At 66.6% G+C, this 57,671-nt stretch carries 50 protein-coding genes and 1 pseudogene (2 of these 51 cut by a window edge); 28 read left to right on the top strand and 23 right to left on the bottom strand.

Going from position 1 to position 57,671, the window contains the following annotated elements; translation table 11 throughout:
• A protein-coding gene (locus tag ON20_RS25125; RefSeq protein WP_040839225.1) for a lysylphosphatidylglycerol synthase transmembrane domain-containing protein crosses the window boundary here: on the bottom strand, positions 1-1,644 show its 5' portion. It extends 744 nt beyond the left edge of the window; only the first 1,644 of its 2,388 coding nucleotides appear in the window; its start codon is at positions 1,642-1,644; its stop codon lies beyond the left edge, outside the window.
• Between the two features lie 124 nt (positions 1,645-1,768).
• Positions 1,769-2,176 (bottom strand): MerR family transcriptional regulator, encoded by a 408-nt coding sequence (locus ON20_RS25120; protein ID WP_040839222.1) that lies wholly within the window; start codon positions 2,174-2,176, stop codon positions 1,769-1,771.
• A 63-nt stretch (positions 2,177-2,239) separates the two neighbouring features.
• Between ON20_RS25120 and ON20_RS25115 the strand changes: the two genes are divergently transcribed.
• The 3 genes from ON20_RS25115 (at position 2,240) to ON20_RS25105 (ending at position 4,642) form a co-directional block, all read left to right on the top strand.
• Positions 2,240-3,136, top strand: coding sequence for a polysaccharide deacetylase family protein (locus tag ON20_RS25115; protein ID WP_051163270.1), 897 nt, complete (start codon positions 2,240-2,242; stop codon positions 3,134-3,136).
• Positions 3,137-3,161: 25 nt separating this feature from the next.
• Positions 3,162-3,761 carry a DUF459 domain-containing protein gene (locus ON20_RS25110; RefSeq protein ID WP_051163268.1) on the top strand — a complete coding sequence of 200 codons (600 nt, stop codon included), beginning with the start codon at positions 3,162-3,164 and terminating at the stop codon, positions 3,759-3,761.
• 98 nt (positions 3,762-3,859) lie between these two features.
• Positions 3,860-4,642, top strand: a complete 783-nt coding sequence (locus tag ON20_RS25105) for a winged helix-turn-helix domain-containing protein (RefSeq protein WP_040839220.1) — start codon at positions 3,860-3,862, stop codon at positions 4,640-4,642.
• Between the two features lie 47 nt (positions 4,643-4,689).
• Here ON20_RS25105 and ON20_RS25100 read toward each other — a convergent pair whose 3' ends face one another.
• Both ON20_RS25100 and ON20_RS25095 read right to left on the bottom strand, forming a co-directional pair.
• On the bottom strand, positions 4,690-5,937 hold the full coding sequence (locus ON20_RS25100) for a DUF5005 domain-containing protein (protein ID WP_157228983.1): 1,248 nt from the start codon (positions 5,935-5,937) through the stop codon (positions 4,690-4,692).
• 62 nt (positions 5,938-5,999) lie between these two features.
• The gene (locus ON20_RS25095) at positions 6,000-6,923 is read right to left on the bottom strand and encodes a hypothetical protein (protein ID WP_040839217.1); all 924 of its coding nucleotides are present in this window, start codon (positions 6,921-6,923) and stop codon (positions 6,000-6,002) included.
• A 734-nt stretch (positions 6,924-7,657) separates the two neighbouring features.
• Here ON20_RS25095 and ON20_RS25090 point away from each other — a divergent pair.
• The 5 genes from ON20_RS25090 (at position 7,658) to ON20_RS25070 (ending at position 12,567) form a co-directional block, all read left to right on the top strand.
• The gene (locus ON20_RS25090) at positions 7,658-8,485 is read left to right on the top strand and encodes a helix-turn-helix domain-containing protein (protein ID WP_051163264.1); all 828 of its coding nucleotides are present in this window, start codon (positions 7,658-7,660) and stop codon (positions 8,483-8,485) included.
• A gap of 4 nt (positions 8,486-8,489) precedes the next feature.
• Positions 8,490-8,822 (top strand): DUF397 domain-containing protein, encoded by a 333-nt coding sequence (locus ON20_RS25085; protein WP_040839214.1) that lies wholly within the window; start codon positions 8,490-8,492, stop codon positions 8,820-8,822.
• Between the two features lie 461 nt (positions 8,823-9,283).
• Positions 9,284-10,294 (top strand): serine hydrolase domain-containing protein, encoded by a 1,011-nt coding sequence (locus ON20_RS25080; RefSeq protein WP_245547470.1) that lies wholly within the window; start codon positions 9,284-9,286, stop codon positions 10,292-10,294.
• A 696-nt stretch (positions 10,295-10,990) separates the two neighbouring features.
• On the top strand, positions 10,991-11,398 hold the full coding sequence (locus ON20_RS25075; protein ID WP_040839350.1) for a YciI family protein: 408 nt from the start codon (positions 10,991-10,993) through the stop codon (positions 11,396-11,398).
• The gene (locus ON20_RS25070; protein ID WP_040839212.1) at positions 11,398-12,567 is read left to right on the top strand and encodes an RNA polymerase sigma factor; all 1,170 of its coding nucleotides are present in this window, start codon (positions 11,398-11,400) and stop codon (positions 12,565-12,567) included. Before ON20_RS25075 ends, ON20_RS25070 begins: the two co-directional genes overlap by 1 nt.
• A gap of 199 nt (positions 12,568-12,766) precedes the next feature.
• On the opposite strand, the gene ON20_RS25065 is transcribed toward ON20_RS25070, so the two are convergent.
• Complete coding sequence (locus tag ON20_RS25065; RefSeq protein ID WP_040839210.1) at positions 12,767-13,231, bottom strand: Hsp20/alpha crystallin family protein; 465 nt, start codon at positions 13,229-13,231, stop codon at positions 12,767-12,769.
• A gap of 234 nt (positions 13,232-13,465) precedes the next feature.
• Here ON20_RS25065 and ON20_RS25060 point away from each other — a divergent pair, with 234 nt between their 5' ends.
• A complete protein-coding gene (locus ON20_RS25060; RefSeq protein ID WP_040839348.1) occupies positions 13,466-14,419 on the top strand; it encodes a DUF5996 family protein in 954 nt (317 codons plus the stop codon).
• Positions 14,420-14,501: 82 nt separating this feature from the next.
• On the opposite strand, the gene ON20_RS25055 is transcribed toward ON20_RS25060, so the two are convergent.
• Complete coding sequence (locus ON20_RS25055; protein WP_040839207.1) at positions 14,502-15,629, bottom strand: nitronate monooxygenase; 1,128 nt, start codon at positions 15,627-15,629, stop codon at positions 14,502-14,504.
• Positions 15,630-15,827: 198 nt separating this feature from the next.
• Positions 15,828-17,306: a glycosyltransferase family protein gene (locus ON20_RS25050; RefSeq protein ID WP_051163261.1), complete on the bottom strand. Its 1,479-nt coding sequence runs from the start codon at positions 17,304-17,306 to the stop codon at positions 15,828-15,830.
• A gap of 199 nt (positions 17,307-17,505) precedes the next feature.
• Here ON20_RS25050 and rpsF point away from each other — a divergent pair, with 199 nt between their 5' ends.
• The 5 genes from rpsF to dnaB all read left to right on the top strand — a co-directional run bounded on the left by rpsF (position 17,506) and on the right by dnaB (position 22,519).
• Positions 17,506-17,793, top strand: coding sequence for a 30S ribosomal protein S6 (rpsF, locus tag ON20_RS25045; RefSeq protein WP_040839205.1), 288 nt, complete (start codon positions 17,506-17,508; stop codon positions 17,791-17,793).
• Positions 17,794-17,887: 94 nt separating this feature from the next.
• Positions 17,888-18,418 (top strand): single-stranded DNA-binding protein, encoded by a 531-nt coding sequence (locus tag ON20_RS25040; RefSeq protein WP_040839202.1) that lies wholly within the window; start codon positions 17,888-17,890, stop codon positions 18,416-18,418.
• A gap of 58 nt (positions 18,419-18,476) precedes the next feature.
• Positions 18,477-18,728 carry a 30S ribosomal protein S18 gene (rpsR, locus tag ON20_RS25035; protein ID WP_040839200.1) on the top strand — a complete coding sequence of 84 codons (252 nt, stop codon included), beginning with the start codon at positions 18,477-18,479 and terminating at the stop codon, positions 18,726-18,728.
• A gap of 19 nt (positions 18,729-18,747) precedes the next feature.
• Positions 18,748-19,200 carry a 50S ribosomal protein L9 gene (rplI, locus tag ON20_RS25030; protein ID WP_040839199.1) on the top strand — a complete coding sequence of 151 codons (453 nt, stop codon included), beginning with the start codon at positions 18,748-18,750 and terminating at the stop codon, positions 19,198-19,200.
• 685 nt (positions 19,201-19,885) lie between these two features.
• Complete coding sequence (gene dnaB, locus ON20_RS25025; RefSeq protein WP_040839197.1) at positions 19,886-22,519, top strand: replicative DNA helicase; 2,634 nt, start codon at positions 19,886-19,888, stop codon at positions 22,517-22,519.
• Positions 22,520-22,801: 282 nt separating this feature from the next.
• Here the strand turns inward: dnaB and ON20_RS25020 are convergent, their stop codons facing one another.
• Positions 22,802-23,638: a helix-turn-helix transcriptional regulator gene (locus tag ON20_RS25020; RefSeq protein WP_040839195.1), complete on the bottom strand. Its 837-nt coding sequence runs from the start codon at positions 23,636-23,638 to the stop codon at positions 22,802-22,804.
• Between the two features lie 216 nt (positions 23,639-23,854).
• Between ON20_RS25020 and ON20_RS25015 the strand changes: the two are divergent.
• Positions 23,855-24,852 (top strand): annotated as a pseudogene (locus ON20_RS25015) (SDR family oxidoreductase).
• A 196-nt stretch (positions 24,853-25,048) separates the two neighbouring features.
• Here ON20_RS25015 and ON20_RS36750 read toward each other — a convergent pair.
• Positions 25,049-25,189: a hypothetical protein gene (locus ON20_RS36750; protein ID WP_245547469.1), complete on the bottom strand. Its 141-nt coding sequence runs from the start codon at positions 25,187-25,189 to the stop codon at positions 25,049-25,051.
• A gap of 138 nt (positions 25,190-25,327) precedes the next feature.
• On the opposite strand from ON20_RS36750, the gene ON20_RS25010 reads away from it, so the two are divergent.
• The 5 genes from ON20_RS25010 (at position 25,328) to ON20_RS24990 (ending at position 29,768) form a co-directional block, all read left to right on the top strand.
• A complete protein-coding gene (locus ON20_RS25010; protein WP_040839193.1) occupies positions 25,328-25,843 on the top strand; it encodes a YlcI/YnfO family protein in 516 nt (171 codons plus the stop codon).
• A gap of 73 nt (positions 25,844-25,916) precedes the next feature.
• Positions 25,917-26,762 carry a DUF4097 family beta strand repeat-containing protein gene (locus ON20_RS25005; RefSeq protein WP_040839191.1) on the top strand — a complete coding sequence of 282 codons (846 nt, stop codon included), beginning with the start codon at positions 25,917-25,919 and terminating at the stop codon, positions 26,760-26,762.
• 30 nt (positions 26,763-26,792) lie between these two features.
• On the top strand, positions 26,793-27,749 hold the full coding sequence (locus ON20_RS25000) for a daunorubicin resistance protein DrrA family ABC transporter ATP-binding protein (RefSeq protein ID WP_040839188.1): 957 nt from the start codon (positions 26,793-26,795) through the stop codon (positions 27,747-27,749).
• Positions 27,749-28,573 (top strand): ABC transporter permease, encoded by an 825-nt coding sequence (locus ON20_RS24995; protein ID WP_040839185.1) that lies wholly within the window; start codon positions 27,749-27,751, stop codon positions 28,571-28,573. The genes ON20_RS25000 and ON20_RS24995 overlap by 1 nt, the downstream gene beginning before the upstream one ends.
• Positions 28,574-28,805: 232 nt before the next feature.
• Entirely contained in the window at positions 28,806-29,768 is a 963-nt protein-coding gene (locus tag ON20_RS24990; protein WP_040839184.1) for a DUF389 domain-containing protein, read from the top strand.
• An 86-nt stretch (positions 29,769-29,854) separates the two neighbouring features.
• On the opposite strand, the gene ON20_RS24985 is transcribed toward ON20_RS24990, so the two are convergent.
• Positions 29,855-30,961: a DUF475 domain-containing protein gene (locus tag ON20_RS24985; RefSeq protein ID WP_040839182.1), complete on the bottom strand. Its 1,107-nt coding sequence runs from the start codon at positions 30,959-30,961 to the stop codon at positions 29,855-29,857.
• A 206-nt stretch (positions 30,962-31,167) separates the two neighbouring features.
• Complete coding sequence (locus ON20_RS24980; RefSeq protein WP_040839180.1) at positions 31,168-31,743, bottom strand: TerD family protein; 576 nt, start codon at positions 31,741-31,743, stop codon at positions 31,168-31,170.
• Positions 31,744-31,919: 176 nt separating this feature from the next.
• Here ON20_RS24980 and ON20_RS24975 point away from each other — a divergent pair, with 176 nt between their 5' ends.
• From ON20_RS24975 to ON20_RS24960, 4 genes are read left to right on the top strand one after another with little or no spacing between them, the layout of a single operon-like run.
• A complete protein-coding gene (locus ON20_RS24975) occupies positions 31,920-33,125 on the top strand; it encodes a hypothetical protein (protein WP_245547468.1) in 1,206 nt (401 codons plus the stop codon).
• 25 nt (positions 33,126-33,150) lie between these two features.
• Positions 33,151-34,362 carry an HpcH/HpaI aldolase/citrate lyase family protein gene (locus tag ON20_RS24970; RefSeq protein WP_051163258.1) on the top strand — a complete coding sequence of 404 codons (1,212 nt, stop codon included), beginning with the start codon at positions 33,151-33,153 and terminating at the stop codon, positions 34,360-34,362.
• A 5-nt stretch (positions 34,363-34,367) separates the two neighbouring features.
• Entirely contained in the window at positions 34,368-37,040 is a 2,673-nt protein-coding gene (locus ON20_RS34825) for a phosphoribosyltransferase (RefSeq protein WP_083865219.1), read from the top strand.
• Positions 37,040-37,894 carry an HAD family hydrolase gene (locus ON20_RS24960; protein ID WP_040839177.1) on the top strand — a complete coding sequence of 285 codons (855 nt, stop codon included), beginning with the start codon at positions 37,040-37,042 and terminating at the stop codon, positions 37,892-37,894. Before ON20_RS34825 ends, ON20_RS24960 begins: the two co-directional genes overlap by 1 nt.
• Positions 37,895-37,976: 82 nt before the next feature.
• Here ON20_RS24960 and ON20_RS24955 read toward each other — a convergent pair whose 3' ends face one another.
• Genes ON20_RS24955 through ON20_RS24945 form a run of 3 tightly spaced genes read right to left on the bottom strand, consistent with a single transcriptional unit; the run spans position 37,977 to position 40,060 of the window.
• The gene (locus tag ON20_RS24955; RefSeq protein ID WP_040839175.1) at positions 37,977-38,741 is read right to left on the bottom strand and encodes an AIM24 family protein; all 765 of its coding nucleotides are present in this window, start codon (positions 38,739-38,741) and stop codon (positions 37,977-37,979) included.
• The gene (locus ON20_RS24950) at positions 38,738-39,433 is read right to left on the bottom strand and encodes an AIM24 family protein (RefSeq protein ID WP_040839173.1); all 696 of its coding nucleotides are present in this window, start codon (positions 39,431-39,433) and stop codon (positions 38,738-38,740) included. Before ON20_RS24950 ends, ON20_RS24955 begins: the two co-directional genes overlap by 4 nt.
• Before the next feature lie 3 nt (positions 39,434-39,436).
• Entirely contained in the window at positions 39,437-40,060 is a 624-nt protein-coding gene (locus ON20_RS24945; protein WP_040839340.1) for an AIM24 family protein, read from the bottom strand.
• A 230-nt stretch (positions 40,061-40,290) separates the two neighbouring features.
• On the opposite strand from ON20_RS24945, the gene ON20_RS24940 reads away from it, so the two are divergent.
• A complete protein-coding gene (locus tag ON20_RS24940; RefSeq protein WP_040839171.1) occupies positions 40,291-41,649 on the top strand; it encodes a TerD family protein in 1,359 nt (452 codons plus the stop codon).
• A gap of 18 nt (positions 41,650-41,667) precedes the next feature.
• Positions 41,668-43,305, top strand: coding sequence for a TerD family protein (locus ON20_RS24935; RefSeq protein ID WP_040839338.1), 1,638 nt, complete (start codon positions 41,668-41,670; stop codon positions 43,303-43,305).
• Here ON20_RS24935 and ON20_RS24930 read toward each other — a convergent pair.
• The 3 genes from ON20_RS24930 to ON20_RS24920 all read right to left on the bottom strand — a co-directional run bounded on the left by ON20_RS24930 (position 43,278) and on the right by ON20_RS24920 (position 48,829).
• The gene (locus ON20_RS24930; RefSeq protein ID WP_174361936.1) at positions 43,278-45,062 is read right to left on the bottom strand and encodes a glycosyltransferase family 87 protein; all 1,785 of its coding nucleotides are present in this window, start codon (positions 45,060-45,062) and stop codon (positions 43,278-43,280) included. The genes ON20_RS24935 and ON20_RS24930 overlap by 28 nt on opposite strands.
• 385 nt (positions 45,063-45,447) lie before the next feature.
• On the bottom strand, positions 45,448-47,670 hold the full coding sequence (locus ON20_RS24925; protein ID WP_438803437.1) for a transglycosylase domain-containing protein: 2,223 nt from the start codon (positions 47,668-47,670) through the stop codon (positions 45,448-45,450).
• A 763-nt stretch (positions 47,671-48,433) separates the two neighbouring features.
• Positions 48,434-48,829 carry a DUF5318 family protein gene (locus ON20_RS24920; protein ID WP_040839334.1) on the bottom strand — a complete coding sequence of 132 codons (396 nt, stop codon included), beginning with the start codon at positions 48,827-48,829 and terminating at the stop codon, positions 48,434-48,436.
• A gap of 879 nt (positions 48,830-49,708) precedes the next feature.
• Between ON20_RS24920 and ON20_RS24910 the strand changes: the two genes are divergently transcribed.
• Positions 49,709-50,269 (top strand): PadR family transcriptional regulator, encoded by a 561-nt coding sequence (locus tag ON20_RS24910; RefSeq protein ID WP_040839166.1) that lies wholly within the window; start codon positions 49,709-49,711, stop codon positions 50,267-50,269.
• Positions 50,262-51,377: an inositol-3-phosphate synthase gene (locus ON20_RS24905; protein ID WP_051163256.1), complete on the top strand. Its 1,116-nt coding sequence runs from the start codon at positions 50,262-50,264 to the stop codon at positions 51,375-51,377. Before ON20_RS24910 ends, ON20_RS24905 begins: the two co-directional genes overlap by 8 nt.
• 143 nt (positions 51,378-51,520) lie before the next feature.
• Here the strand turns inward: ON20_RS24905 and ON20_RS24900 are convergent, their stop codons facing one another.
• From ON20_RS24900 to ON20_RS24875, 6 genes are all read right to left on the bottom strand, one after another.
• Positions 51,521-51,946 carry a GyrI-like domain-containing protein gene (locus ON20_RS24900; protein WP_040839164.1) on the bottom strand — a complete coding sequence of 142 codons (426 nt, stop codon included), beginning with the start codon at positions 51,944-51,946 and terminating at the stop codon, positions 51,521-51,523.
• A 25-nt stretch (positions 51,947-51,971) separates the two neighbouring features.
• Positions 51,972-52,430, bottom strand: coding sequence for an effector binding domain-containing protein (locus ON20_RS24895; RefSeq protein ID WP_040839330.1), 459 nt, complete (start codon positions 52,428-52,430; stop codon positions 51,972-51,974).
• A 208-nt stretch (positions 52,431-52,638) separates the two neighbouring features.
• Positions 52,639-55,011: a transglycosylase domain-containing protein gene (locus tag ON20_RS24890; RefSeq protein ID WP_040839161.1), complete on the bottom strand. Its 2,373-nt coding sequence runs from the start codon at positions 55,009-55,011 to the stop codon at positions 52,639-52,641.
• A gap of 109 nt (positions 55,012-55,120) precedes the next feature.
• A complete protein-coding gene (locus ON20_RS24885; RefSeq protein WP_245547466.1) occupies positions 55,121-56,011 on the bottom strand; it encodes a carbohydrate ABC transporter permease in 891 nt (296 codons plus the stop codon).
• On the bottom strand, positions 56,008-57,063 hold the full coding sequence (locus ON20_RS24880) for a carbohydrate ABC transporter permease (RefSeq protein WP_245547465.1): 1,056 nt from the start codon (positions 57,061-57,063) through the stop codon (positions 56,008-56,010). The genes ON20_RS24885 and ON20_RS24880 overlap by 4 nt, the downstream gene beginning before the upstream one ends.
• Positions 57,064-57,107: 44 nt before the next feature.
• Positions 57,108-57,671 carry the 3' portion of an ABC transporter substrate-binding protein gene (locus ON20_RS24875; RefSeq protein WP_040839160.1) on the bottom strand. It continues 720 nt past the right edge of the window, so the window shows 564 of its 1,284 coding nt (coding positions 721-1,284); the start codon falls outside the window, past its right edge; it ends in the stop codon at positions 57,108-57,110.

Below are 57,671 nucleotides of genomic sequence, written 5' to 3'. Positions count from 1 at the left end.
GGCCCATAGGGCCGCCGCGGTACCGGTGTAGGTCAACAACGACAGCGCCAGTCCGGCCAGTGCCCACCACCAGTTGGCGGTCCGCAGTTGGCTGAAGAAGGTCGGCACCGCGCTGATGAAGGGGTACGCGACATAGACCAGGCCGACCAGCAGTGCGAGCTGGATGAGGTTGTTCCGGTTGAACCGGGTGATCTGTTCTGCCTCGATCCGGTCCTGTCCGGTCTGCTCTCGGACTTCTTCGCGCGCAGCCGAGACCACGGTCTTCCAGTCGGGGATGCATTTGCGGATTCCCGCGGGCATCGCCGATTTGGTCAATCGGCGGGAGGCGGTGAGCACCGTCTGCTCGCCGAGGGTCGAGATCGCGGCGCGCACCGCGGGTTCCCGGCCGAAGACCGCGGTGGTCGAGACCAGCAACTGGGCGATATCCGACTGTAGTTGCGCGTCCGAGGCACCCAGTTCGGCAGTGTTGAAGCCGCTGAACCGGACGGATCCGTCGGCGGTGTCCCAGATCTCGGTCGGCCACAGTTCACCGTGCGAGATCTGCCGTTCACGCAGTTCGCGCAGCGCTCGCCACACCCGGCCCAGGGCGTCCGGGTCGTCGGCGTCGGGTTCGATCGGTTTGCCCTCGGGCAGGGTGTGCGCGTACAGCATCCAGCCGCGGGCCAGCGCGGACACCGCCACCGGCCGGTGCGCGGCCAGCCCGAGATCACCGAGCGCGAGCGCCATGAGGGCGCGGTGCTCGACGGCGCGGTGCATGGACCCGTACAGCGGTGGCGTCTCACTGGAACGGAAGGTCAGCAGCCGCCATAGTTGGCGCACCGCGTTGTGGCTGCGCTGGTTCTTGCCGTACAGCTTCACCACCAGTGCCCGTTCGGGTTCGTCGACGTCGGCCGACAGGACGAGCGGTCCCGGTCCGGCCGGCCGCATCACCGTGAACCTGGTGACGGTCTGTCCCCGGCGGGCCAGGAGCCGCACTGCGGCCTCCAACGGCACCTCCAGTGCGGGCGTGCCGACGGCGAGCACGATCACGGCGCCGACGAGCCAGCCCACCGCCAGCCCGAACATCGCCCGGGCGGGGACCACTGTGCTGACCACCAGATGTATCGGTGCGAAGGCCAGCAGCAGGAACCACAGCCAGCGTCGCGGTCTGACCGGCAGCCACGGGCTGGACACGGTGAGCACCGCCGCCAGCATGGCGATCCAGCGGGGATCGTCCAGGAACTGCTGGAGGAACGTTTTGTCGGGCAGGGTGCCCGGTACCTGGAGATGCCACTGCGGCGTGGACAGGCCGGCGGGGGTGATGGACAGCAGCAGGACCGCGACCAGTCCGGCCGCGGCGTATCCGGCGAGCAGTTTCCACTGGCGGCCGAGGACCAGTTCGATCAGGATGGCGAACGGCAGGATCAGGATGGTGATGCCGTAGAGCAGGTAGACCAGGTTGGCCTGGTCGGGATTGAGAATCCCGACGATATTCGAGACCGATCGTTCCAGCGCCAGCCACTCCGGACGGGTGATGAGTGACCCGGCGACCACCACACCAACCCCGATCGCGGCGAAGACGACACGCAGGATATCGCTGGTGCGCCGGGTAAGCGGCTGTAGCAGGCTGCCCGTAACCGGGATTTCCCGCCCATCGACTCGCATGTCGTATCGGTGCCTTCGGATCGAGGACAAGCTGTGTCGGCCGCCTCGTTCGCTCACTCGTCGAGAATATCCAGGCGGCCGAGCGGGACGATACACACCGACACGCCGTCCCGGGTGCGCCCGATCATGGCCGGCGCATCGTGGGGCGGCTGTCGGCCGCGCGTTCTCCGTTGCCGTAGGCCCGCACGGCGTCGAGGTACTCGCCTATCGCGTCGCGGTTGCGTTCCAGGCAGCGAATGCGGTCGGTCATCCGGTCGCGTTCGTGCTCGAGCGTCGCGAGCATTTCCGGTGTCGCGTCCGGGAAGTAGATCGTGCACGGTTTGTCCAGGCAGGGCAGTATCTGCTTGATGATCCGGGTCGGTAGGCCGGCGTCGAGGAGTCCGCGGATCTGGATGACACGGTCCACGAAACGCTCGTCGTAGTCACGGTAGCCGTTCGGGCAGCGCCGCGCGAGGATCAGTCCCTGCTCTTCGTAGTACCGCAGCAATCGTCGGGATGTGCCGGTGCGTTCGGCCAACTCTCCGATCTTCATATGACCGATTTCACTCCCTCGTGCTTGACCTTCACATCTATGTGATGGTTCGAGGATAGCCGCATGCACAACGAACTCTTCGACTACAGCCCCATCGTCGACCGCGCGCCGATCCACTGGCCCGGCGGTGCCCGGGTGGCCTTCTATATCGGATTCAATATCGAGCACTTCCATCTCGATCGGCCCTCTACCAGTATCTATCCCGGAACCGCCGACCTCGTCCCGGATCCGCTGAACTACGGCTGGCGCGATTACGGTGCGCGGGTGGGTTTCTGGCGGGTGCTGGAAATACTGGACCGACACGGTATCCGGGCCAGTGCGCTGCTCAATTCCGAGGTGGGCGAGCGCTACCCGCGGATCGTGGAAGCCGGTCTGGAGCGGAACTGGGCATGGTTGGCGCACGGGCGCACCAATTCTGTCCTGCACACGGACCTGTCGGTCGAGGAAGAACGTGCCGTACTCACCGGTGTGGTCGACACCATCGAACGTGCGACCGGCACCCGACCCAGAGGCTGGATGGGACCCGGTCTCACCGAAACGCACAACACTCCGCGGCTGCTCGCCGACCTCGGACTGAACTATGTACTGGACTGGACCAACGACGACCAGCCCTATCCGCTGCGAGTCCCCGGCATGCTCGGCGTCCCGTACTCGGTTGAGCTGAACGACATCATGATGTTCGTCGGCGCCCGCATGTCCGGACCGGATTTCGTGCGTGTGCTGACCGATCAGCTCGACCAACTTTTCGCGGAATCGGCGCACAGCGGGCGCGTGATGGCATTGGCCCTGCATCCGTTCGTCATCGGTCAGGCATTCCGCGCCAAGTACCTGGACCAGGTCCTCGAGTACGTGGCGAACCACCCAGGGGTATGGCTCACCACCAGCGACGAGATAGCCGAACACTACGCGCGTGAGCTCGGTCTCGGCGCCGGCGAAGCCGCTACCCCCGCTCACAGGTGAGTGGACGGGCTGCGACCATCGGCGGGTGAGTCGTGATCTGCGCATCTGTTTCGTCGGTGATTCGTTCGTGGCCGGGGTCGGCGATCCCACCGCCCTCGGCTGGACCGGTCGTCTCGCGGCACACGCCGCCGCCGCGGGGCAGGAGCCGACCGTCTACAACCTCGGTGTCCGCCATCAGACCTCCACGGATATCGCCGACCGCTGGCGGGCCGAATGCGAGCCGCGGCTCCCCGCCGGGACCGACGCCCGGGTGGTGTTCTCGTTCGGAGTGAACGACACCATGGCCGAACACGGTCGGCCCAGGGTGGACTCGGACACCTCGGTCGCCCATCTCATCGATTTTCTCGATACGGCCCGCGGGCGCGGATGGCCGGCGCTGGTGGTCGCCCCGCCGCCGATCGACGATCCCGCACACAATCTCCGCACCGCGGAACTGGACGAACGTTTCGCCCGGGTCTGTGCGGCCGCCCGGGTTCCGTACGCCGCAACCCACCGGACGCTCGCCGGCGACGAGACGTGGTGTGCCGAGGTACGCGCCGGAGACGGTGCGCATCCGGCGGCACGAGGGTACGCGGTCTTCGCGGATTCGGTCCTGCTGGTATGGCGCGATTGGCTGGGTTATTGACCGTGTGCGGTCGTCCGTTCGCGTCACAATTCCCGCTATCTCCCGGCGAGTTTGCGAATAGACTGTCTGGGACGTAAACCCTGCAGAGAGGTGCAGCGATGGGGTCCCGCACGGTGGTCGCCGATGTTGCCGACGAGCTGGCACGCCGTGTGGCCGCCGGGGAGTATCGACCGGGCCGGTTGATGCCGTCCGTCCGTCAGGTGGCCGAGGAATTCGAGATGAACCGTGCCACCGCACAGCTCACTCTCGGACGGTTGGAATCCTATGGGTTCGTGGAGGCCCGGCGCGGCAAGGGGTTCACCATCCGCGATGTCCGGGCCTCCGGCGGGCTGGACGTGTATCGGCATCTGTTCCGGTTCTCGATCCCCACACCCGAGGTCGCAACCGAGATGTTCCGCGATATCGTCGAGGTCGAGCGCGGAATCGTCATGGACGCGCTGCTGTCGTATACCGGCGCCGCGCATATCGGCGCCTCCGGCGTCGTCGACCCGGCGGTGCTGAAGGTCGAGATAGACCTGCTGGACAAGCTCGCCCGTCAGGAATCCCCGGACCATCTGTGTATGCTCTCCACCGAGATCGGCCTGGTCCGCACCCTGCTCACCGCCTTGGGTTCCACCATGCAGCGGGCCATTCTGAATTCGATCGGCGAGATGGTGCTCGAGGTGCCGCAGGCGGTGGAGGCGTATTTCGCGGCCACCGCCGATCTACACGTTCTGGTATGGCGGGCGCTGGTGGCGGTGTGGGAAACCGAAACCGGGCCGTCGGAGGCGCAGGCGGCGTTGTTCGAGGACCTTTTCCGGGTGTACCACGAGAAAGTGGTCGCCCGCTTCGCGGAGTTGCTCGGCGACGGGACGGGTCAGGCGCCCATCGCCGGTATCTGATCGCCGTGTATTGCCCTCGAACACGTGGTACGGCGGGCACGCCGCGCTCACTCCTCGATATCGAACCTGACCTTGACGGCTTGCGGGCGGTATTTGGAGGTCGTGTCGAGAACACCTTCGACGCTTGCATTGAGATTGTAGGTGAGCGTCAACTCATTGCCGCGCCGCAGGTCGGGCTGCTCATGAGCGTTGTAGACGACGGTTTCGGGATCACCGTAGAAGCCGAGCGGACCGGATTCCGTGGCCCGATACAGGAGCGTGGGAGGACCGAACGGCCCGGTGGGTGAATCCGACAGATACCCCACGATGTCCGGGCTGTAAGGGACAGTGGTGTCCTGGGTTACCAGAAGGAAATTATTGTCGTTCAATCTAGAAACGCTGTATTCGTTGGCCACACCGGACATCAGTGGTGCCGAATCCGTCTCGTGGGGCGACCATCCGCCCTCACCGTCGAAAAACTGCCACGGTGTTCGCAGATCGTCCCCACCCACTCGCGCGACGTGCATGAATTTCTCGGCGCCTTCGTCCTGGACTCCGTAAACATATGTATGGTTGTCACGTTGGTCGAATTCCACCCACGATGCCCAATGCACTCCGGTTTCGGAGGGCATCGGTGTTACGTCCAACTGCCGCAGGTCGTGGGCGTCGAAACGGGCCAGCAGATTCTCCTGGAAGTCCAATTCCCCGCCCCCGCCCGGGATCAATGCCATCCGAAGGCGCTCGGCATCGAAATCTCCGCCGGTATCCACCACGCGGGCATCTCCGGTAAACCCCAGGAACATCACATCCAGGGTATCCCTGCTGGTGACATGGGAGCCACCGAGCCAATGGAACTGATTACCACGTGGCGGGAGAACCGCTCGGGTCTGACCGTCAGGGGTTGCGCCGAGGGCGGTTCGCATAGTGCCGTCCCGCTCGATGACGACGAAACTATTGCTTACGAACGGAGTGTCCCGAGCACGTGAACCATTCGCCTCGACACGTCCGAGAAACGTATCGGAGAACATAAAGACATGGCGGTCGTCGGGTAAGCGTCTCATATAGGTGCTGTCGGCCCCGGTCCAACCGCCGTCATCGGTGTACGCATATTTGGAGAGAAGCGTATTCAGATCGTGGTGGGGTGTGGACGAGACCATGCGCAGCCGCGGACCGCTCTCGATGAACGAGTTATTCGTGACCCCCCGGCCGTCGACCATTGCCCGACCGCCTTGGTGATCCATTTCTCCGAAAAGGTTGGCATTCCCTCGCAAGGTATACGAAAAATTGTCGTATTCAGATTTGAAAACAGCTGCCATATCCTTTATGGGAGGAATGGTTTTCTCAATTACATTCTGCCACAATACATTCCAAGTATCCATCAACAGATTTTTTCACGGAAGGAACGAACAGGAGAGGCAATGCCGATTTCGGAGCGCGTGGCATCGAACCGGAGAACGAGGAACCGCTTGCCCAACTCCAGGCCATCGGCCATGACCGGTTCGGATTGATACGTCCGAGCGTGCAGGTAGTGGCCTGGGCGCGACGGTGAGGAGCGCCGACGTCGCGCGGTGACCGGTTCGTGGGCTACTCGGCGTTCGAAAGCCCGTACACCGGTGTGAAAGAGCGTGATCCACGCTACAAGGACGAATGCCGAGGCAACGACGGTTCCCATCATCGGCGCCACCCGCCCCGCGTTATCATCGACGGAATCGCACGGTATGCGGAGGCACGCGCTTGCCGCCGGTGCGGCCGTCGTATGACGAGCCTCGGTTCGCACTGCCGGAACACGGGCTCTGTGATGACGATTTCGGTCACCGTATCGGCCCTTCGCCCAAGGCGCGGTAGAGGCCGGCGACGACCTCGGGAAGCGCGGGTGGCCTGCGAGGTGTGGGCGGGTGATCCACACCCGGCGCGGGTCACCCGGAGTGGGAAGTATGACCCGCAGCTCCATCCACACCTCGACCCGGCTGAGGTACAGAATCGCATCCGTGTGGTAGTCGTCGGGGTCCTCCGGATCGGCGGAGGTGAGGAAAAGCCAGGTTCGGCATCGCCGGCACGCGCAGTCGGTCCGGGCGTGGGAGATCACCGGGATATCGGACTTCCCGAGGCGGCGTAGTTCGGTACGCATATCGCGACCGAGGTCGTTCGGCATGCCGACAACCCGCAGGCCCGAGGCGAGCCCGGCGTCGAGGACGATCACGGAGAGATCGGGTTCGATCACGGCGGCGAGTCCGAACTGTTGTTCGTAGACGTCTCGTCGCTGCCGTACGAGTGGCGCGGTGTCCGCGAGGGTGGTGCCCATAGCGTTTCGTAGTCCAATCGTCGAAATTGGTGAGGGGATGGTGCGGGGCGGTCGTCGACCGCGAATACCTTGATGTCCGGGTGGTGTCGGCGGTCCCAATCGGCGAGAAATGCCTGTGTCGCTGTGAGACAGGCCCACCGGTCGAAAACCAGTCGGTGTTCCCCGCGCTCGTAGACGATCCGGATATGAATATCGGGCTCGTCGGGGCGCGGACTGGCCGGTATCACGGCTCCTTCAGCGGCGGGCCGGGAAGTATCTGCGAGCCGCAGGCGCCAGGGGATGCTCCATGGTGGTGCAGGGCGGTTGTGCTGATGATCGAGCGAGGCGGGTACGAGCCAAAAAGCCAATGACCGGAGAGAGCGGCGACCGCTTCGCCTGCCGGTATGACGGCGGCGGTTTGTTTTGTGGTGAGAATTCGGCCGTGGAGGTAGGAGGCCTCCCGGTCGTCGTTCCCCACTTTCGACCCTGTGCACGGTCCCGTCGCCGGCTGTTGGCGACAGGCCGCAGGTGTACCTCGCCATCGGTTCCCCGATCTTTCCGAAGGTAACGACTGCCTCTAGTGATTCTGCTAGTAAGTAGCCTGCGTCACACTGTGAAGAATAAATTACTTGATTCAAGTATGAAATACGTAGCAGAGGATGATTGGTAGGCGGTTGTTGTACTGTGGTTGCCGCCCCGTCCAAGGAAGGACCGCGATGGTACGGACGTCCCCCACCGTTGCCGGGTGGGAACTCATGCTGCGTATACGTGCGCGACGCGACGAGCGCGGCGTGAACTCGAAGGCCGTCACACAGACCCTGGGCATCTCACCCCAGTACTGGTCGCAACTGGTCAAAGGCAAAGGTGTGCTCGCCGAGGACAAGCTCCAGGTCTTGATGGAGTTGCTCGAGTTCGAGCCGGATGAACAGAGTGAGCTGCTCGCCCTACGCTCGGTCGCCAAGAGCAGGGGCTGGTGGTCGGCGTATTCGGCGCTATTCGACGACGAGTTGCTGCGCTACTACGGCCTCGAAGAAGGGGCGCAGAGTATCCGAAGCGTCGAGGGAGGCGTGATCCCCGGACTGCTCCAATCCGAGGACTACATACGCGCGCTCATGTCCTCGATCGTGTCCACCGGCCGACCTACCGAGGCCGAACAGCGCGTTCGAGCGAGGTTGCGCCGCCAACGGCGTCTATCGGGAGAGGACCCTCTGCGTTTGTCGGTGGTGATGGGACAGAGCGCGCTGCTTCAACAGGTTGGAGGGCCGGACGTCCAACGCGACCAACTACGGCATCTGCTCGACTTGATCGATCAGCACCCTGAGAACCTGACCTTGCGTGTCGTTCCTTTTGATGCACGCGGATCCGTCGCTGGTCTCAACGCGGCAACTTTTCACCTTCTCGACTTCGGAAATTCCCGGCTCCCCGTTCTCGGATGGCTCGAAACGGCCATCTATGGGCAGATTGTCGAAGACTCGAAGCAGGTCGAGGCGCTCGACTATCTATATAACCAATTCACCAGCGTCGCGATGAGCCGCGAGGGGTCGGTAAGCCTGATCAAGCAAACGATCAGTACGTTAGGATGACGCTGTGAGGCCTCTTTGGTTCAAGTCGACTTTCAGCGGTTCCGACAAAACCTGTGTGGAGGTCTCCCACTGTGACGGCGCCGTGCTCATCCGAGACAGCAAATACACCGGTGCTGCTGCTGAGCAGCCGATCATCTCCGTTCCGGCTGTGCAGTGGCCGGCCGTTCTCGAACTCGTCCTGAGCGCCGATTCTGGCGATATCGCGGGCACATCCATCACAGTTCGCGCCGACGGCACCGCCTCGCTCACCCGCGAAGGCATGACGCTGGACTACACCGTTGCCGAGTGGGACGCCTTCATGAAAGGCGTCGCGGACGGGCAGTTCACGCGGCTCTGACGATCGGCTCCCAACAGCCTGTAGGGTCTCAAAACTCGTGTCGGAATCTCAGAATGGTTGACGGCGATGTGGCGGATCCGCCACAGTTTCGAGATTTCGCTCCTTCTGTGGGCCGATCGGTGGATATCTTCGCCAGTTGGCGAGGGTGAGTACGCCGGGGTCTCGGCGGTTGGTCGGCGTCGATGCTGTCGAGGCGGATGGCGACAATGACCCCACCACCCGCAGTCGCTGTGTGCCATCGCGGGGCGTTGATAACCCGCAGGCCGATCCGACCCGGTACTCCGGTCTGTGACGTGGTGCAATACTGCAATCCGATGTGTTCGCGGGGCTTGTAACCCTACTGTCGGATCATGGGTATACGAGCCTTCGTTCTCCCGATCTGCACGGCCGCGGTGGTCCTATCTGCCTGCATGACGAGCTCGGTCGAGCCCGCCCCCGTACCCTCCGTTGCCGCTGCCCGCGTGGACAGAGTGCAAGGCGACCTCGACGCGGTGGTCCGCTCGGGTGCTGTCGGGGCCATTGCCACGCTCACCGAGAACGGCGCGACCGCCGTCGTCATCTCCGGCCTCGCCGATATCGCCGCAGGGACCCCGATCCCTGCCGATCTTCCTCAGCATGTCCGGGTCGGTAGTATCACCAAGGCTTTCACCGCCGCGATTGTGCTGCAACTGGTCGCCGAACGCAGGATCGACCTTGACCGGTCGATCGACACGTATCTGCCCGGTCTGCTCACCGGTGACGGGGTGGACGGGCACGCCCTCACCGTCCGCAAGATCCTGGGCCATCGAAGCGGACTGCCCGAACTCCCGGAGATGAACGAGTACGAGGCGGCACAGGACGGCCGCACCTACACCCCCGCACAGGAGATCGCAGCCGCCTTGCGGCATCCCGCGCAGTTCGCCCCCGGCACCCGATTCGAATACACCAACACCAACTACATCGTCGCCGGCATGCTGATCGAGGCGGTGACCGGACACCGCTACACCGATGAACTGCGCGACCGCATTCTCACTCCGCTGGCACTGCGGGACACCTACCTGCCGGCCACCGGAGAAACCGGTCTGCGCGACCCGCATCCGACCGGCTACGCCACCGTCGACGGCACCGTTACCGACGAGACGCGGGTGGAGCCGTCGCTGCCGTGGGCGGCCGGCGCGCTGGTCAGCACCGGCGCCGACCTGAACCGGTTCTTCCTCGCGCTGACGGCCGGTCAGGTGGTGCCGCGGACCCAACTGCAGCAGATGCTCGACGGGATCGACATGGGCCACGGTGACGGCATGTCCTACGGGCTCGGCATTGCGTACACCCAGCTACCGTGCGGCCTGCAATATGTCGGCCACGTCGGTAGCATCCACGGCTTTTCCGCCATCTCCGGCGCCACCGCGGCCGGGCTCGCGGTCACCTTCTCCTATACCGGTACACCCTCCACCGTGGATATCCGCAACTTGCTCACCCACGCACTGTGTGGGTGAACAACCCGGCCTGTCCATCTACCCCACCCGGCCGGCGGCACCGCGATGCATGCTGTGCCTCGCCGAACGACTCCTCGACACCGGACACGACACCACTCATCGGGCCGGCCGGCTCCGGTCCGAACCGCCTACCACACAAGCTGGATATCGTTGGCACGAGCGAGCCGGCCGGGGGCGGGAAGCGTCCCGGGGAAGTCGGCTGTGGCCGCTGACGCGGCAGCAGGCGGATTCGGGCTGACAAGCAACGCGGCGGCGCGGTTCGTGGGGCGGGAGGTCATAGCCACGGCGAGGCGTAAGGAAGTACCGCCGAATTGAGACGGGCAACGCCCGCCACGGCGTGAGACGAACCGGAAACGGCCAGGTCGGTCAGCTGGGGGCCGCCAGGACTTTGAGACCCTATACAGCCGTTCCGATCGTATTGCAGGGCCGAGGCGACCACCATGGGCCGCAGCGGGAGTCGAGCTCTCAATTGCCATGTGACCGGACTGCATTGGAGCGATCGCCGAAGAGTCACTATTAGCCGGTGACACTCAGGAGACGAGTATGATGTCGGCCGCCCGCTCATGCGCCGCCGCCGAATGAGCAGGCCCTCCGAAAGGCGCGGAAAATTTCGACGGCGGATGTCGAGAATGTTGTGACGGCTCCGTCCCAGGGATGACGACCAACCAGGGTCGCGAGTCCCGAAGGGAGAATGTCATGGCCAAGTACCTGCTCCTCAAGCATTACCGAGGTGCCCCGGCGGCCGTCAACGATGTGCCGATGGACCGGTGGACACCTGCCGAGATCGAGGCGCACATGCAGTACATGAACGACTTCGCGGCCCGCCTGGAACGCAGCGGCGAGTTCGTCGATGGTCAGGCCCTGGCGCCGGAGGGCACCTGGGTCCGCTACGACGGTGAGGGCAAACCTCCCGTGACCGACGGCCCGTTCGCGGAGACCAAGGATCTGATCGCGGGCTGGATGGTCATCGACGTCGACTCCTACGAACGCGCCGTCGAATTGGCCGGCGAGTTGTCCGCGGCGCCCGGCGCGGGCGGCCGGCCGATCCACGAGTGGCTCGAGGTTCGGCCGTTTCTGACCGCCTCGCCGACCATCACCGAATGATGGCCGCCGACGCGCTGGACGAGGGCCGGCTGCGGGATCTGATCCCCGGTGTCCTGGCGGCCCTCGTCCACCGCGGGGCGGACTTCGCGACCGCCGAGGACGCCGTCCAGGACGCCCTGGTCCGGGCTGTCGAGACGTGGCCGAGCCGGCGCCCCGACGATCCCAAGGGCTGGTTGATCACCACGGCGTGGCGTCGCTTCGTCGATCTCGCCCGGTCCGATACCGCCCGGCGCCGCCGCGAGCTTCAGGTCTTCGACGAGCCGCCGCCCGGACCGGCCGCTTCCGTGGACGACACGCTGCGACTCTACTTTCTGTGCGCGCATCCGAGCCTGACCCCCGCGTCGGCCGTCGCCCTGACGCTGCGGGCCGTCGGCGGCCTCACCACCCGCCAGATCGCGCAGGCGTATCTCGTGCCCGAAGCGACGATGGCCCAGCGGATCAGCCGCGCCAAACGCACCGTGAGCACTGTCGGGTTGGAGCGTCCCGGCAACCCGCGCACTGTGCTTCGGGTGCTGTATCTGGTGTTCAACGAGGGGTACAGCGGCGATGTCGACCTCGCCGCGGAGGCGATCCGGTTGGCCCGGCAGTTGGCCGCGTCCACCGACGACGCGGAGGTCGCGGGACTGCTCGCCCTGTTCCTGCTCCACCACGCGAGGCGCCCGGCCCGGATGCGTGCCGACGGCAGCCTCGTGCCGTTGGCCGATCAGGACCGCGGTCTGTGGCGGCGTGACCTGATCGCCGAGGGTGTGGCCGTGCTCCAGGCCGCGCTGGCCCGTGACCGGCTCGGGGAGTACCAGGCCCAGGCCGCGATCGCCGCCCTGCACGCCGACGCGCAGACGGCCTGCGAGACCGATTGGGTGCAGATCGTCGAGTGGTACGACGAGCTGGTCCGCCTCACCGACAGCCCGGTTGTGCGACTCAATCGCGCCGTCGCCGTCGGTGAGGCGGACGGGCCTCGAGCGGGACTCGCCGCGCTCGCCGGACTCGACCCGACGCTCCCGCGGTACACCGCGTCGGCCGCCTATCTTCACGAGCGGGCCGGTGACGTCGCCACGGCGGTGCGGCTCTACGTGGCGGCCGCCGCACAGGCGCACAACCTCGCCGAGCGCAATCACCTCACGCTGCGGGCGGCCACCCTCCGGCACCGCCTCTCGGCCGAGGGTGGTTGAGCGCCCTCGGCCTGGGAGCGTCCTTACTTCGACGTGGCGGTCAAGCGCTGGGAAACGGTTCGGGGTCGGCTCCTGCGGATTGCCGGCAGTAAGGATGCGGGGCCGACGGTTTCGGCGGTAACGCCGGTGCTACCCGGGAACGGCGAGGCGACGACCGGATGTCGTCGCCTGCCCGGTGATGCGACGAATCGGACGGTGCCTATTTCGAGCCGGTGCCTATTTCGATTCGACGCGATTTGGCCTTTTCGGCCTTCGGTACCCGAACGTGGAGGACCCCCTCGGACAAGGAGGCCTCGATTTTGTCCATATCGACGTTCTGCGGCAGGTTCACCCGGTAGTCGAAGCGTCCGGTGTGTCGGGACCGCTGACGGATCTCCTTGCCCTCGGAATCGTCCTTCATCTCACCGTGGATGTGCAGCTCCTGACCGGATACATCAACGTCCACATTCTCGCGGGCCACGCCTGGCAGGTCGGCGTCCACCAGGTAGTCGTTCTCGGTTTCCGACAGGTCCGCCAGTGGTGTCCAGCTACCGGCGGGGGTATCGGCGGAGCGACCGAAATAGTCGTCCATCCACCGACCGAGCCGGCCGTACAGGTCGTCGAATTCGCGGAACGGATCCCATCGGCCCAGGCTGTAGGAGGAACGGCGAGCAGGCAGTGTCATAGCGTGCTTCCTTCCTGACGATGTGGTTCACGCGGCGGGCCGAGCCCCGCCACCGCCGACGTTCCCCGTGCCGGCCGTATCAAACTCGAACCGACGGCCACCGCGACACGGCGTGTCGTCGTCGGTGCGGCGGGTGAGGAACCGGGCCGGCCACCCCGGCACGGGATCACCGACGTGGGACAACGCCGAGCCGGTTACCGCGTTCGCGGCGATCGTGCGCGTACCTTCGTCGGTATGTCCGCTGCCGAACCGTTACCCGCCATACCGCTGGAGTCGTGGCGACCCGCGAAGGAGACACTGCACCGGTTCACTCAGATCGTCGGCAAGATCGCTTTGGCGAAGGGAATCCGGCGCAACCACTGGTGGCATATGACCTACCGGCTCACCGCCCGGGGCTGGACCACGAAACCGCTGGGCAATGCTCGCGGTGGCCCGGTGTTCACCTGCGCGTTCGATGTGTTCGACGAAGTGTTACGGATCGCGACCACCCGAGGCGAGCAGGTCGAGGTGGGGTTGGTCGGGCAGTCGGTCGGCTCTTTCTACCGCGAGGTGATGTCCGCGTTGGCCGGGCTCGGCATCGAGGTCGCCCTGCGCAACCCGTATCCGTTCGACCTGCCCGACTCCGCCCGGCCATTCGCCGACGACACCGAACACGCCCACTACGAACCCGACCAGGTGCGGCACGCCTTCGCCGTGCTCAGCCGCGTGGCGCTGATCCTGGAGGAGTTCAGCGCCGGGTACTCCGGCAAGGTCAGCCCGGTGCACTTGTTCTGGCACACCTTCGATCTGGCCGTGCAGCGCTTCTCCAACCGCAAGATCGATATGCCGCCCACCGTGGATTCGGTGACCCGGGAAGCCTATTCACGCGAGATGATCAGCGCGGGCTTCTGGTTCGGCGACGACAAGGTGCCCGAGCCCACGTTCTATTCGTATACCGCGCCCGAACCGGAAGGACTCGCCCGGCGTCCGCTGCGACCGGCGGGTGCGCACTGGGTGGAATCGGGGTCCGCGCATTCCGCCTATTACGCCTATGACGAGGCGCGACGTACCGGAAACCCGGTCGAGGCCGCCCTGGAGTTCTTCCGGAGCGCCTATGCCAACGGTTCGGAACTCGCGGGCTGGGACGCCGGCGCGCTGGCCTGCCCGGGCGGTATCACCGATCCGGTCCTGGGCGCGCCGGATACCTGACGGCCACGCGGTTCGGTGGTTCCCACCCGGGTGTGACGGGTAGGGCGGCACCGACTGTGCGGTGCCGCCCTACCGGACGTTCTCAGGCGTTGCCGTTGAGCTTGTTCAGCCGCTCGCAGGCCTCCACATACTGCTCGATGAGCCGGTTGATCACATCGGCGGAGCGTTCCACCTTGGTCATCATGCCCACCACCTGGCCGACCGGGTTGAAATTCACGTCCTTGGCGGCCTCCGGATAGCGATGGCCGCGCTTCACGCCGTCCAGCGCCACCATCATCTGCAGCGGCATGGGCAGCGGATCCGGGGTGTCCGGGCGCTCCCACGCCTCGGTCCAGTCGTTGCGCAGCATGCGGGCGGGTTTGCCGGTCCATGCTCGCGAACGGACGGTGTCGTGACTGGTGGCGTCGATGTAGGTCTGCATCTGCGCGGGCGGGACGTTCGCCTCTTCCACCGTCAGCCAGATCGATCCGGTCCAGGCGCCCGCGGCGCCCATCGCCATCGCCGCCGCGACCTGGCGGCCGTCGGCGATACCGCCGGCCGCGAGCACCGGCAGGTCGCCGACCGCGTCGATCACCTGCGGCCACAACACCATGGAGGAGACCTCGCCGCAGTGGCCGCCGCCCTCGGTTCCCTGGCAGACCGCGAAGTCCAGGCCCGCGGCCTTGTGGTTGAGCGCGTGCTTCACCGAACCACACAGCGCGCCGATCAGCCGGCCCGAGTTCTGGACCTGCTTCACCACATCCTCCGGCGGGGTGCCCAGCGCGTTGGCCACCAGCTTGGCCTTCGGGTGCTTCAGGATCACCTCGACCTGCGGGCCCGCGGTGGTGGAAGTCCAGCCGAGCAACTGCGGGTGCACCTCGTCGGCCGGCAGTTCCGGCACACCGTGGTCGGCGAGCAGTTTTGCCGCGAACTCGCGGTGCCCGTCCGGGACATGCTTGACCAGCTCGGCCTCGAGCTGTTCCGGACTCAGTCCCTCGATACCCTTGCCCTCGTACTTGGACGGGATCACCAGGTCCACACCGTAAGGGCGGTCGCCCACATGCTCGTCCAGCCAGGCCAGCTCGACCTCGAGCTGTTCCGCGGTGAACCCGACCGCACCGAGCACGCCGAGACCGCCGGCATTGCTGACCGCGGCCGCCACATCGCGGCAGTGGGTGAAGGCGAAGATGGGGAACTCGATCCCCAGCCGATCGCAGATTTCGGTACGCATGGCGGTGGTGCTCTCCCTATGCCTGGAACGGGTTACATAATTGCCGCGCGGCACACCCTGCGGCCGTCGCCACCCGTGTTCTCGAATACACCGAACACCGCGTATATCGGCAGGTGGGTGGGACGGCGTCGTCGAGCCGCACCGATGTCATGCTTTGAATGTAACACGTTCTAGTTTTCTTGGGGGGCGGTGTGCCGGTCAGGTGGCCGGCACCGGTTCCGCGAGCACGCGTGGCACACGGTCGTCGATGGTCCGCCGACGCATGGGCACCCGCAGGAAGACGAAGAACAACACCACCAGCAGGCCGGCCCGCCCCCACACCCCGAACCGCACAACCGCCTCCATCACCTCGACCGAGTGTCCGGTACCGAGTGCATGGAAATAACGGAACACACCCACCCCGATGGCGATATCGGCCACCAGATACGAACCGACCACCGACCACGGCACTTCGAGCAGGATCACGAAGGGCAGCAGCCACAGCGTGTACTGCGGTGAATGCACCTTGTGGAACAACAGGAACCCACACAGCATCGCGCCGCTGACCCCGAGCCACGGATACACCCCCGACCCGGTGTACCGCGACCACCCCAACCACAGCGCCAGAGCGAACGCCGCCAGCACCAGAATCGGCGAGACGATCGACACCGTGTTCTGGAACGCCCACGTACCCACCGCGTCCGGGCCGAACACCCGCCGCAGCCCCCAGTACCAGATCGAATTGGTGGTGATATCGGCCTGTCGTTGCATCTGGAACTCGATGGAAGCGCGCCAACCGTCGTACCCACCCAACGCGAACGGCAGGTTGACCAGCAGTACCGTCCCCGCCGCGACGGCACCGGTCGACAGCGCACCGCGGACATCGAAACGGCGGCCGAGAGTCGGCGCCGGAGGAGATGGCGCGGCGTGACCACGCAGGCGTAGCGAAGTCGCCCATCCGACACGGATACCGTCGGACGCGACCCCCTCGCGTCGGGTCGTGGCCGGGCGCTCGTCCCCGCCGGTGAGCACGTACAGCATCAGCGGGAGTACGAAGATCGCGGGATACAACTTGAGGCAGAAGCCCAGCCCGAGCAGCGCCGCGGCCAGCATGCCCCGCGTGCGCAGCGACAGCCGGGGCAGCATCACCATGACGTAGACCGCCCCCACCATGGTGCACACCACGGGCAGCTCCCAGTTGTGGAAGGCATAGAGCACCAGCGGCGGACCGACCGCCCACAACAGCGCGGCCCGCCCGGCCAGTCGAACCAGCAACCAGGCGATGAGGAGCGCGAACGGCGCCAGCAGCAGTGCCGAGTACCAGAGGAATTGCGCGTCGTTGTCGGCCCGCAGCGCTCCCAGCCACATCAGCAGACCGCTGAGCACCGGATACTCCACCGCTCCGCCGACCAGGGCGCCGTCCGGGGTGATTCCGCCATGTATATAGGGGAATACATGCCGATCGATATCACGGCCGAGCCACAGGAACTGGATATCGGAATAGCAGACCGACGAATCCTTGACCAGGTCGAATACCATGCTGCGGCCGTCCGGGAAGAACGGCGCGCCGGCACAGCGCGCCTTGTTCAGGAAGGCCATCATCACGGTGAGACCACACAGCAGCAGTACCGCCGCGGTGGCCATCGTGCGGTTCGCGCGACCGGCAGCGAGCTCGACGGCTGCGGGTCGTTGGGGCATGACCCCAACCCTAGGACGCCGAGCCCACCGGCGCCCGATCACGATCGCCACCGCCGGCGAAGCGGGGTAGGCCGCATATCGGAAAGATCGATTTCGCAGCTCAGTACCCGCTCAGGTACTCTTGCCCGGTTGCTGACGCGACGACCTCCTGCCACGGACCGTCCGTGGCCGTTCTCAGCCCATAGGAGGTGATTGGTTCGTGCGTCATTACGAAGTGATGGTCATCCTCGATCCGAACCTGGACGAGCGCACCGTCGGACCGTCTCTGGAGAACATGCTCAGCGTGGTCCGCGAAGACGGCGGCAAGATCGACAAGGTCGATATCTGGGGCCGCAAGCGTCTCGCCTACGAGATCCGCAAACAGGCCGAGGGCATCTACGCGGTGATCGACCTGACCGCCGAGCCCGCCACGGTAAACGAACTCGACCGCCAGCTGGGGCTCAACGAGTCGGTGCTGCGCACCAAGGTTCTGCGCCAAGAAAAGTAGTTCGCGCGCATCCCCGATTTGCGTCGGTGCCTGTCTCTAGGCTCTAGCGCAACAGGCGAGTGCACCCGGACTGCACACCGAGCAGGAGGAACCCATGGCAGCAGGCGACACGGTCATCACCGTCATCGGCAATTTGACGGCCGACCCCGAGCTTCGATTCACGCCCGCGGGACAGGCGGTGGCGAATTTCACCGTCGCTTCCACTCCCCGGATTTTCGACCGTAATACCAATGAATGGAAAGACGGCGAAGCGCTGTTTCTGCGCTGCAATATCTGGCGCGAAGCCGCGGAAAACGTCGCCGAGAGCCTGACCCGGGGTTCCCGCGTGATCGTCAGCGGTCGGCTGCGGCAGCGCTCCTACGAAACCCGAGAGGGCGAGAAGCGCACCGTGGTCGAACTGGAGGTCGACGAGGTCGGTCCCTCGCTGCGGTACGCCACGGCCAAGGTCAACAAAACCAGCCGCGGCGGTGGCGGCGGCGGATTCGGCTCTGGCGGTGGTGGCAACCACAACGCAGGCAGCGGTGGCGGGCGTTCCGGCCAGGGGGCCTCGGACGACCCGTGGGGCAGCGCGCCCGCGGCAGGCTCCTTCGCGGGCGGCCGCATGGATGACGAACCGCCGTTCTAGAGGACGGCCCACTCGAGGTCCGCGACGACGGACCACCAAGAATACGGAGTGAAACACGATGGCCAAGGCACCTGCGCGCGAAAAGGTGCTCAAGAAGAAGGCTTGTACTTTCTGCAAGGAGAGCAAGTCCGGACTCGTCAAGATCGATTACAAGGACACGCCGCTGCTGCGTAAATATGTCAGCGAACGCGGCAAGATCCGTGCCCGCCGGGTGACCGGCAACTGTGTGCAGCACCAGCGTGATATCGCGATCGCCGTGAAGAACTCACGGGAGATGGCGCTGCTGCCCTACGTTTCGACGGCGCGCTGAGAAAGGGTCGGTCAATCATATGAAGCTCATCCTGACTGCTGATGTGGACAACCTCGGCGCGCCCGGCGATACGGTCGAGGTCAAGGACGGTTACGGCCGCAACTATCTGCTGCCGCGTGGTCTGGCGATCGTCGCCAGCCGCGGTGCGCAGAAGCAGGTCGAGGGAATCCGGCGGGCCCAGGAGGCCCGGCGGGTGCGCGATCTCGACCACGCCAACGAGTTGAAGCAGGCCATCGAGGCCTTGGAGTCGGTCTCGCTGTCGGTGAAGACCGCCGGCACGGGCAAGCTGTTCGGCTCGGTGACCCAGGCGGATGTGGCCGCCGCCGTCAAGTCGGCGGGCGGGCCGGTGCTGGACAAGCGCAGCATCGAACTGCCGAAGTCGCATATCAAGTCCACGGGCAAGCACCAGGTGAACATCCACCTGCACCCGGACGTCGTCGCCCGGTTGTCCCTCGAGGTCGTCGCCGGCTGAGCCGGCCACGGCGTCCACGTCGAGTTCGAACGGTCCGCGCCGGAGTCCACTCGAGTCCGCACGTGGGTGGACTCCGGCTCCCCGGTTGTGTCCAGCCGGGTTAACCGTCCATTAGCCATAGCCGTTCGGCATAGCGCGACGGTCGAGGGTTCGGCGGCTTGTCTCAGCGTCCGCCGGATTTATCCACAGGTGTGCACCCTGTGACTCGCCAACGAAACCGACTGTCCGTAGTGTGATCCAGTTCATATCAGATCTACGGTGTGTTAACTCAACACGCCCGAGTATTCAACTGGACCGACACGCCGAGGCTTGGTTTATCCACACCTGTGCGCAGAAGAAAATAGCGAACTAGCTGCGGCTTTGTCGTGGCTTATCCCTGTTTTCCCCAAGTTCCCCACAGGGGGGTGCACAAGGTTTGGTTAACATTCCACAGGTTATCCACAGCTCTGTGCACAGGGGGGTTTGGTATGTGGATGGCGAGTCGCCTAGGTTCATCGCAGCACCCTCCGGCCGCCGTGCGAAACGCCGCGCCCGCAGCGGTATCGGGGCGGTAGCCGGCCCCTCCTGGGGGCGGTGGCCGACGCCACAGGCTCGCGGGTACCGGTGCGCCGAACCTGTCGTACCCGCGGAGTAGAACGAGACGGCAACGGGAGTCCGGTCGGGACAGAGAGGACGGTCGAGTCCAGTGGCAGTCGTCGATGACCGTGGACACACGGACTATCCGCCGGAGCCGCCCGGCGAGGATTTCGGCCGCCAGCCGCCGCACGATATGGCAGCCGAACAGTCCGTGCTCGGCGGCATGCTGCTCAGCAAGGACGCCATCGCCGATGTGGTGGAGGCGCTGCGCCCCGGCGATTTCTACCGTCCCGCCCACCAGTCCATCTACGACACCATCCTCGACCTCTACGGTCGCGGCGAACCCGCCGACCCGATCACCGTCGCCGCGGGCCTGGACCGCCGCGGCGAACTCAAGCGCATCGGCGGTGCCCCCTACCTGGTCACCCTCACCCAGACCGTCCCCACTGCGGCCAACGCGGGCTACTACGCCGAGATCGTCGCCGAAAAGGCCATCCTGCGCCGCCTCGTCGAGGCCGGTACTCGCATCGTGCAGTACGGCTACGCCGGCGCCGACGGCCAGGACGTCACCGAGGTCGTCGACCGGGCCCAGGCCGAGGTCTACGAGGTCACCGAACGCCGCACCGCCGAGGACTTCCTCCCCCTGGAAGAACTCCTGCAGCCCACGATGGACGAAATCGACTCCATCGCCAGCCGCGGCGGTATCTCCGCCGGCGTCCCCACCGGCTTCACCGAACTCGACGAGGTCACCAACGGTCTGCACCCGGGCCAGATGATCATCGTCGCGGCTCGGCCGGGTGTGGGTAAGGCCCTTGCCCTGGATACGCCTTTACCTACCCCTACCGGCTGGACAACGATGGGGGAGGTCGCTGTCGGCGACGAGCTCCTCGATGCCGAAGGCAAACCCACCCGTGTCGTCGCCGCGACCGAGGTGATGGTGGACCGGCCCTGCTACGAGGTGGAATTCTCCGACGGTACGGTCATTGTCGCCGATGAACAACATCAGTGGCTTACCGAAACCCGCGCATCCCGTCGTTCCGCGCAGCAAGCCGCTACGGGCTACAACCGCTACCGCGGTCGGCGCACATTTGCCGCTGTGCGAACCACCGGCGAGATCGCGGCCACACTGCGCTGTGCTACGGCGGACAAGAGGCCGAACCACTCGGTCTCGAATGCGCGGCCGCTTCAGCTGCCCGAACGGGATCTTCTGGTGCCGCCCTATACCTTGGGTGCCTGGCTCGGTGACGGGACCGCCGCGTCCGCTCGGATAACCTCCGCCGACCCGGAGATCATCGCGTGTATCGAAAGTGAAGGGCTCGTCGCAGTTCCCTCGAATTCCGCGAAGCTGCGTTACTTGTTGCAGCTTCCTCCGGACGAGCCGATTGCCGCTCGTGTGTGTGTTGTATGCGGACGAAGCTTTGCGCCTTTCACCGGCGAGGTGCGCACCTGTGGTCGTTCGTGCGGTGGCCGTGCCCGGTTTGTTTCCCTGCCGGTCGCGGCACCCACCTGCCCGCGTTGTGACGGTCGATCCATCGGTTTGCGCCTGTGCCAGGCCTGCCGCACCGGCGTCGGGAGCGTACAGGCACGTCTCCGTGCCATCGGCGTACTCGGCGACAAGCACATTCCGAGCGAATACCTGCGCGCATCCGAGACGCAGCGTCGTGCGCTGCTCGCCGGTTTGTTGGACACGGATGGCACGGTCACCGACGGCGGCTCGGTGCAGTTCTCGGTCACCGATGAACGTCTGTTCAACGATGTCAACGAGTTGGTCGTCGGCTTGGGATATCGCTGTAGTGTCTCGAAGAAGCCGGTCCGCGGACGTACTGCGAAGAGGTCGATCGCGTATACGCTCACTTTCGCCACAGATGATGAGGTTTTCGGCCTGTATCGGAAGGCTGTGCTGCACAAGGAACGTCGGGCCGCCCGCAATACCGCTGGCTCCAGCGCACGGTATATCGTCGACGTCCGCAGGGTCGAGTCGGTCCCTGTCCGTTGCGCCGAGGTCGAGAACGTCACACATCTGTACTTGGCCGGACGGTCGATGATTCCTACCCATAACTCGACGCTCGGTATGGATTTCATGCGGAGTGCGTCGATCAAACACGGTCTGGCCAGTGTGATCTTCTCGCTGGAGATGAGCCGGACCGAGATCGTCATGCGACTGCTCTCGGCGGAGGCGAAGATCAAGCTCGGCGATATGCGGTCCGGGCGGATGAGCGATGACGACTGGACGAAACTCGCCCGGCGGATGAGTGAGATCAGCGAGGCACCGTTGTTCGTCGACGATTCGCCGAACCTCACCATGATGGAGATCCGGGCCAAGGCGCGCCGGCTCAAACAGCGCCATGATCTGAAACTTATCGTGGTCGACTATCTGCAGCTGATGACGTCCGGGAAAAAGGTGGAATCCCGGCAGCAGGAAGTTTCCGAATTCTCGCGGAGCCTTAAACTGCTCGCCAAGGAGCTGGAAGTCCCGGTTGTCGCCATCAGCCAGCTCAACCGCGGTCCGGAGCAGCGGACGGATAAGCGTCCCCAAGTCTCTGACCTGCGTGAATCCGGCAGTCTCGAACAGGACGCGGATATGGTCATCCTTTTGCACCGTCCCGATGCGTTCGAGCGTGACGATCCGCGTGGCGGTGAGGCGGACCTGATCCTCGGCAAACACCGTAATGGTCCTACCGCGACCATTACCGTTGCGCACCAATTGCATTTGTCGCGGTTCGTCGATATGGCGCGGGGCTGAGCGACCGGCCGTAGGGCCTCAAAAGTTGTGGCGGATTCGAGGTCCAAAAGCCGTGTTTCCGTTCGGGCCGGTCGCCCGCCTCGTCGCGGCCGAATGCGTGAATTGCTCGTCGCCGGCGGTGAGCGAGTGGTCCCGATCGAGGTTCTGCGGCGCCATCGCGCGAGTCCTGGTCGAAAGTGAGAAAGAACTCCGGCCACGCCGTCGATCCCACGCCCGCTGCGGCCGGAGCAGGCCGCCGCCACCGCCCGCCGCGGCTGGAGGCGGGTACCGACCTCGGCTTGGTCACGCACCCGGAGGCGTCCCCGGGACGGTGTGTTGGGGTCCGATGACGGAGAGAAGCTGCAGTTTCTCGTAGCTTTCGCTGCCGGGGACGGCGGTGTAGACGAGAAGGAGGTGCGACTGTTCGGGGTCGAGAAGTGTCTGGCAGGTCAGTTCGAGGGCGCCGACCTCGGGGTGTGTGTAGCGTTTGACACCGTTGTAGTGGACGCCGATTTCGTGTTCGTTCCAGACGGTGCGGAATTCTTCGCTGCGGGCGAGCAGAAGGTCCATGAGATGAGCGGCCCGTGATTCGGGCCCGCGGAGTGTGACCACCTTGCGTAGTCCGGCGGCGAAGACGCGGGAGTGCAGCGCGTGGTCGTCCGGGTGGTACAGGGCCCGGGTGGCCGGGTCGGTGAACCACCGATAGCCGATGCTGCGGCCCGGCCCGGTGTATCGGGTGGTGTCGCCGGTGAGTGCGATGCCGAGCGGGGTCTGCCGGAGTGTCTCGCCGAGCTCGGTGACGATCTCGGCGGGGGTGTCGGTGAGCCGGTCGAAGATGCGGAGCAGGCCGGGACCGATGTGTTCGCTGCTCGGTCCTCTCGCGGGTGGGTTGTGCACGGCGAGGCGGAACAGGTGGTCGCGTTCGTCGAGGGACAGGTACAGACCCTGCGCGATCGAGGCGATCATCTGCTCGGACGGGTGAGGTCCACGCTCCCGCTCGAGCCGACTGTAGTAGTCGGTGGAGATGTGGCAGAGGGTGGCGACTTCCTCCCGGCGCAGACCGGCGGTTCTACGCCGTGGCCCGCGGGGGAGACCGACGTCTTCGGGTTGAAGTGACTCTCGACGACGGCGCAGGAACACGGCAAGCCCCCTCGATCGATCACGACTGCTTCCTCCCTTCGGGCCGGTGTGTCCAGTCTGCCCTCGGTGCCGGATGGCTGCCTGGGATTGTCGATCCCCCCTTCGTGCGACGGCCGGCCGGGACTTGCCTGCCTGGGATCGAGAGGCCGTGGATATCCCGGTGGACCGGACGCAGCCTGAGATCACATCCACTTCTCAGAAAGCCAGGAGCAGCACATGGCACGCACACGACCGGACGTCACCGTTCCCGACCTCTCCGGGAAACGCGCCGTCGTCACCGGCGCCAGCGACGGGGTCGGGCTGGGCCTGGCGGCCCGTTTCGCCGCCGCCGGTGCCGAGGTCGTCATGCCCGTCCGCAACCCCCGCAAAGGCGAAGCGGCGGTCGCGAAGATCAAGCAGCAGCACCCGGAAGCGGTCCTGTCCCTGCGGGACCTCGACCTGTCGTCGTTGGACTCGGTTGCCGCGCTGGGGGCCACGCTGCGCGGCGAGAACCGTCCGATCCACATCCTCGTCAACAACGCCGGCGTGATGACTTCACCGGACCGGCAGACCACCACCGACGGGTTCGAGCTGCAGTTCGGCAGCAACCACCTGGGGCACTTCGCTCTCGTCGCCCACCTGCTGTCCCTGCTGCGCGCGGGACGTGCGCGCGTGACCTCGCAGATCAGTGTGGCCGCGAACGAGAATGCCATCAACTGGGACGACCTGAACTGGGAACGGTCCTACCACGGCCGCCGCGCGTACAGCCAGTCCAAGATCGCATTCGGCCTGTGCGGGCTCGAACTGGATCGGCGTAGCAAGGCCGCGGGCTGGGGATCACCAGCAACCTTTCCCACCCCGGCGTCGTCCCCACCGGCCTCCTGGCCGCGCGCACCGAGGTCGGCCGGGCACGAGACACCGCCGCCGTGCGTGCCATCCGTGCTCTTTCCCGCCGCGGCATCCTCTTCGGGACGGTCGAGACCGCACTGCTTCCGGCCCTGTTGGCCGCTACCTCACCGGACGCGCGCGGCGCCCGCCTGTATGGTCCCAGCGGTCTCGGCCACCTGTCCGGCCCGCCCGCCGAACAAGCCGTCTATTCCCGGCTTCGCAGCGAGGACGACGCCGAACGCATCTGGCAGATCTCCGAGAACTTCACTCACACCTCCTTCCCGGTCGTCGAGTCTGCCCGGGCCGGCCTGGGATCGACAGGTCTTGGCAGTCGTCGGGTGTGGTGATCAGAGTGGGCAGCCGAAGGAGGGGAGACAGCCATTGGTCCAAACGAATCAAGGGTGTCGGGTTCAGCGGATTTCCCGACACCCGCCGACCGGCCCTGAGCGTGGCGCGAACTCGTCGGGGTCTCGTAGAAGCAGCGCGAAGAATACGGATATGACGTAATCGCGGGTAGACATTGGGTTGCCGGTGCGAACGAGGTTAGACCTGTGGCGTGGTGCCGCTGATGACGCGGTGGATGGTGGAGCGGCCGACGCTGTATTCCCCGGAGATGTCGGCCAGGCCCGCGTCGTCGGCGGGGTAGCGGTGGGATGTACCGCATTCCCTGATGCGCGCCGGCATCGTCGATAGGCCCAATACCTTCCACCGCACGCCCCTGATCTGCGCCTTTCATTCGAGAAGTGCCAGTTGGCGCCATTTATGCACCAATTTGAGCCAGAAAACCTTGTGGTGGTGCCATTGATGTGCCAAAATGGCACCATGGACTTGACCTCCTACGTGAGCAACCTCGGACGTGAATTCGCCACTCTCGCCGAAGCCGGCGGTGATGAGGCCCGTGCGTTGGTCGAGCGCCTGACCGGGTCGCTCGAATCAGCGATCCGGATGACGCTGCTGGACGCGCTGTCCGCCGCCGCGGACGAGATCACCCGGGACCTGGCCCCGGGATCGGTGGAGCTGCGCCTGCGCGGCCGCGATCCGCACTTCGTCGTGACCACACCGCTCGACGAGCCGATCGGGGAAGCGGTCGAGCACGAGCCGGCGACGGTGAACGGCGACGCGCTGATCGCCGAGGACGGTCCGACCGCCCGGATCAACGTGCGCCTCCCGGAACAGCTCAAGGCCGCGGTCGAGGAGGCCGCCGCCAAAGAAGGGCGCTCGGTCAACGCCTGGCTTGTCCGCGCGGCCGCGGCCGCGCTGCGGCAACCGGAGCGCGACCGGCACACCGAGTCGCGCGGCAAACACACCAAACAGCGCCTCACCGGCTGGGTGCGCTAGCCCCACCGCTTTCCACTTCTCCACATCCCCGACCTGCGGGGATGTGTCACCCACCCGCGACGAGGGGACACCCATGCCCAATTTCGACACACCCCAACCGATTTCCGTCACGCTCGAGCTCGGCGCCGGCAATGTGCGGATCGCCGCGAGCGACCGCACCGACACCACCGTCGAAGTACGGCCGAGCGACGAATCCGATGAGTCGGACGTGCAGGCCGCCCAGCGGGTCCGCATCGACTACGCGAACGGCGTGCTCCAGGTCACCGGGCCGAAAGCGCGCATTTTCGACTTCTCCCGCAAGGCCAGGTCGGTGGAGGTGTCCATCGACCTGCCCAGCGGCTCGCAGGTGTCCGGTGAGGTGCAGGTGGGGGACCTCACCGGTACGGGTCGGCTCGGCGAGTGCAGATTCAAGACCTCCGCCGGGAGCGTCCAGCTCGAGCGGACCGGCCCGTTGCGTGTGGACACCGCGGCCGGTCACGTCACCGCGGCCGACGTCGCGGGCAACGCCGAAATCCACACCGGCTCCGGGAAGGTCCGCATCGGCGAGATCGAGGGCTCCGTGGTCGTCAAGAACTCCAACGGTGACACCGCGATCGCCGCGGCCGCCGGCGACGTGCGGGTGCGCTCGGCGAACGGCGATATCTCCGTCGACCGGGCCGGCGCGGGTGTTGAAGCGAAGACATCCAACGGAAGTATTCGCCTCGGCGAGGTGGCCCGTGGCTCGGTCGAGCTCGGGACCGCGATGGGCGACCTGGAGGTCGGCATCGCCGAGGGCACCGCCGCCTGGCTGGAGGTGAACACCGCGTTCGGGCAGGTGCGCAACCTGCTGGACAACGCCACCGGGCCCGAGGCGTCCGACGAGACAGTCGAGGTGCGCGCGCACACCTCGTTCGGCGGCATCACGATCCACCGTTCCTGACCCACTTCCGGCCTTGAAGAAAGGGAAACCATGACCACCAAGCAATCTCAGCCGGCGATCACGGTGACCGGGTTGCGCAAGTCGTTCGGCGAACATGTCGTGCTGAACGGCATCGACCTGACCGTCCCGCAGGGAACCGTGTTCTCGCTGCTCGGCGCGAACGGTGCCGGGAAGACCACCACGGTCAACATACTGACCACCCTGATCGGTGCCGACGCCGGTGAGGTCCGAGTCGCCGGCCACGACCTCGCCCGCGAACCCGACGCGGTGCGCGCCGCCATCGGTGTGACCGGCCAGTTCTCGGCGGTGGACAACCTGCTCACCGGCCGGGAGAACCTGCTGATGATGGCGGATCTGCACCACCTCACCCGCGGTGACGGTCGCCGGCGCACGGCCCGGTTGCTCGAACAGTTCGACCTGGTCGACGTCGCCGGGAAACCGGTATCGACGTACTCCGGGGGTATGCGGCGGCGGCTCGACCTCGCGATGACCCTGGTCGGCAGCCCGCGGGTGATCTTCCTCGACGAGCCGACCACCGGCCTGGACCCGCGCAGCCGCCGGAGCCTGTGGCAGATCGTCCGGGACCTGGTGGCCACCGGTGTCACCATCTTCCTGACCACCCAGTACCTGGAGGAAGCCGACGAGCTGGCCGACCGGATCGCGGTCCTCGACCACGGCCGGCTGGTCGCCGAGGGAACCGCGGACGAGCTCAAGCGCCGCATTCCCGGTAGTTACGTCCGCCTGCGGTTCGCCGATCCGCGCGGCCTCGAAGCAGCCGAACACGTCCTCGGCCAGGCCTCGCGCGACAACGACGCGCTCGCTCTGCGGGTGCCCGGCGACGGCAGTCTCAGCTCGCTGAAGGCCCTGATCGATCGGCTCGACGACCGGGCCATCGAAGTCGACGAGCTGTCCGTGCACACCCCCGATCTCGACGACGTCTTCCTCGCCCTCACCGGCAACCCCCACAACGAGAAGGTGGCCTCCTGATGAGCACCCTTGTCCCCGCCGGACCGGCTCCGGCGGACCTCCGGTTCCACCCACTGCGTGACTCGGCGACAATGCTGCGCCGCAACCTCAAGCACATAGTGCGATACCCCTCGATGACCGTGATGCTCGTCGGGATGCCGGTCGTCTTCCTGCTGCTGTTCGTCTACGTGTTCGGCGGCACCATGGGCGCAGGGCTCGGCGGGGTGTCCGGCGGGCGCGCGGAGTATGTCGACTACGTCACGCCGGCGATCATCCTGATGACCGTGACGGCCGCGGTCCAAGGAACAGCGATCTCGGTCGCGATGGATATGACCGAAGGCATCATCGCCCGGTTCCGCACCATGCACATCGCCCGCGTCTCGGTGCTGACCGGACATGTCCTGGGCAGCGTGATCCAGACGATGCTCAGCCTGGCGATCGTGATCGGCGTGGCGTTGCTGGTGGGCTTCCGACCCACCGCGGGGCCGGGTGAGTGGCTGACCACGGCCGGTTTCCTGCTGGTGGTGACCTTCGCACTCGTCTGGTTGTCCGTCGCGCTCGGGCAGGTGAGCAAGACCGTCGAGGGCGCGAGCAACGTGGGTATGCCGCTGCTTTTGCTGCCCTTCCTCGGCAGCGGGTTCGTCCCCACCGATTCCATGCCGGCCGGGCTGCGCTGGTTCGCCGAGTACCAGCCGTTCACCCCGATCATCGAAACCTTGCGTGGCCTGCTGCTGGGCACTCCGCTCGGGAACAACGCGTGGATCGCCCTCGGTTGGTGTGTTGTGGTCACCCTCGTGGGGTACCTCTGGTCGAAAAAGCTGTTCAACCGCGAGCACACCCGTTAGTCACCCGCCCTGAGCCCCGACCGGTGCGCGCCGAAACACTCACTGTCACGGCGCGCACCGGCTTTCGGTCACCTGGGACGAGGAATACCCGATGAGACCCGATGCGGACCGGGAACACTGCGTCGGCGTCGGCCGATCTCGGTGGTGCCCGGGTGAGACAACGAACAACCCGCGGATAGCGGAAGATCAAATGTCCCGCGCGGCGAGACCCTGTAGCGGGCAGACTTGGTGCATGCTGCACGTGCGGATCATGTCGCCTGCCGAGCTGACCGACAGCGTCGTAGGGGTATTGGAGACCGAGGACGCGGTAAGCGGGCTGGCGGTGTTGCGCGGAGCCGCGATACAACCCGTCGGCGATCTGGTGTTGGCCGATGTGGCCAGGGAAGCGGCCAACGATGTGATCGATCGGTTGCGGGCGTTGGGGGTGCATCAGCGGGGGAGTATCCAATTGGAGCCGGTGCGGACCTGGTTGTCGCGGGAGGGTTTCGATGCCGAGGTCCGGACGCCCGGTTCCAGTGCGGACTCGGTGGTCTGGGCGGAGGTGACCCTGCGCGCCTACGAGGAAACCGAATTCAACTGGATCTACCTGAGTTTCATGGTGCTGGCCACCGTATTGGCGAGTATCGCGATCACCGTGGATTCGCAGATCCTGGTCATCGGCGCCATGGTGCTCGGACCGGAGTTCGGTGCCATCGCCGCGCTCGGTATCGCTCTGGTGCGGCGTCGACTGGTGCTGTTCGGACTGGCCGTGCGCACGCTGGTACTCGGGTTCCTCATTGCCATCGGTGTCACATTCCTGTTGGCGCTGATCGGCCGGCTGCTGGGCTGGATGACCGTCGAGGCGGTGACAGGGGAACGACCGGAGACGGCGTTCATCTACACACCGGACAAGTGGTCGTTCATCGTGGCGCTCATCGCGGCGGCCGCGGGTGTGCTGTCGATGACCTCGGCCAAATCGGGTGCGCTGGTAGGCGTGTTCATCTCCGTCACCACGGTGCCCGCCGCGGGCAATATCGCACTCGGTCTGGCGTTCGGTGTCGGGTCGGCGATCTGGGGCAGCGCACTGCAATTGGTGGTGAATCTCGCGGGTATGGCACTGGCCGGCTGGGCGACATTGGCCTTGCAGGACGCGGTGTGGTCGCGGGTGTCGCTGCGCCGGGCCAAGGCCTACACCAATCCGCGGCGCATGCTCTAGCACCCGGGACCGCCGAAACGGGTGCGGCGACGGACCGTTTCGGTCCGCCGCCGCAGAAGTTCGTGGCTCGATCGAGGAGCCGAGGATCAGCCCACCGGAGTGGGTTCGGGCTCGGTGTCGAGTTCTTCGTCGTTCTCCCGCCGGTTGCGCACGATGCTGGTGATGAAGGCGGCGCCGATGAATGCGACACCGACCAGGCCGGTGATGATCTCGTTGATATGGACGCCGATGGACACGATCAGGATCAGCGCCAGCGCGCCGATGGCCCAGTGCGCGCCGTGTTCGAGATACACGTACTCGCTCAGGGTGCCCTTGCGGACCAGGTACACGGTGATCGACCGCACGAACATGGCACCGATCAGGCCCAAACCGAGGGCGATGACGATCGGGTCGGAGGTGATGGCGAACGCTCCGATCACGCCGTCGAAGGAGAACGAGGCGTCCAGGACCTCGAGGTAGAGGAACAGGAAGAACCCGGCCTTGCCGGTGGCAACGGCCAGCCCGGACGGCCCGCCGGCCTGTTCGGCGTGCTCTTCGGCGTTGAACACCGAACCGAGGCCGTCGACGGCGATGTAGATGATGATGCCGAGCAGCCCGGCGATGAGTACGGTGCCGCGTTCCTCCTCTCCGGCGAGGAACTCCGCGGCCAGCACCAGGCCGGTGCCGGCGACGACCACCGAGAGCATGTCGAGTTTGCCCGCCTTGGCCAGCGGTCGTTCCAGCCACGACAGCCAGGTGATCTCGTGTTCGTCGAAGATGAAGTTGAGGAACAGCATGGCCAAGAACATGCCGCCGAATGCCGCGATCTGCGGGTGCGCGTCGGTGAGCAGGGTCTCGTAGCTGGGGCTGCCGTCGGGGAAGTGGGAAGCGTCGCCGGGTGGCGGGTTCAGGGCCAGGTCCAGGGCGTCGACCGGGTTGAGGCCGGCGGTGACCCACACGATCGCCAGCGGGAAGACCAGCCGCATGCCGAACACGGCGATCAGGACGCCGACGGTGAGGAATATCCGCTGCCAGAACTCACTCATCCGCTGCAGGATGGTGGCGTTGATAACAGCGTTGTCGAACGATAGGGAGACTTCGAGAATGCCCAGGATCGCGCACAGCGCCAGGGCGGTCGGTCCGCCGTAGAGCAGCGCCACCACCAGGGAAGCGATCGTGACGGCCAACGATAAGCCGAATATGCGCAGGACCACAGGGGGACCTTTCCTAACGGCGGCCGGACGGCGTTCGGTGTCTGGCCGTATGAGCGAAGAACCTGGTCGACGGCAGCGGCGACCAGCCGGTGCCGGCATCGTCGCCGAACCGCCGAGCGTGCCGGCATCATGCCGGCGCTCACGTCGGGGGCCCGATACCGGGCCCCCGACGTTTTACTTTCGCTTTACTCTACTGGTGTCGCTCGTCAGACGTTGACGCCGTAGTCGCGGGCGATACCCGCCAGGCCGGAGGCGTACCCCTGGCCGATGGCACGGAACTTCCACTCGGCACCGTTGCGGTACAGCTCACCGAAGACCATCGCGGTTTCGGTGGACGCGTCCTCGCTGAGATCGTAGCGGGCGAGCTCCTCGCCATTGGCCCGGTCCACCACGCGGATGTAGGCGTTGCGGACCTGACCGAAAGACTGCTGGCGGGTCTCGGCCTCGTAGATCGATACCGGGAAGAAGATGCTCTCGATGGTGGGCGGAGTGTTGGCCAGGTCCACATTGATGACCTCGTCGTCGCCTTCACCCTCACCGGTGCGGTTGTCGCCGGCGTGTTCGATGGTGCCCTCGGGCGACTTCAGATTGTTGAAGAAGACGAAGTGCTGGTCCGAGACCACCTTCTTGTCGGCCCCGGTGGCGATTGCGCTGGCATCCAGGTCGAAGTCCGTGCCGGTGGTGGTGCGCACGTCCCAGCCCAGGCCGACGGCGACGGCGGTGAGATTCGGTGCCGCCTTGGTCAGCGAGACGTTGCCGCCCTTGGACAAACTGACACCCATGCGGGATTCCCTTCGTAGTCGTCTTGGTTCCCAGCATGTCCGAATCGCCGGGTACGAAATATGACAGTAGTAGGGATTCGGAGAACTTGCGAAGAATCGCGACGGCTCGTTCGGGTCGGCCGGCATGGTTGCCGCGGTGGTCAACCCGTCCGGCCGGTTTCTCCTACGATCGGACCGTGGCAGGCCGCAGGCGTAAATGGTTCCGGTCGGGCGAGGACGCGTGGCTCGGAGAGGCCCGCGGTACGTTGGCGGCGGCATTCCTGGACATGGACCGACGCCAGTCCGCGGCCGAGGCGGCGGTGCATGCGGTCGAGCAGATCTTCCCCGGCCGTGAACTCTCCCCACGCTGGGAATCCGTGCGGGCCCGTTGCTACAGCGCGGCCAAGGCCTATCTGGGGCTGACCGAAGAACTGGATCGGGCCGCGAGCACCGGGGCGCAGGTACCGGACGGCCGGGCGCGCGTCGACACGGTGGTCCGGCAGCTGGCCGAGGCGGCACGGGGGATCGACGAGCTCTACCACGGCAATCGAGACCGACTCGACGAGGCCGTGGCGGTACTCGGCGCCGTGCCGAGGCTGGTGGAACAGGTGAAACGCGAGGCCGCGGTGGTGCGGGGACGGGCGGCCCAATCCGAGTACGCGGGCTACCCCTCGATGCGCCGCGCCGCGGCCGCCGTGGATGAGGCGGTGGTCACACTCGACGGCATCGACGCGCAGTCGGCGGGTGAGCGGCGCGCCGCGGCGAATCACCTGGACGCGATGGCCAAGCAGCTGGCAGAAGTGCTGGCCGAGGCCCCATCCCGTGCTTCGGCGGCGCGCAACGCGGTGGCCTCGGCCGGCACCCGGCTGGCCGCGGTGCGGACTCGTGCCGAACGGCTCGGCCCCGCCTACTCGGCACTGCTGCGCGAGTTCAATGCTGCGAGTTCGGCCGATCTGACCAACAATGAGCGCACAAGCGAGCGTCATATCACCGCCGCGGACGAAGCCCTGGCCAGGGCGCGTGCCGCGGCGGCCGAGAACAACCCGGAGCTGTCCCTTGACCTGATCACGACCGCGCGCGGCCATCTGGCCGACGCCGAGCAACTCGTCGACGCCGTCACCGAGCGGCTGACCCTGCTGCGGGCCGTCCGCGAGAATCCGCACGAGCGAGCCGAAGCCGTGCGGTTCCGGCTACGGGACGCGCAGATGCTGGCCGTCGACCGGGGGTTGGTCGACGAATGGGGATCGGTACTGGATGCGCAGGTGGAGCGGCTCGACCGGATCACCGGCTCGCTGACCGGACGGCATCCCGACTACTGGGCGTATGTAAAAGAGCTGGACACCGTCGCGGAGTTCGTGGCCGGGGTGGTGGACCGAATGAGGAAGAAATCAGGACAACGATAAGGAATGACAGTTGGGGAGGGGAACCATGATCGTCGGCAGTGCCGTTCAGCGGGAGGTCTCCTTGTACAAGCGGTTGCCGCGCAGGCATTTCCGGCAGCTGCAGGGCCCGGACGCCCGGACGCTTTTCCTCCGCGGACCCGAGCCGTTCGGTGACAACGCCGACCGGGAGCTGCTGGCGGTCGGGTTGGGTGCCACCCTCTATGTGCCCGCGACCAAATCGGACCTCGGCGCCACGATCACCCGCCGTGCCGAGCGCGGAGTGTGTTCGATGGTGATCGACCTGGAGGACGCCGTCGCAGACCATGAGGTGGAGTTCGCCAAGGGGCGGGCGGTCCACGCCCTGAACGAGTTGGCGGCCGGCGCGGACGCGAACCCGCTGCTGTTCGTCCGGGTGCGCGACGCCGATACGGTCACCGAACTCATCGAGCGACTGGGCGAGGGGCGGAACGTGCTGACCGGCTTCGTGTTCCCGAAATTCGACAGCGCCTCGGCACCGAAATACCTCGCCGTGCTGGAGGAGGCGGCGCGCCGCTCGGACCGTCCGCTGTACGGGATGCCGGTGTTGGAATCGGCGGCACTGGTGCACCGGCAGACCCGCGATCACGAGCTGACCCAGATCGCGGCGCTGCTGGCCGAGCATCGGGAGCGGATACTCGCGGTGCGGATCGGAGCAACCGATATGTGCTCGACCTTCGGTATCCGCCGGGACCGCGACCTGACCATCTACGACGTGCGGGTGGTCGCCGACGTGATCGCCGATATCGTCAACTACCTGGGTCGGGCGGACGGAACCGGTTTCGTGATCACCGGCCCGGTGTGGGAGTACTTCGCCGACCACGAGCGGATGTTCCGGCCGTTGCTGCGCACCGCGCCGTTCGAGGAATCCGACGCGGTGCCGTTCCGCCAGTACCTGGTCAGTCGGGATCTGGACGGGCTGTTGCGGGAGATCACGTTGGATCGCGCCAATGGCATCCTGGGCAAAACGGTGATCCATCCCTCACACGTGGCGGCGGTACACGCACTGTCGGTGGTGACGCACGAAGAGTATTCGGACGCGCTGGACATCCTGCAGGGCGATGTCGGCGGTGTGGCGGCGTCCGGCTATCGGAACAAGATGAACGAAATGCGGCCGCACCGCAGCTGGGCTCGCCAGACCCTTCTGCGCGCGCGGATTTTCGGTGTGGCGAACAAAGGAGTGTCGTTCGTGGATCTGCTATCGGCGTTGGTCACCGAATGAACGGGATGAGCGCGACGACCACGGGAGTGTCCGAGTTCTGGGCCACCCGCACGCTGGGCATCGAACTGCGACACGATCACTCGTACCGGCACGGCGCGACACCGGATGCCCTACCGGCGGAACCGACCGTTGTGGAACTGGTGCGGCCGGGTCTGCGCAAAAATCCGCGCCGGGCCCATCTGCTGGTGTCGACGGTGCTGGGTAAACATCTGCCGACCGACCCGCGGGTGGTGCTCGACGCGGGCAACCGACTCGGCGATCTGGTGCGCGGCGTACTCGGTGCCCGCCCCGCGGTGGTGCTGGGTTTCGCCGAAACCGCCACCGGCCTGGGGCACTGTGTGGCGGCCCGGATCGAAGCCTCCTGCTACCTGCATTCCACTCGACGCCGGGTGCCCGAAGTGGAGACGCTCGCCGGCTTCGAGGAGGGGCATTCACACGCCACCTCGCACCTGCTGCAACCCGTGCCCGCCGATATCTTCTCCGGTGCGTGGCCGCTGGTGCTGGTGGACGACGAGATATCGACCGGCGATACGGCGCTCGACGCGATCCGCGCGCTGCATTCGTTCGGCCCGCGAGCGCACTATGTCCTCGCGTCGCTGGTGGATATGCGGACCGAGGCGGACCGGGAGCGTTTCGCGGCCGCCGCGGCCGAACTGGGCGCCCGCATCGATACGGTGTGCCTGGCTTCCGGGCGGACATACCTGCCGGGCGATCTGCCGCGGACCGTGCAGGAGTTGCCCGAGGTCGAGCTCAATCCGATCGGCGCCCGGAAGGGCTCGTACCGACGAGTGGAGCTGCCCTGGCCGGCGGGGGTTCCCGAGGGCGGCAGGCACGGATTCCTGCGGTCGGATACGGATGGCTTCGACCGGGCGGTGGACGTGGCCGCGCGGGTTCTGCGTGACCGGCTGGCGGCCGACCACCCCGGCCGGCCGGTGATCGTCCTCGGCCACGAGGAACTCATGTATCTGCCGTTGCGGTTGGCGGTGTCGCTCGCCGAACACGATGTGCCGACCCGGTACCAGACCACCACTCGTTCCCCGGCGTACGTCCTGGACGAACCCGGGTATCCGCTGCGGCGCGGTTTCCGCTTCGTCGCGGCCGAATACGGCGAGGAACAGCCTCGTTACCTCTACAACGCGCGGTGGGCCCCCGTCCCCGGACGCGCGCATCACCACGGTGGTCCGGGCGAATCCCACCATGGTCTGCGTTCGGTGGGCCACGATGTTCGGCTGCCATGGGCCGCGAGCCCGGGAGAGGGTGTCGTACCGATCGCGGCGAACGGTATCGGCACGGCCGTGGCCGGCGATGCCGCTGCGGCCGACGGGGCGCCCGGCGCCGAGCCGGTGATGGTCGTCGTGGTCGACGCGCCCGCCGACACTCCGCGACTGGTCGCCGACGGCGGTCTGGTCGATGTGCTGACCGCCGCGGGGGCGGATGTGTTGGTCGCCGTGCTGCCGGGTGCCGATCCCCGTCGGTTGGTGGCAGCCCGAACCATCGCTTCGGCAGGACCGGCGAGCACCGATACTTCCGATATGGGCCGTGCCGGGGCCGCGGACCTGCCGTCCCCGCTGTACGGGCCCGAATTCGGCTCTTACGCAAGTGAGGACGTGGCCTGGCTGTTGCAGGATCTGTCCGAGGTGGATCTCGAGGCGGATACCGTGTACCGGGAGAAGCGGATTCAGGACGGTCTGGCGCATTACGCGGAGTCGCTGCCCATCGAATACCAGCCGGACGCCGCCTATCGGGCGTTGTTCGACCAGGTGCTCGCCGAGAGCGCGCAGCGGTTGGCGCTCGCCGTCGCGACTGTCTCGGAACTCGTTGTCGCCGAAAGAGGTTCCGAGATAGTGCTGGTGTCATTGGCGCGGGCGGGAACTCCGGTCGGAATCCTCATGCGCCGCTGGCTGGCCACCGGATACGGGGCCTCGGGTGCGCTCGACATTCCGCACTACGCGGTGTCGATCGTGCGGGATCGGGGTATCGACGCGGTGGCCCTGGACTACCTTGCCCGCCATCATGACCCGGCGTCGGTGGTGTTCGTGGACGGCTGGACCGGCAAAGGCGCCATCGCGAAAGAACTGTCCGAGGCACTGGATTCGTATCATGCCGCGGGTGGTGCCCGTTTCGACGACGATCTGGCCGTACTCGCGGACCCGGGGCATTGTGTGCGCACCTATGGCACCCGCGATGACTTCCTGATCGCCTCGGCCTGCCTCAACTCCACGGTCTCCGGTCTGGTTTCGCGCACGGTGCTGAACCGCGACCTCATCGGTCCCCGAGATTTCCACGGCGCGAAGTTCTATCGCCACCTGGCCTCCGACGATGTCTCGCGGCGGTTGATCGAGACCGTGTCGGCCGCTTTCGGCGAAATACGCGACCGGGTCGCCGACCAGGTCGCCGCCATCCGGTCGGGTGACCGCACGCCGACCTGGGCCGGTTGGGCGTCGGTGGAGCAGGTGCGGGTCGAATACGGTATCCAGAGCGTCAATTTCGTGAAGCCGGGCGTGGGCGAAACGACCCGTGTGCTGTTGCGCCGGGTGCCGTGGCGGGTGTTGGTCCGCGAACCGGATGCCCCCGAGCACGCGCATATCCGGTTGCTGGCGCAGGCGCGGGGGGTGCCGGTGGAGGTTGTTCCGGATCTGGCCTACTCGTGTATGGGATTGATCAAGGACATGCGGTGATGACACTTCTTCCTCCGCGCCTACTCGTCGCCACCGACCTGGACCGGACAATGATCTACTCCCGCAACGCCTTCGGTCCCGCCGCCGCGGCCGATACCGTATGCGTGGAACATCTGGGCGGTGAGCCGCTGTCCTATATGACGACGACCGCCGCGACGCGTCTGCGCGAACTCGCCCGCGCCGCGGCGGTTCTGCCCACCACCACGCGCACCGTCGAACAGTTCCTCCGTATCCGGCTGCCCGGACAGCCCTGGCGTTACGCCGTCACCAGCAACGGCGGCAATATCCTCGCCGACGGTGTACCGGACCTCGGGTGGCGCGCCGGTATCGATAGCGCTGTCCGCACGGGCGGGGCCACGCTCGCCGAGATCGGCGCGGAACTGCGTACACGTATCGACGAGCGCTGGGTGAACAAGTTCCGGGTCGCCGACGACCTGTTCTGCTATTTGGTCGTCATTCCGGATGCGGTACCGGTCGACTTCCTGGCCGAATGGGACGACTGGTGTCGGACCCGCGGCTGGTCGGCCTCCCGACAGGGCCGCAAGATCTACACGATGCCGCTGGCCGTGTGCAAGAGCCAAGCCGTGACGGAGGTCCGCGACCGGTTGATCGCCGCCGGCGCCCTGGACCCGACGGGCGACACCGTCGCGGCCGGTGACGGCGCCCTGGATGCCGAAATGCTCGCCGCCGCCGACCGGGCGATCCGTCCCCGGCACGGCGAGCTCGAAGAACTCGGCTGGACCGCTCCCGGTCTTTCGGTCACCACCGCCACCGGAATCCTGGCGGGTGCGGAGATAGTCGACTGGTTCATCGATTCGGCCGTCGCCGCACACGGCGAGCGCGCCGCGTCCTGAGCGCGGTCGCTCCGGTGTGCCGCGGTGCCCGGCCACCACGGCGCTCGCCGCGACCGAATACCGCCAGGCGAGGCGGTCGGAGTCAGTACTGCTGTTGACCGGCCAGTTGCTGCGCGATGACGCCCTGCAGACGTTGCAGACCGGGAACGGTTATCCCGCTCCGCAGCTGACCCTCGAGGGTGCGGACGACCGCCGCGTCGCTGAGCACCTTCTCGCTGGACTGGATGAGCACCGTGCCCGCGCCGGTGAAGTCGAACTGCCGTTCCTCACCGGAGCTCACGCCGAAGGCGGCGGCACCGGCGGCGAGGAAACCGTTGATCCAGTTCTGGTCGTAGTGGTGGCTGGGGGACGGGCAGTCCGCCCAGCCGACCAGGGATTCCGGGTCCACTCGCAACGGCGGTTCGGCGAAGATCACCGGACCGTTGGACGAGGCGAGGAACTTACCGGTGCCGATGAGGGTGAGGAAGCCGGGGACGATCGACTGCTTCAGCGCCAGCGCGGGTTCGAAAGCGAGCAGATTGGCGGCCCGTACGGTGAGGTTGCCCTCGTCGAGATCGTAGGAATTGATGTCGTAGCCGCGGTCACCGATGATCAGCTTGCCCTGCCCCTCGGCGACCATGTAGTCGCCGGTGTACAGCGGCGCCGAGAACTGGTGGGAGACCATATGCATCAGCGAGCCCTGCAGGCCGTGGGTGAGCGGCTGGAAGCGCATCTGCCCGTAGTAGGCGATCATGGCGCCCTTGCGCATGAACCAGGGGGTGCCGTTCAGATCGATGCAGAAGGCGTAGCTGTTGCCGGGAATGTTGTCGCTCTCGGCGAGCGTCATGGGGTTGAGGATCTGACTCACAATTTCTCCTCGGAGGCCTGCACGTAGACCACGCCCTGGCCGGTGCACTGCAATTGCATGGCTTCACCGGAGCCGCGGCCGACGGCGTCGCGCCAGCTCAGCGCCGATTTGAGTTCGGTCTGCACAGTGCCGCAAGAGGCGATATACGCCTGCGGGTCGACCACGATGGGGTTCGGCCCGCCCACCTGGAGTTCCAGGAAACCGCCGTGCGCGAGCAGGACCGCGCTGCCCTGCCCGGACAGTTGGGTGGTGAACATGCCCTGCCCGGTCAGTGCGCCCGACGCGGCGCCGCGCAGCGCACCCATCAGGCCGCCACCTCCCCCACCGCCGCCCGAACTCATCACGGAGACGACCGAGGCCTGCAGCGTGGCGGTATTGGCCAGCAACCGAGACGCCTCGACCTGCAGGACGGCGCCGGGCTGCAACCGCACCACGCGCACTTCCAGCCCGGCGAGTCCGTAGTGCACTTCGCCGTTGCCCTGGGCGAGCATGGTGCGCTGGTGTTCGCCCGCCATCATCCGGCCGGCCATCCGCACCAGTCCGCCCCCGCCCATACCGTGCGCGCCGGGAATCTCGTGCGGGGCGAAGGTGACACTGCCGGTGTAGAAGAGCATGGCGCCGCTGCGGGCGACCACACCGCCCGACATCCCGACATCGACCTTGACAACCTTGGAATTGACCTTCTCGAACATGACCTACCGTTCCGCCGGCTGGATCGATACGACGCCCTGACCGTCCCAGCGCAGCGAGAACGCCTCACCGGCATCGCCTCCCGTCACGGTGCGCCAGGAGATATCGGTGACGAACGACTGCTGGAGGTTGCCGCGCGCGGCGACGAACGCGTCCGGATCGACCACCAGCGGATACTGCGGGGAGACCTCCAGGTGGATCAACGGCCCACCCGCCGACAGCAGCGCCACCTGACCCTGCCCGCTCACCGTCGTGGTGAACAGGCCCTGCCCGGTGGAAGCGCCGCGCAGCCCGGCGAACCGGATATCGGTGCGCAGATTTCCCGCGAACGCCAGCAGTTGCTGTGATTCGACCTGCAGGGTCTCGTTGTTCAGGTTCACCACGCTGACGTACTGGCCGTTGACCGCGAGGAATACGCGGCCGTTGCCACCGCATTCCATCAGCGACAGCTTCTCGCCGGTGGCCCTGCGTTTGAGGCCGGCCATGACACCGTCGCCGCCACCGAAACCGGCGGCCTTGAACTGCACATTGCCCTCATAGGCGACCATGGAGCCGGATATCGCGCGGATACTGGTTCCCGCGAGATGGGCTTCGATCACCTTCTTCGACTGTTCGAACAGTTGCGCCATGGTAAAGAGTTCGCCTGTCCTGGACTCGCCGGCTTCGCCGGGCTCGGGCAGCCGTGTGCTGCACCCTTTGCCGGTCACCCTAGTGGACACGGCGGTCGCCGACCCGTCGAAGCTCGAGACCGCCTGCACTGGACAGGTGGCCAGTTTTATGCCGATCGGAGAAGGATTCGTGGTGAGGCGCGTGTCTCGTAGAGTGGCAGGGGTACGCACCGACAAGCGAAGGGTCCAACTTGTCCGCAACACTCGCCAAGGGCCAGAACGGTCCGCTGGCCACGAACGACGTGGTGGTCTCCATCCAGGTGGCGGCGCTTGCCGACCTATCCGCGCTTCTGGTCACCGAACAGGGCAAGGTTCGCTCCGACGCCGACTTCGTGTTCTACAACCAGCCGAACGGTCCCGGTGTGAACCTGCGGCCCTCGCCCGGCGGACAGCCCGCTTCGCTGGCGGTATCGCTGAACGCGGTTCCGGCCGATATAGCCCAGGTGCGTGCCGTCATCACCCTCGACGACGCCGGCAGTAGCTTCGGCCAGTTTCCGCCGCCCACGGCGTATGTGTCCGACCCGGCGGGCACCGTGCTGTACGAGTACCGGGTCGAGGGCCTGGACACCGAGTCGATCGTGATCGCGCTCGAGCTGTACCGCCGGCAGGGGGCGTGGAAGGTTCGCGCGGTCGGTCAGGGCTATGCCGGGGGGTTCGCCGCACTGGTCACCGACCACGGTGTCACCGTGGACGATTCGCCCTCCGCCCAGGCCGCGCCGACCCAGGCGGCGCCTGCTCCGCCGCAGGCGGTGCCGACGCAGACCGCGCCGGTTCCGCCGCCCCCGCCACCGGGTGGATACCCGCCGCCGACCTACTCCACTCAGCAGCAGTACCCGTCTGCTCCCTATCCCCAGCAGGGCGCGGGTCATCCGCCGCCGGGGCCCGGGGGACCGGGCTACCCGCCGCCGACCCAGCCGGTTCCGCCGCCCCCGCCGCATCAGCACGGCGGCGATATCAACCTGAGCAAGGACCGGCCGGTCAGCCTGCAGAAGGGTCAGCGGGTCAATCTGCGCAAAGAGGACGGCGGTGATCTGACCTTCGTCAAGATGGGTCTGGGCTGGGACCCGGTGCGTCAGCGCGGGATGTTCGGCAGCCGCACGGTCGATATCGACCTGGACGCGTCGGTGGTCATGTTCGCCGATATGAATCCGGCGGATGTCGCCTATTACGGCCAACTGAGCTCGAAGGACGGGTCGGTGCGGCATCAGGGTGACAACCTCACCGGGGAAGGCGAAGGCGACGACGAGGTGATCCTGGTGGACCTCACTCGCATACCCGCCCATATCAATGCCCTGATCTTCGTCGTGACCTCGTACAAGGGACACACCTTCGCGCAGGTGCAGAATGCCTTCTGCCGGTTGATCGATGGCGCCGGCAATTCCGAACTCGCCCGGTACACCCTCGCCGGTGGTATGCCGTTCACCGCCATGGCGATGGCGAAGGTTTTCCGGGCCGGGGCCGGCTGGAAGATGCAGGCGATCGGCGAGGGGTTCAATGCCAAACATCCCGGTGAGGCGATCCCGCAGCTGGGCCGATTCCTGATGGCCTGAGTGCGGCGGGGCGACGAGGTGAACCAGTTGCAGCCGGGGCAGAACATCCCGCTCACCGGCGGTGTTGTCGTTTTTCGTGCGGAAGCCGCGGTACCCCTGGTGGTTTCGGCGTTGGTAGTGGATGCCGACCTGCGGGTCGGCTCGGCCGCGGACGTGGTCTCGGCACAGCGGCCGGAGGTGCCGGGCGTGCGGTTGGCGATCGGGTCCGCGGAGGTAACGGTGGCACCCGCCGAGATCCGGGCCGAGGCGCAGGCGGTACTGCTGGTCGTCGGTTCGAGCGTGGGCACGAGTCTGGGCGCGGTGACCGCGGTGCTGTCCGAAGCCGAGCGGCGGTTCGCCGAATTCGCGATCGCTCCGATCGCCGGTGAGACGGCACTGATCTGCTTCGAGGTGTACCGCCGGGGTGGTGGCTGGAAACTGCGTGCCGTCGGGCAGGGGTACGCGGGCGGGCTTCCGGAGCTGTTGCGTACACACGGTGCGGAGTCGGCGATACCCGCCGTGGCCGGGCGCACAGCGGGGCCGCGGGCCGGTTCCGAAGTGCCGGCCGCGAGCCCGCCCGCCCCGATCTCCGGTGCCGCGGCGCAGCCGACAGATGCGTCACAGTCCGCGACCGTGACGCCCACGGCCGCGGGCGGTCCGACGCCCCCGGCTCCGCCGCTCGAGGTCGGGCACGGTCTGGAACGACTGTGGATGATCTTCGAGGACGCGGCCCGCTCCGCCGCCGCGCTCGAATCCGCCCGCTCCTACGCGGCCAAACGTCTCGACCAGGAGCTTTCGTCCGCGGTCTCGGATCCGGCGACCAGGAACACCCCCACCGCCGACGCCGCCCGCGCCGCGGCTCAGCGGCGCTACGACGAGCTCACCGCCACCGCGGAGAGCAGCCATCGGCGCGACAGCGCCCAGTTGCAGCGCGAGCTGGCCGAAGCCGATACGGTGCTGCCGCCGTCGCTGGCATCCTGGGAGTCCCCTGCCTGGGATCGACCTCCCGTCCCCGCCGACGGTATCCGCATCGGTGAACTGTACGCGGCGGAGCGGGGCACGCTGCGGATCCCCTACTGCGTTCCGGTACCGCTGAACCGGCCGCTGTGGATCGATACCGAATCGTCCGCCGCCGTCGCCCCGGTGGTCGGCGCGCTGCTGGCACGCTTGCTGGCGGCGCTGCCGCAACACCGGACGGTTGTCGACCTCATCGACCTCACCGGCGCCTTCAGCGGGTTCACCGGATGGCTGGCGCCGGTACTGGGCAGCCCCCCGGTCACCGACTACACCGATATCTCACCCCGGCTGCAGGCGTTGGTGGACAGCGCCGAACTCGCGGAGATGGCGTACCACAGTGGTGCCGGCGCGCCGCTGTCGGAACACCGGATCCTGGTGGCCGCGGATTTCCCGCACGGCTATCAACCACTGGACGCACAGCGGCTGGGAATGTTGATGGTCCGGGGCGGACTGATCGGGCTGTCCACGGTGATCGTCGGTACCAACGAATCCGACTCGAGCGACAGCACGATCGCGGCGCTTTCGCGATCCTGTCGGCATGTGCCCACGGCCGCGGGGACCCCGCTGTTCGACCCGTGGACCGATAATGCCTGGCAGTTGGACCTGGACCTGCTGCCGCAGGAGCCGGAACGTCAGGTCGGGTTCCTGCGCGTCCGGTAGCCGTCGCCGTTACGCGTGGCGTCCGCTCGGTCGTTCCCGTCGGGCGCCGCGCGCATACCGATCCAGTGCGTATCGAGGGAGACCCGGGGACGCAGCGGTTCCGGCAGCCAGGGCAGCAGTGGATCGGGCATGCGATCGACGATGCCGCCGGACGGATCGTCGGCGCAGTCGTTGCGCACCAGATCCGTTTCCGGACGGTAGATCTGGCGGATGACGAGGACACACAGTCCGGCCACCGCGAGATCGCGCAGGAACACGGTGCCGGTGAACCACTGCTCGGGCAGCCCCTTACGGTCTGTGCCCAGGTAGTAGAACATGCGCGGTACCCAAACCAGGGCGTCGATCGTCATCCAGGCCAGCAACGCCCGTCGATGCGGCAGCGCCAGTACCGCCAGCGGTACCAGCCACAGCGAATATTGTGGGCTCCACACCTTGTTCGTCAGCAGGAATGCCGCGACCACCAGGAAGCACAGCTGTGCCAGGCGGGGCCGTCGCGGCGCGGTGAGACCGATATAGGCGATCGATACACACGCGGTGAGAAACAGCAGCAGCGAGACGGTATTGAGGATGGTCGGTGTTTCCCCGTACCGGAGCGGGCCGTCGAAACCGGTCCAGTCCGTGAACGAGGCGATCACGTTGTAGAGGGAGTCCGGGTCCGCGTGCCGGGTGGTGTTGAGCCGGAAGAATTCCCGCCAGCCATTCGGATACAACAGCGCGATCGGCAGATTCACCGCTGCCCAGGTCCCCGCCGCCGCGCCCACGGTGAGTCCGGCGGCGCCGAGCGGCCGGGCGCCGAGCAGCCGTATCCGGTGCGGGGTTTCCCGAAGCCAGGCGCGCGCGGTGTCGAAGCCGTCGATATCCCCGATCCGGGTTCCGGCGTATGCGCTGGGGGTGCGGTGCATGGGATCGGCGCGCAGGCACAGCACCAGGATCGGGCCGAGCAGCAGCAGCGGATACAGTTTGGCCGCCCCGCCCAGACCCAACAGCACACCGGCCACCATCGGCCGCCGGCGGGCCCAGGCGAGCAGGCCCAGCGCCGCACAGGCCGTGGCCAGGGCATCGAAATTGGTGAAACCGTGCACGATCACCAGCGGTGAACACGCCACCAGCGCGGCGTCCCACACCCGCCGACCGGACAGCAGCGCCGACGCCCAGACAGTGACCAGCCAGGCGACGGCCAGACCCACGGCGACCACATTGAAATAGACGACCACCTGCAGGGCCCCGGGCAGCGGCCCCGCGTCCCAGCTCTTGGCGATGAGCATCGCGACGTACTGGTACAGACCCGACAGCACCGGATACTCCATGTACCGGACTTCGATACCGCCGTCGGGGGTTTCCTCCACCCACGACTTCTTGTACGGGAAGGCGCCCTCGTTCAGCCGCTCCGCGCCGTACAGCGGCACGGTGTCCGAATAGCACATGGCGGTGTACTGGCGGCCGTTGCTCCAATCGAGGGTGAGCAGACCGTCGTCGGTGGTGGTCTGCTGGATACAGCCGGCCTTGGTGGCCCAGCCCAGAGCGAGGAACACCACGGTGAAGGCCAACAACACCCGTATCGGTGTCCAGAACCCGGCGCGCCCGACCAGTGCGTGATCACCCACCGGACCGCCGATCACCGTGCACAGCTGCGCCGCCAGCGGATCATTGCGGCTCGGTTTGTCCCGGGTGTCCACCGACCGCAGATCGGGAGCGAGCGGGCCGGGTGAGGTGTATCGGGCGGATCCGGCCTGCCGCAGCGGTCCATCGGTGGGAATCGGTCCGCCGGTCGGCCCGCCCACCGGTCGCTGCTCACTCACGGCACTCGAGAGTACCTGTTCCGGACGCGTGTCCGGGATCGAGGCGGGCTACCGACTCGATCCCGGACATCCGGCACCCGGGTACCGAGCGACGAAGCCGGTGCGGTGTGTTTCGAGTGCTTCGCTCACGAGCCGGTGTTGGTCTCGACATGGTCGGTCGGCCGGTATGGCCACCACTTCATCACAGCGGGGTTGAATCGTGTCCATCCGATTATCGGTTGTTGCCGCTGTTGTCTGCGGCGCGCTGACAGGGCTCGCCGGCAACGCGTCCGCAGCGGGCCGGTTTTACACGTTCGACCGAGGCCGAAACCGTGCGCAGGTTTCGGCCTCGGTCTGTTCCGGATCAACGGCTGTATGTCGGCCGGCCGTTGTCGCTGCCCTGGTCGTTCCCGTACCCGCTGTTGCCACTATCGTCCTCGGACTCGGACGAGTTCGCCCCGGGTCGCTGCGCGGTCGTGGGCGCCGAGCCGTCCGCGGGTGCCACCGGCTGGCCGGGCAACGGCCCCGGGTCCTGCTGTTGCTGCTGTTGGTGCTGCTGTTGGCTGCGCGGATTGGGCTGCACGCCCGGCACGGGGATGGTGATACCGGGCAGGATCTCGATCTGGCTCGGTTCGATCACCACCGGCGGTTCGAACGGCGCCGGGGCGACCGTCGACGGCGGACTGTACGGGGCGGTCCACTTGGGCACACCCGCCTGTCCCTTGATGGGCGCCGGTTTGGGGAAGTTCTCATTGGGCGTGCCCTCGAGGGCGCCGTCCATGGTGGCCTTCCAGATATCCGACGGCAGGCTGGAGCCGTAGATCATCGCGCCGGAGTAGTTGCGCAGTGGTGAGTTGTCCGTGGTGCCCACCCAGACCGCGGTGGACAGCGACGGCGTGTACCCGACCATCCACGCGTCCTTGTTCTCGCCGGTATCACCCAGCTGCGCGGTACCGGTCTTGGAGGCGGATTTGCGTCCGCCGGCCAGACCATGGTTGCGGGAGTGGCCCGCGATCGGTTCCATGGCGGCGGTGACATTGTCGGCGACCGTGGCCGAGACCCGGCGTTCGCCGGCCGGTTCGCCACGATCGAGCAGCACCTGGCCGTCGGCGGTCACCACCTTCGACACGAAATACGGTTTGTGGTAGATGCCGGAGGCGGCCAGCGTGGCGTATGCCGAGGCCATGTCCAGCGGCCGCGCCTGATACTGGCCGAGCACGATACCGTTGTTCGGCCCGGAGCCGTCCGGTTCGGTGAGCGTTTTGCCCACCCCCGGGATCTCCTCCGGAATACCCAGTTTGTGCCCCATATCGGCGATCTTCTGCGGGCCGTTCTCCATATCCAGCTGCATGCGGTAGAAGCTGGTGTTCAGCGACCGCTTGAGCGCCTCGGCGATGGTGCACATACCGCAGGACTCGCCCTCGACATTGGTGATCTCGATACCGTTCACCGTGACCGGCGAGCTGTCGTACATCTGGGACAGCGGAATCCCCATATCGAGATTCTGCGCCAGGCCGATCACCTTGAACGACGATCCGGTCTGCAGACCGGCATTGGCGAAGTCGTAGCCGTAGCCCTCCTCGCCGCCGTAGTAGGCGCGTACCGCTCCCGTACGCGGATCAACCGATACCACCGCGGTCCGCAGTTTCTCCGGTTCGCCCTCCAGGTTCTCGTGTACGGCGGCGAGGGCGGCCTGCTGTGCCTTCGCGTCGATCGTGGTGGTGATCTGCAATCCGGCGGTGTTCAGCTGCTGTTCGCTGATCCCGGCCTCGGACAGTTCCCGCAGTACCTGCGATTTGACATGCCCTTCCGGGCCGGAGCTCGATGTCTGCTCACCCGCCGTCGCCGCCGGCACCACCTGCGGATACTGCAGGTTCTGCCGTTCGGTCTTGGATAGGTTGCCCCCGGCGACCATACCGTCGAGCACATAGTTCCATCGCGTCTTCGCGCCCTCCGGGTTCTGCTCCGGGTCCAGCATCGACGGCAGCTGGATGGTGGCCGCGAGCACCGCGCCCTGTGCCACGTCCAATTCCTGTACCGGCTTACCGAAGTACGCCTTGGCGGCGGCGTCGATACCGTACGCGCCCCGGCCGAAGTAGATGGTGTTGAGGTAGGCGGCGAGAATCTCGTCCTTGCTCCACTGGCGGGCCATCTTCGCCGAGATCACCAGCTCGTGCAGCTTACGGGTCAGCGAGTGCTCATCGCCCACCAGCGCGTTCTTGACGTACTGCTGGGTGATGGTCGAGCCACCACCCGCGCTTTCCCGGCCGAGCAGGTTGTCCCGGGCCGCCCGCGCGAAACCGGATATCGAGAATCCCGGATTGCTGTAGAAGTCGCGGTCCTCGGCCGCGATCACGGCATTGCGCACATGCGGCGGGATCTGGTCGATCGACACCTCGGTGCGGTTGCCCTGGGGGGGGACCACCTTGGTGAGCACCGACTCGCCGTCGGCCGCGTAGATCGTCGCGACCTGATTGGTTTCGAGGTCACCGGGCTGGGGTACCGACACCGTGGAGTACGCGAGCAGGAAGAGCGCACTCGGCACCACGATCGCCAGCGCCACCAGGACGTAGGCGACCCGCCGCACGATCTTCCACGGCGATTTCTTCCGACCCGAAGATCCCCGGCCGGAACCGCCGGGTCCACCCGGTCGGTTCGGGCCACCGGGCCCGCCGGGACCGCGACCCCCCGGAGCGCCGGGGGAACCGGAGCGGACCGGCGCACCGCGTTCTCCGGGACGTCCGGGCCGGTCCACCACCGGACGCGGCCCGGTGGCACCCGGCCTGCGCTCCCCGGGGTGCAGGGTCCGGCGTTCGCCGGTATTGGGGCCGGGACGCCCCGGCCGATCCGTCGCCGGCCGGGGTCCGGTCGCGCCCACTCTGCCCTGCGGCATCGATTCCGGGCGGGAGAGTTTCTGTGTGCCCTGCTCACCCGGCCTGGGCATCTGCCGGCCGCCCGGCGGGCGCCCGGGCGGCGGGCCCATCCGCTGTGTCGGCGGGGTCTGTGGATTGCCGCCGGTCGGGGGGCCCGGTCGCGGGCCGCCGGGGCCGGGACGGGGGCCGTTCGGGCCCGGTCGTGGACCGCCGGGTCCCGGCGGACGTCCTCCCATGCCCTGACGAGGAGCACCCATCTCCGGTCGCGGTCCCCCCCGGTTCGGCGCCGGCCGCTGAGGTTCCCGACCGGGTTGTGAACTGCGCTGCGGGCGGCCACCGTGCGGGTTATCGCCGGAGGGGGTCTCGTAGGGCGGATTCACTGCCAGGTTCTCCAAAGCTCGTATCGGTCAGGATGGCCGGTCTTTCCGTACCCGCCGCGGGTGTACCCGTCCCCCGACGGGTGGAAGGCGGGATGGGTCATTCCGCGGCGGTACGCCTATTCACGCGGGGACCGGGACGCCGCCGCGTGGGGGTTTTCCCCAGTACATAGGACTGCACCAGATGATTCCAGCTGCAGGTCCGGCATACCTCGACGACATGCACCGTGAACTCTTCGCGGGTCTCGGCCAGCCGCGCCAGCTCCTCGGGACTGCGTGCCGAACCCGCGATCGGTCCCAGGCCGTCGCCGTAGACCCAGGATACGAGCGTCAACTGTTCTTTCCGGCAGATGGGACATGTGACCTCACTCCCCCGGCCGTGGAACTTCGCCGCACGCAGCAGATAGGGGTTGGCGTCGCATACCTCGGCGACATCGACACGGCCCGCATAGACGTCAGCCAGCAGCGACCGGCGCCGGAGCGCGTAGTCGACCACTTGCCGCTGAATTAGCACGCCCCCCAGAGTAGCTGTGTCCAATTCGGCTCGCCCGGGCCCGGCGTCGGGAGCAGATGTGCCGCACAGTGGTGGGTCCGGTCCGGTAGATGGTTTTCGCGGGCCGTGGTCCCCCGACGTGCGGCGGAAGCCCTTGTGCTCGGGGTCACACCGCGTCGAGAAATGGCGCATGTGCGACAAGAGGCCTATCGGATGGGTGAATGCGCTGGTCAGGCTATGAGGTTAGATCAACCTGGGATGGAAAAGCCCCCGCGGCAGTAGGATTCGGATGTGCCGTCTCCGGCTCGAGGCCGGTTGCGTGCGCGTGGTATCGACCAAACGGGCACTTCCGCCGCGTTGGATACCGCCTGTGCGGAGGAGCGGCCAGTAGCCGGCGAGTACCGCGACCGGCCGGTGCGCGCCCGGTCGGCGAGGACGCCGGGCGAGCCGACCGACGACCTCCAGGATGTGCCCGAGCGGGTCCCCTCGCCGCCGATACCGTCACGGTCCACCCGGACTTCGCCGTTTCCAGCGCATCGATCCGGTCACGAGGCCGCCGATCCTCTACCGCTATGCCGAAGGGGAATTCGAACAGATGCCCGGCAAGGCGATGAGCCGGGCCGACGGGCGTCCGGTCGATCTGGGCGCCTTCGGTCCGAGCGTATCGGCACGCCTGTTGGCCGGTGCCCCGGAGAGTGCGCGAGTGCCGGGCGGCGCCGTGGTATCGCATGAACCGTCCGCCCGACCTGCGGTGATGCCGTAACACGCTGAGGGTGACCCGGATCGAACCCGGGAAGCGCTGTGCACGGTTATATCGCTCCGATATAGTGGATAATCGCATCCATTGGTTAGGTCTGCACAGAAGTCAGGGGGTGAAGCCCGATGCTCGAACTGGCAATCCTCGGGCTGCTCCTGGAAGCGCCCATGCACGGTTACGAGCTGCGCAAGCGGCTGACGGGCCTGCTGGGGGCGTTTCGGGCCTTTTCCTACGGATCGCTGTATCCGACCCTGCGGCGTATGCAGGCGGACGGGCTGATCGCGGAGGAGGTGCCCGAGGGCGCGGCCACGACACGGCGCGCTCGACGGGTCTACACGTTGACCCAGACCGGGCGGGAGCGGTTCAACGAACTCCTGGCCGACACCGGACCGCAGAACTACACCGATGACGGCTTCGGCGTCCATCTCGCCTTTTTCGGCCGCACTCCCGCGGAAGCGCGGATGCGGATTCTGGAAGGCAGGCGGCGCCAGGTCGAGGAGCGCCGAGAGGGGCTGCGGGAGGCGATCAAGAAGGCCAGCGGCTCGTTGGATCGCTACACCCGTCAGCTCCATCAACTCGGACTCGAATCAAGCGAGCGCGAAGTGCGCTGGCTCAACGAGTTGATTGCGGCGGAGCAATCGACGAAGGCGACACCACAGAAAGAGGGAAATATCGGCCATGAGTAGTGGATCGGACACAGCCGGCGTCAAGAAGGCTGATAACAACACTCGGGTTCGCGTCGCCATCGTGGGTGTGGGGAACTGTGCCTCCTCGCTGGTCCAGGGTGTGCAGTACTACCGGGACGCGGACGACACCGCGACGGTCCCCGGACTCATGCACGTGCGGTTCGGCCCCTACCACGTCCGTGATGTGGAGTTCGTGGCCGCGTTCGACGTGGACGCCAAGAAGGTCGGTTTCGACCTGTCGGAGGCGATCTTCGCCAGTGAGAACAACACCATCAAGATCTCCGACGTGCCACCGCTCGACGTCGTGGTGCAGCGCGGTCCGACCCTCGACGGCATCGGCAAGTACTACGCCGAGACCATCGAACTCGCCGATGTCGAGCCCGTCGATGTGGTCCGGGCGCTCCGGGACGCCGAGGTCGATGTACTGGTCTCCTATCTGCCGGTCGGTTCGGAAGAGGCGGACAAGTTCTACGCCCAGTGCGCCATCGACGCAGGTGTCGCGTTCGTGAACGCGCTGCCGGTATTCATCGCCTCCGATCCGGAATGGGCCGAGAAGTTCCGCGCGGCCGGCGTGCCGATCGTCGGCGACGACATCAAGAGCCAGGTCGGTGCGACCATCACCCACCGCGTGATGGCCAAGCTGTTCGAGGACCGCGGTGTGCAGCTGGACCGCACCATGCAGCTGAACGTCGGCGGCAATATGGACTTCAAGAACATGCTCGAGCGGGAGCGGCTGGAGTCGAAGAAGATCTCCAAGACCCAGGCGGTCACCAGCAACCTCAAGAAGGAGCTGGGCGCCAATGACGTGCATATCGGCCCGTCCGACCATGTCGGCTGGCTCGACGACCGCAAGTGGGCCTATGTCCGGCTCGAAGGCCGTGCCTTCGGCGATGTGCCGTTGAACCTGGAATACAAGCTCGAGGTGTGGGACTCGCCGAACTCCGCGGGCATCATCATCGACGCGGTGCGCGCGGCCAAGATCGCCAAGGACCGTGGCATCGGCGGACCGGTCATCCCGGCCTCGGCCTACCTGATGAAGTCGCCGCCGCAGCAGCTGCCCGACGATGTGGCCCGTACCCGGTTGGAAGCCTTCATCGTCGAGGGATGAGGCCGTTCGATCCGAACGATGACCTTCGGCGAGCGGGAGGCTCGGCCCACGGTGTGAAAGGCCGGTCGATACCGTCGACCGGCCTTTCACATGCGGCTGTGCCGTTGTCGGACCGCCCGCTCACCGCGGACCCGGCGTGCGTCTCAGTCCAGGGAGACGTACACCTCGACCGAGGTCGGGCCGGTATAGCGTTCGAGTTCGGCGGTATGAGAACGGGTGATGGTTCCCGCGCTCTCCGCCCTACGAACCTGCGCCCATGCCGTACGCAGCAGATCGTAGGGCTTGTCGGTGACGACGAACTTGGCGTAGCGGCCGCCGGGAACGCGGGTCAGCACATCGCCGGAGTCCATCTCGTCGATCGAGCCGATCCGGTAGCCGAGCACGGCCACCGCGTGGTCGTCCTGTCCGATATAGGCGGCGACCCGGGGGGTGTTCTTCTCCCGGGCCAGGTAGCGGTCCCAGGTGAAGTTGACCAGGTCCAGGTCGCGGGCGGTCACCTCACGGCCGGCCAGCGGGACGGTCAGCCCGGCGATCAGACATTCGTCCAATGTGACGATCTCGAAGTCCACGGTTGTTCCTACCTGTTGCCTTGTTCTACCCGGTCACCGGTTCGTCGGCCAATGCCACGAAGACCTCCACCGTGCGCGCGTCGGGATAACGCTCGTAGTCGCCGGTATAGGCGCGCGCCAGGGTGCCGGCGGCTTCGGCATCCCAGATCGCCCGCCAGACCGTGACGATGACATCGCCCAGATTGTCGCCGCTGAGGGTGAACCGGGCGAAACGGCCCCCGGATATCCGGGCCAGCACATCGCCGGGCAGCAGATCGTCGATACTGCGGCAGCGATAGCCCACGATATGGGTCAGATAGGAGTTGATCTCCGGCGCATGGTCGACGAACGCGCTGGCCGGCGGCCCCGGTAAGGAGCGGGTCAGATTGCGTTTCCACGCCTGCTCCACCTTGGCGCGGCGTGGTCCTTCCACAGCGAGTGCCGGGCTGCGCAACACCATGCCCGCCACCAGCGTTTCCGGGCGTTCAACGACATTGAAATCCACCGGCATAGCCCCTATGTCTCGTCATTTGTCGTCGCTCGAGCGCTATCCTTCCGCATATCCACCCCGATACCGGCGTCGGCCCGGTGTCGTGTCGGCGTCCATCCCGCGAAGCGGGTCTGCTCGGCCGGCGCGTGGATCGCTCTTGCTTCGACCAACGAACTCTTGCTCTGGCCAACGATGCTGCCATGCCATCCGTTCCCCGGGGAGGTCACGGCACCGGAACGTTCAGCCCGGGAAAGATTTCGATCTGCTGCTGCGGCGGCGGTGGGGGAGCCGAGATACCCGGCGGCAGTGGTATGGGGCCGGGCTCCGGTTCTGGTTCGAATGTCGGGGCCGGCTGCTGTTCGCTCGATTCCGGGACGGGCGGGATCACGATGAACGGCTCCTGCGGCGGCGGTGGCGGAACCTGCGGCGGGTTGAGGATGTCGTACGGGTTGCCACCGCCGGACTGCCGCGGTTTCGGCTGCGGAGGGGCTGCGGGGACGACCGGTGTGGGTGTCGGTGCCGCTGTCGACGGTTCGAGTGGAGTGCCGAGCAACGCACCGTCCATGGTCTGTTTCCAGATATCGGCCGGCAGGCCGGAGCCGTAGATACGGCCGCCGCTCGCGGTGTGGATCGGCTGCGAGTTCTCGCTGCCGACCCACACCGCGGTGGACAGGGCGGGGGTGAAGCCGACCATCCAGGCGTCCTTGTTCTGTCCGGTATCGCCCAGCTGGGTGGTGCCGGTTTTCGCGGAGGCAGGGCGATCGGCCAGGGTGTGCCCGTTGGAGTAGGCCGGGATCGGCAGCATGGCCTGCGCGGTCCGGTCGGCGATTTCGCGGGGTATGCGCTGTTCGCCGCGCGGCAGCGGGGCGCCGACCGGTTTCGCCGGGTCGCGGTCCAGCAGCACCGTGCCGTCGCCGGCCACCACTCGCTGGACGAAATACGGTCGGTGATACATCCCGTGCGCGGCGATCGTCCCATAGGCCGAGGCCATATCCATCGGCCGCACCAGGTAGGTGCCGAGCACGATCGCCGGCACGGGCGCCCCGCCGTTCTCACTCAGCGTCTTCCCCGGCACACCGGGGATCTCCTGCGGGATACCGGCCTGGTGGGCGGCATCGGCAATGGCCTGCGGTCCATTGGACATGGCCAGGGTGAGCCGGTAGAAGCTGGTGTTGAGCGAGCGTTTGAACGCCTCCGACAGCGGACACACGCCGCAGGACTCGTCCTCGACGTTGTGCACCACCGTCCCGTTGACCTCCACCGGGGCGCTGTCGAAGGCACGCGAGAGCGGGATTCCCTGTTGTAGTGCCGCGATGACGGCGAACGTCTTGAACGCCGAACCGGTCTGCACCGGCGCCTGGGCGAAATCGAAGCCGATCCCGTCGGCGCCACCGTAGTAGGCGCGCACCGCCCCGGATCGCGGATCGACGGCCACCACCGCGGTCCGCAGATGCGGCGGTTGACCCTCCAGCCGGTCGCGGGCGGCGTCCACGGCGGCCCGCTGCGCCCGGGGGTCGATGGTGGTGGTGATCTGCAACGCTCCCGTGTTCAGGGTCTGTTCGGAAATCCCCGCCGCGAGCAGTTCACCCAGTACCTGGGCGCGGATCAGACCCTCCGGGCCGTGGATATTCGCATCGGGCGGGGCGGGTATCGGGACGATGGGCGGGAACACCATGGCCTTGCGGTCCGCCGGTTTCAGGGTGCCCATGGTGACCATACCGTCGAGTACGTAGTTCCAGCGCTGCTGCAGTCCCAGCAGATGGTTCTGCGGGTCCAGGGTCGACGGTGAGCGGATCAGCGCGGCGAGTACCGCACCCTCCGGCACGGTCAGCTGGGAAGCCGGTTTACCGAAGTACGCCATGGCGGCGGCCGCGATTCCGTAGGCGCCGCGGCCGAAGTAGATGGTGTTGAGGTAGGCGGTGAGGATCTCGTCTTTGCTCCACTGCCTTGCCATCTTGGCCGAGATGATGAGCTCACGGAGTTTTCGGGCGACGGTGCGTTCCGGCCCGAGGAAGACGTTCTTGACGTACTGCTGGGTGATGGTGGACCCGCCCCCCGCACCGGCCCTGCCGAGCAGATTGTCCCGGACGGCTCGGACCATGCCCGAGGTCGAATAGCCGGGATTGGTGTAGAAATTGCGATCCTCGGCCGACAGTACCGCGTCCCGGACCGGAACCGGGACATCCGACAGCGGAACGGGGGTGCGGTTGCCGTCGGGCGGGACGAACCTGGCGAGCACCGTGGTGCCGTCGGAGGCGGTGACGGTGGCGATCTGGTTGGTGCGCATTTCGTGCGGTTCGGGTATCTCCGCGCCCCAATAGAACAGTGTGACCAACAGTGCCGGCAGCCCGACCAGGATGACGAACAGCGCCAGCAGTAGATGGCGGATGCGCTGCCGCCGGGTACGCGGAGGCCGCGGACCGCGCTCCGGGCGCGGCGGCCGCGGACGCCGCGGAATGCGGGGTTTCAGGTCCATCGGTGCGTAGCCGTAGCCGCCGGCCGACGGGTAGGGCTGGTTCCATCCGGCGAGCGAGGCATAGGGAGCTTCGTCCGATCTTCGATGCTTGCGCCGGAAACGGAACGAGCTCACGATCATCTCCTCTCGGAGCGTCGGAAAAACTCACATCGTCACAGAAGCAAGGCCGCGCAACCTACCGATACCACTCGAACCACACGGTTCACATTTGTCCCAGCATAACGAGTTGTCAGCTCTTGACGCCGCCCGCGGTGAGCCCGGAAATGATTCTGCGTTGGAACAGCAACACCATGACCACCAGCGGCACGGTCACCAGCGTGCCCGCCGCCATAATCGCCGTATAGGGCTGGACCAGCGGGTTGTTGCCGGAGAACCGGGCGATCGCGACCGTCACCGGCTCGGTGGCGCCACCGGAGAGCAGCCGCGCCAGCAGGTACTCGTTGACCGCGGCGATGAACGCCAGGATGGCGGTGGTGAACACCGCGGGCGCCGCCAGCGGCAGCATCACCAGCCGGAACGCCTGCAGTTTGGTGGCGCCGTCGATTCGGGCGGCCTCCTCCAGCTCCCAGGGCAGTTCGGCGAAGAAGGACGCCAGAACGTAGACGGTCAACGGCAGTACGAACGAGATGTTCGGGATGATCAGCGCCTGGTATTCGCCGATCCAGCCGATATCGGTGAACAGCTGGAACAACGGGGTCACCAGCACCACCACCGGGAACATCGACGCGCTCAGGATCAGCCCGGAGACCACATACTTTCCGCGGAAGGTGAGCCGCGCCAGCGCATAGGCCGCCATCACCCCGATCACCAGCGCGATCACGGTGGTCGTCGTGCCGATGATCACACTGTTGAGCAGAGCCCGCCCGAAATTGTTTCCGCGACTGGTATCGAATACATCCCGGAAGTTCTCCAAGGTGAGATGTGTCGGCCACGGGGTGTTGACGAAGGTGTAGTCGGGGTCGCGGAAGGCGGTCACCGCCATCCAGTAGAACGGCCCGAGCCCCCAGACGAGCACGATCAACGCGCCCAGGTAGATACGCACCGAGCCGAGCCTGCGGCGCCACGGGGTGCGGGCGCGGGCCGGAGTGCCGGTCTGCTGCGTCGTCGTGGCCGCCATCATGCCTTCCGCTGTTCTTCCTGCGTCCGCACCGCGTTCGCACCCAGAATCTTCACCAGGACGAAGGCCGCCGCGAAGATCACCAGGAAGGTGATCGTCGACAGCGCGGACGCGCTGTAGGGGCCCTGTCGGGTCTGCTCGACCACCAGCACCGACAATGTCCGGGTGGCCGGGTTACTACCCGTCATGATGGCGGGCAGGTCGTACATGCGCAGGGCGTCCATGGTGCGGAACAGCACCGCGACCAGCAACGCCGGTTTCAGCAGCGGCAGAGTGATCCGGGTGAACCGCTGCCAGGCCGAGGCGCCGTCCACCCGGGCCGCCTCATAGACGTCGTTCGGGATGATCTGGAGTCCGGCCAGCAGCAGCAGTGCCATGAACGGAGCGGTCTTCCAGACGTCGGCCGTGATCACCGCGATCCGGGCGGGCCATTCGTCGGTGGTCCACAGGATGCCGGTGCCGAGTACCTGGTTGACCACGCCGTCGTACTGGAACATGAATTCCCACAGCCGTGCGGTCACCGCTGTCGGAATGGCCCACGGGATGAGTACCGCGGCACGCAGCAGCGCCCGGCCGGCGAAGGTTTTACCCATCACCATGGCCATCCCGAGACCGATGAGGACTTCCAGCGAGACCGTCACCACGGTGAAGAACAGTGTGACACCGGTGGCCGCCCAGAACTGGGAGCCCAGATTGCCGGTGGGGCAGGAGGTGGCGCCGCCGGTGATCACCCGGCACTGGGCGAACAGCCAGTGGGCGTAGTTGTAGAAGGTGAAGGTGGGGTCCTCGACGAACAGCCCGGTCATATCGTCGAGCCGGTCGTCGGGGTGCAACGACATCCACACCGCCCGTATCACCGGGTAGCCGATCACCACGGCCAGTGCTATCAGCACCGGGGAGACGAACAGCCAGGCCTTACCGGACTTCTGCAATTCGACGCGCAGCCTGTCACCGATTCCCTTACCGGGCTGCGCGGTGTCCCGAGGCTCTGTGGCGCTCTCGGGCATTTCTGTGCGGATCGGCGCCTGTTCGGCCGTTCCGGAAGGATCCGACACCGTTTCTCTCTCCTACGGGCTCGCCGGGTCCGGCTGAACAATCGCTACGATCCGGCTGTCTCGATACCTTTCTGCATGCCGATAATCGCGTCGTCCACGGACTTCGTTCCGTTCAGGGCAGCATAAGCGTTGTCCTGGATGGCTTTGGACACCGCCGGGTAGAAGGGGGTGACGGGGCGCGGCACCGCGCTCGCGATCGAATCCCGCAGCGCGGTGAGGTACGGCATCTTGGCGATCAGCGCCGGATCATCGTACACAGAGGCACGAACCGGCAGCAGTGCGCCCGAGGCGATGATGTGCTGGGCTTCCTCACTGATCAAGAAGTTCAGGAAATCCAGTGCGGTGGCCTTGTTCTGGGAGAACGCGCTGATCGCGGCGTTGTAGCCGCCGAGGGTGGACGCGCCGATCCCGGTGTCACCGGGCAGCGGGGCCACCCCGAACCTGTCCCGCACCGCCGACGATTCGGAGGCGGCGTCCCCGTAGGTGGACGGCCAACTCCGCAGGAACATGAGCTTGCCCGAGGTGAAGGCGGACCCGCTTTCGGGTTCCTTGAACGTGATGGCTTCCCGCGGGATGACGCCGGTGCGGTAGGCGCTTACCAGCTGCTC

This window comes from Nocardia brevicatena NBRC 12119, assembly GCF_000308495.1.
Lineage (GTDB): Bacteria > Actinomycetota > Actinomycetes > Mycobacteriales > Mycobacteriaceae > Nocardia > Nocardia brevicatena.
The sequence above is the reverse complement of the archived record's forward strand: the minus strand, read 5'-3'. Positions and strand labels throughout refer to the sequence as shown.

What these genes read in the sequence shown, in the direction of transcription:
- ON20_RS25120 (WP_040839222.1), bottom strand. Translation starts at nt 2,176, where the DNA reads ATGAAGATCGGAGAGTTGGCCGAACGCACCGGCACATCCCGACGATTG.
- ON20_RS25115 (WP_051163270.1), top strand. Translation starts at nt 2,240, where the DNA reads ATGCACAACGAACTCTTCGACTACAGCCCCATCGTCGACCGCGCGCCG.
- ON20_RS25105 (WP_040839220.1), top strand. Translation starts at nt 3,860, where the DNA reads ATGGGGTCCCGCACGGTGGTCGCCGATGTTGCCGACGAGCTGGCACGC.
- ON20_RS25100 (WP_157228983.1), bottom strand. Translation starts at nt 5,937, where the DNA reads ATGGCAGCTGTTTTCAAATCTGAATACGACAATTTTTCGTATACCTTG.
- ON20_RS25095 (WP_040839217.1), bottom strand. Translation starts at nt 6,923, where the DNA reads ATGGGCACCACCCTCGCGGACACCGCGCCACTCGTACGGCAGCGACGA.
- ON20_RS25090 (WP_051163264.1), top strand. Translation starts at nt 7,658, where the DNA reads ATGCTGCGTATACGTGCGCGACGCGACGAGCGCGGCGTGAACTCGAAG.
- ON20_RS25075 (WP_040839350.1), top strand. Translation starts at nt 10,991, where the DNA reads ATGGCCAAGTACCTGCTCCTCAAGCATTACCGAGGTGCCCCGGCGGCC.
- ON20_RS25070 (WP_040839212.1), top strand. Translation starts at nt 11,398, where the DNA reads ATGGCCGCCGACGCGCTGGACGAGGGCCGGCTGCGGGATCTGATCCCC.
- ON20_RS25065 (WP_040839210.1), bottom strand. Translation starts at nt 13,231, where the DNA reads ATGACACTGCCTGCTCGCCGTTCCTCCTACAGCCTGGGCCGATGGGAT.
- ON20_RS25060 (WP_040839348.1), top strand. Translation starts at nt 13,466, where the DNA reads ATGTCCGCTGCCGAACCGTTACCCGCCATACCGCTGGAGTCGTGGCGA.
- ON20_RS25055 (WP_040839207.1), bottom strand. Translation starts at nt 15,629, where the DNA reads ATGCGTACCGAAATCTGCGATCGGCTGGGGATCGAGTTCCCCATCTTC.
- ON20_RS25050 (WP_051163261.1), bottom strand. Translation starts at nt 17,306, where the DNA reads ATGCCCCAACGACCCGCAGCCGTCGAGCTCGCTGCCGGTCGCGCGAAC.
- ON20_RS25040 (WP_040839202.1), top strand. Translation starts at nt 17,888, where the DNA reads ATGGCAGCAGGCGACACGGTCATCACCGTCATCGGCAATTTGACGGCC.
- rpsR (WP_040839200.1), top strand. Translation starts at nt 18,477, where the DNA reads ATGGCCAAGGCACCTGCGCGCGAAAAGGTGCTCAAGAAGAAGGCTTGT.
- rplI (WP_040839199.1), top strand. Translation starts at nt 18,748, where the DNA reads ATGAAGCTCATCCTGACTGCTGATGTGGACAACCTCGGCGCGCCCGGC.
- ON20_RS36750 (WP_245547469.1), bottom strand. Translation starts at nt 25,189, where the DNA reads ATGCCGGCGCGCATCAGGGAATGCGGTACATCCCACCGCTACCCCGCC.
- ON20_RS25010 (WP_040839193.1), top strand. Translation starts at nt 25,328, where the DNA reads ATGGACTTGACCTCCTACGTGAGCAACCTCGGACGTGAATTCGCCACT.
- ON20_RS25005 (WP_040839191.1), top strand. Translation starts at nt 25,917, where the DNA reads ATGCCCAATTTCGACACACCCCAACCGATTTCCGTCACGCTCGAGCTC.
- ON20_RS25000 (WP_040839188.1), top strand. Translation starts at nt 26,793, where the DNA reads ATGACCACCAAGCAATCTCAGCCGGCGATCACGGTGACCGGGTTGCGC.
- ON20_RS24995 (WP_040839185.1), top strand. Translation starts at nt 27,749, where the DNA reads ATGAGCACCCTTGTCCCCGCCGGACCGGCTCCGGCGGACCTCCGGTTC.
- ON20_RS24990 (WP_040839184.1), top strand. Translation starts at nt 28,806, where the DNA reads ATGCTGCACGTGCGGATCATGTCGCCTGCCGAGCTGACCGACAGCGTC.
- ON20_RS24980 (WP_040839180.1), bottom strand. Translation starts at nt 31,743, where the DNA reads ATGGGTGTCAGTTTGTCCAAGGGCGGCAACGTCTCGCTGACCAAGGCG.
- ON20_RS24970 (WP_051163258.1), top strand. Translation starts at nt 33,151, where the DNA reads ATGATCGTCGGCAGTGCCGTTCAGCGGGAGGTCTCCTTGTACAAGCGG.
- ON20_RS34825 (WP_083865219.1), top strand. Translation starts at nt 34,368, where the DNA reads ATGAGCGCGACGACCACGGGAGTGTCCGAGTTCTGGGCCACCCGCACG.
- ON20_RS24960 (WP_040839177.1), top strand. Translation starts at nt 37,040, where the DNA reads ATGACACTTCTTCCTCCGCGCCTACTCGTCGCCACCGACCTGGACCGG.
- ON20_RS24950 (WP_040839173.1), bottom strand. Translation starts at nt 39,433, where the DNA reads ATGTTCGAGAAGGTCAATTCCAAGGTTGTCAAGGTCGATGTCGGGATG.
- ON20_RS24945 (WP_040839340.1), bottom strand. Translation starts at nt 40,060, where the DNA reads ATGGCGCAACTGTTCGAACAGTCGAAGAAGGTGATCGAAGCCCATCTC.
- ON20_RS24910 (WP_040839166.1), top strand. Translation starts at nt 49,709, where the DNA reads ATGCTCGAACTGGCAATCCTCGGGCTGCTCCTGGAAGCGCCCATGCAC.
- ON20_RS24905 (WP_051163256.1), top strand. Translation starts at nt 50,262, where the DNA reads ATGAGTAGTGGATCGGACACAGCCGGCGTCAAGAAGGCTGATAACAAC.
- ON20_RS24890 (WP_040839161.1), bottom strand. Translation starts at nt 55,011, where the DNA reads ATGATCGTGAGCTCGTTCCGTTTCCGGCGCAAGCATCGAAGATCGGAC.
- ON20_RS24885 (WP_245547466.1), bottom strand. Translation starts at nt 56,011, where the DNA reads ATGATGGCGGCCACGACGACGCAGCAGACCGGCACTCCGGCCCGCGCC.